This window comes from Flavobacterium panici (assembly GCF_903819335.1).
Lineage (GTDB): Bacteria > Bacteroidota > Bacteroidia > Flavobacteriales > Flavobacteriaceae > Flavobacterium > Flavobacterium panici.
Genome location: NZ_CAIJDE010000032.1, coordinates 57,672 through 115,342, shown reverse-complemented (window position 1 = coordinate 115,342; position 57,671 = coordinate 57,672). Strand labels below are relative to the sequence as shown.

Below are 57,671 nucleotides of genomic sequence, written 5' to 3'. Positions count from 1 at the left end.
ATAAATTTCGCATTGAATTTAATCGAAATCAATAAAATCAAAATCAGTCCGCTTTTTGAACTGAAGATCAAAACCAATATCAACGAAGATGATAAATTGTACGATCAGCCTTTGCTGGCGCCTTTGATTTCGATTGATTTAATTGAAAATGCCTTTAAACATGCTGATCTTCAAAGTGCCGATGCTTTTATTTCGGTAGTTTTTGAATTTCGTGATAATGCTTTTTCTATGACCGTTTCAAATAAGATTTCAGATAAAAAAGTATTGAAAAAAGAGCGAAGCGGTTTTGGTCACGCCACTTTAGAACATCGTCTGCGCATTATTTACAAGAATAATTTTAAACTTGATAAATTTGTAGAGAACGATGTTTATATTGCCCACCTAAAAATAGATTTACTTGAATACAAAACTGAAATGCTTGCTTCTGGACGATGAGATTCCTGGATTAACGTACTTAAAAATGCTTTGCGAACAAATTCCTGAACTGGAAATCATAAAGACATTCAATAATCCGCAGAAACTTTTGTCTGATATTCCCGAACTCGAATTTGATTTGCTAATTTCAGATATTGAAATGCCTGGAATGGACGGACTTCATCTGGCTGAAATGGTTGGTAATAAATTAGTGATTTTTTGTACCGCCTATAAAGAATATGCCGCTGATGCTTTTAATATCGATGCGGTAGATTACATCACAAAACCGGTAAAACTGGAACGTTTGCAAAAAGCAGTTTCAAAAGCTTTAGAACGTTTTGAAAAGCCGGATGCGGCCAAAAAATTCATTCAGTTAAATACCGATAAAGGAAAAACACTGCTTTATTTTAATCAGGTTCAATACATCAAAACTGCTGTAAGTGACAGTCGCGATAAAACGGTTTTACTTGCCGACGGAAGTTTTTTAAATTTGAAAAACGTAAAATTCGATACACTTTTAAAAGAATTACCTGAAACCGATTTCTGCCGAATTAACAAAAAAGAAATCATTGCCGTAAAAGCGATAAAATTCTTCAACCACAACGAAATTGTACTGCATCACATTGAAGAAAACAATAAAAATACTACTTTAATTTTAAGCGATACTTACCGATCTGATTTTTTGAAAAAGGTAAAATTATAAGCTCTTCGACTTCGCTCAGAGTGACAGCACAGAACGTTTAAGAATAAAGTTTTAGCTATTATTTGAATTTGAAATTTCAGGATTTGGAATTTTATTTTACTGTCAGGCTGAGCGAAGTCGAAGCCCTTTTTAGTTCCATAGGCTTTTGACTTTGCTCAAGATGACAATGCTTTTTCGATGTTGCTTTTAACTTATTACAAAGTTTTTCCGACTTGTTACATACATTGAAAATTAGGTGTAAATTTACTTTTCCACTTGAAGCCCACTTCTGATATTTGCGGCAATAATTAAAAGAACGAGTTATGAATAACATTAAGAACTCCTTATTCTATGTAACCATTATTGGAGGTTTTACCGCTCTGATATATTGGGTAATTTCAAAAGGCGCTGCACTAGAAGTAGGCCGTAATATCATCAAGAAAAAAATCGAAAGTAATCATTGGAATGATTTTCTTCATTCAATGGTTGAAAACTTACAGCATCCATTAGCTATTTTACTGGCACAGATCGTGACTATTATTTTAGTGGCACGTTTGTTTGGGTGGTTTTTTAGAAAAATTGGACAGCCGTCTGTAATTGGTGAAATGATCGCCGGAATTGTTCTTGGACCGTCTTTAGTAGGGATGTATTTTCCGGAATTCTCTGCCGCTTTATTTCCAAAAGAATCTTTAGGAAACTTACAATTTTTAAGTCAGATTGGTTTAATTCTTTTCATGTTCGTTATCGGAATGGAACTGGATTTGAAAGTACTAAAAAACAAAGCACACGATGCCGTTGTTATTAGTCACGCCAGTATTGTAATTCCGTTTGCATTAGGATTAAGCTTAGCATATTATATATATCATACTTTTGCGCCGGTTGGTGTGGAGTTTGCTTCTTTCGGATTGTTTATGGGAATTGCGATGAGTATTACTGCATTTCCGGTTTTGGCCAGAATTGTGCAGGAAAGAGGTATGCAGAAAACCAAACTCGGAACCATTGCCATAACGTGTGCCGCTGCAGACGATATCACAGCTTGGTGTATCCTGGCTGTTGTAATTGCTATTGTAAAAGCAGGTTCTTTCACAAGCGCATTGTATGTGATTGGTTTAGCAATTTTGTATGTAATTATAATGTTGAAAATCGTTCGTCCGTTCCTAAAACGTGTTGGAGATTTAAATTCAACAAGAGAAAGTTTAAACAAACCAGTTGTTGCGATTTTCTTCATTACACTTTTAATTTCTGCATACGCTGCTGAATTAATCGGAATTCATGCTTTATTCGGAGCTTTTTTAGCGGGAGCAATTATGCCGGAAAATAATAAATTCAGAAATATATTTATTGAGAAAGTAGAAGATGTTGCGATAATTGTATTACTGCCATTATTCTTCGTATTTACAGGTTTGCGTACACAAATAGGTTTGCTTAATGATCCCGAATTATGGAAAATTACCGGATTAATTATAGCGGTTGCCGTAGCCGGAAAATTCTTTGGAAGCGCATTAGCAGCAAAATTTGTGGGTCAAAACTGGAAAGATAGTCTGGCTATTGGAGCCTTGATGAACACGAGAGGTTTAATGGAACTGGTTGTTTTAAATATTGGATATGATCTTGGTGTTTTATCTACAGAGATTTTTACCATTATGGTTATTATGGCATTGGTAACTACTTTTATGACAGGTCCGGCCTTAGACTTCATCGGGTTTATTTTTAAAGATAAAATTACCGCTATTCCGCAGGAAATTGGAAACAAAAGCAAATACAAAATACTGCTTTCATTTGGAACTCCTGAAAGAGGAAAAAAACTGTTGCAAATTGCCAATAGTTTAGTTAAAAAACAGCAGGATAATTCAATCGTAACGGCGATGCATTTGTCTTTAAGTACAGAAATACATTCATTTGATATAAAAGAACACGAACGTAAAATGTTAGTTCCGGTTATTGACGAATCTCATAAGCTGAATCAAAATATGGTCAGTCTGTTTAAAGTTTCTAATGATATTGATACCGATATCATTGACGCAGCGAACCAAGGAGAATATGATTTACTATTGGTTGGTTTAGGACAGTCTATTTTTGATGGAACTTTACTTGGAAAAATTCTTGGTTTTACAACCCGAATTGTAAATCCGGATCGTTTAATTGACAAGTTTACCGGAAAAGAAGGTTTGTTTGAAAATAATCCTTTTGACGAAAGAACACGTCACATTCTTGCAAAAACCAAAATGCCGGTTGGTATTTTTATTGATAAAGATCTTGAAGAAGTGAATCAGGTTTTCATGCCGATTTTTAGCCGTGAAGATGCTTTTTTAATTGATTTTGCTAAGAAATTAATCAATAATAATGGTTCGCAAATTACAGTTCTGGATGCCAGCGGAGAAGTAAAAAACACACGCGACATTCAGGAAACGATTCGTTCTATCGAACAAATTGCACCAAATCATATTATGATTATGCACGACAGAACAATCAAAAAAGATTTTCTGGATAGTCAGAACTTAATGATTATAAGTTTAGACAGCTGGAAAAAGTTGATTGAATCTCAAAGCACATGGTTGAATAATACGCCTTCGGTTTTGATTTTGAAGCCATAGGTAGTTTTAAAATTTCAATATTTAAATTCCAAATTCCAATTTTTAAGATTGGGGTTTGGGATTTTTTTATGGTATTAATTGTCTGCAGACCTTTGTCAAAGTTTTAAACTTTAACAAAGGTTAATCGTAAAGTTTATTATAGAAATCGAAATGACAAACTTTGTGTATAATTAAACTTTGTGGAGTTACGAGACGATCCTTCGACTTCGCTCAGGAAGACAAAATAGGAGAACTGCTTTGTGCTCTCATCAAAACATGTTTTCTTAATAAACTTTGCAAACTTTGCGAAAAAAAACTTTGTGACCTTTGCGGTTAAACTCGGTCTAATTGGAATTTGGAATTTTAAGATTTGGAATTTAAAATTTATAATCCCAAATCAAGAACATAAGAAATCTTAACCGCAATATTATCGTCAAATTCAGGTAATTGATTTGGACCATAACGATAGAATCCGCCGAGACCAAAACCTTTGTAGATTTTATTTAATTCAATTCCCGATTCGAAGAAACCTTTATCTAATGTTTTATAAGTTGGGCCAACATGCTGTTCTGGTTTTTCCATATTTCCCCACGCCATTCTGGTAACTAAAACTAGTGAAGGACGTACTTTTTTCATGATTTTAATTCTATCAAAACCATGTTTGATTTGGAAAAACACATATTGGCTGGAGAAAAATTCATTAAAAAACATAGTTTCAAAACTGTTTCTTCCGGCAAAAGTTATACGCTGGATAATAGTTTCCTTAGTAAGGTTATTCGGCATTGTATTATATAAATGTGTAATCGGAACATCGCCTATTGCATGACCACCTTGCAAAAGCAGACTTGTTTTTTGACCGTTTAGATATTTCTTTTCGTACTCCGTTTTGAAATCTATTTTCCCGAAACTAAAATCATTATCTAAAACATTTGGCAGCGATTGTGTATACTGAAAAGTAAATCTAGGGAATCTTTTGTCTGATTCAGTTCTACCGGTTGGAGTCTGCATAAAGTCGCTGAAAGGCGCCCAAACAATAGAAACCATTGCGGTTGTCATAATAAAACTTGAATACAACTGACCGTTGTAATTAAAAAGATAATCGAACTTAGGCTCAACATACGTTCTGGATAGTTCCAGAACAGCTTCTGTCTTCGGGATAATTTTCGTTTGCACATTTGCTTTCCAACTAGTGTATTTGTAGAAAGTACTAATGTTAATTGGTCTAGGGTCATAAATTTTAAATACACGTTTGTCAACAGCAAAAACGGTACTCGCAATTTCCCGAACATCATCTGTATATGATCCGTTTAACCAAGTGTTCGTATTTTGGTCTAATAAAACACCAGCTCCTAAATTGTATTTAACAACACCGTCTTTTGTACCGTATGCCGTATAGCCTTCAATTCTAAAATCTTTAGAAAATTTATCATTTGTAATGCCTCCAAGACCTAAACGAAAACCTTCGTAATTATTGTAACTAATAATTTTCTTTAAATCTAAATCAACAGGGCCAATTGGAATATAGCCATTAATGATTTTTCGACCTAATCCTAAACGTTTTTCAATTCTTTTATTAACGGATAAACTATCTAATAATTGATACGTTTTCTGGCTTTTTTGGTCTAAAGCTTCTTTACGGTACTGATTCCAGAATTCTTCCGGTTTTTTGCTTGCATCGTCTTTAATTTCAATATAAAGAGATGGGTTTTTTATTGGAGTTTCGGTATTGTAATGAATATCAAAATTATTACTTTCAGAAAGTAAATAGGTGAAATCTGAAGCGGCTTTTTTTCTAGGTTCAAAATCTTCGGCAACATCTCCGTCAAACTGAATCGTTCCGCCTAAAATTTTAATATCATCGTCATTTTTACCTTTTACGATTTTAAAAGTCGTATTACTTTGAAACCATACTTTTTCATTTGGCACGTAATCAAATTCGTGAATACCGCTAATATCTAAAACGCCTTTTATGCGCATTACAGCTTTTGCAATAGCGAAATTTTGCGAGTCGATATACAAAACACCTTCCAAACCTGAAGTTCTTCTTTTGTGCTTATTTTTAAAGTAAATCATAAAGGTTTCACGTCCTTTTATGTTTACGGTATCCAGTAATTTGTAATTGTAGGTTCCAAGAGCTGTGTTCGAAATAGGATTTTCGTATTTAGTTTCGAAAAGCTCATATTTGTTATCGTAAATCGAAATAGACTGTAAATTGAAAGCGATAACTTCATAAATAGGATTTTTAAAACCGGCTATTTTGGTTCCCAGAACCGTTTCTTTAAGTTTATTATTTCCGAATTGATATTGTGAAACTTTTTCGGTTTGAAATAAATGCTGTTTGCTTATTATTTCTTTGAATTTATAATCAGAGGAATCGATGTTGATTTTCTTTTTATTAAAGTCTTTATAAACGGCAGAAGAATCTATTCTCCCGTCAATTGAATCCGGATTGGCAGTAACAATAAGTTTATTATAGGTTTTATACTCAAAACTGCTTAATTTTTTCTGCGGATTATTATTGTTTTTATTGGCAATAACTTTTTTGATAATCGTTAAAGCCGGATTTTCATTAGAAACAATAACTTCTTTTAAATCATCTGTTTTTTGAGATAATGAAACAGAATAAAACTTTTTGTTTTCTACTATAGCAATAGTTTTAGTTTGAAAACCAATATAGGAAACAATAAAATTTTCGGATTGTGTAAAAGTTTTAAAAGTAAATTTCCCGTCAACATCCGTAATCGTGTTGCTATTATCAGAAGTTTTAATAGTAGCAAAGGGAAGTGGCTTGTTGTTTGAATCTGTTACAATTCCGCTTATTTGAAATTGCGCCTGAATACTAAGCGTGAAAAATAAAGTCAAAAAACAAAATAGCCTCATAGAGAATTATATAGATTCAAAAACGGAAAGAATTCAATTTTGGTATGCAAAAATAAGAATAAAAAAATCCGTCTGATAATTTTACCAGACGGATTTTTGAATTTCAGTATCAAATACTTAAACCTTCATGATTTCAGCTTCTTTTGCAGCTAATAATTCATCAATTTTTTTAATATAAGTGTTTGTTAAGTTTTGAACTTCTTCTTCTGCAGATTTACAGATATCTTCTGAAGTTCCTTCTTTTTCTAATTTTTTAATGTCAGTATTTGCGTCTTTACGAGAGTTACGAATACCAATTTTTGCATCTTCAGCTTCAGATTTAGCTTGTTTAGCCAGATCACGACGACGCTCTTCTGTTAAAGGCGGAACGCTGATAATGATAACGTCTCCGTTATTCATTGGGTTAAAGCCAATATTAGCAATTAAAATAGCTTTTTCAATGGCTTGTAACATGTTTTTTTCGAAAGGCTGCAAAGTAATTGTTCTTGCATCAGGAACACTGATTTTTGACACTTGAGAAAGTGGTGTTGCAGATCCGTAATAATCAACAAAAACACCTCCAAGCATAGCCGGAGAAGCTTTTCCTGCACGAATGTTTAGAAATTCTTTCTCTAAGTGTGCAATAGAACCGTTCATAGATTCTTCAGTACTTTCTAATATAAAATCGATTTCTTCAGTCATTTTTTTTAGTTTTCAGTTTTTCAGTCTCAGTTTTCAGTTTAAGCCGTTGCGACTGTAAACTGTTACTGGGACTTATATATTTACTACAGTTCCGATGTTTTCTCCTTCGCAGATTTTTAAAAGGTTTCCAATTTTGTTCATGTCAAAAACAACAATTGGCAATTTGTTTTCCTGGCTTAAAGTAAAAGCCGTTGTATCCATTACATTTAGTCCTTTTTTAAGAACATCATCAAACGAGATAAAATCAAATTTTACAGCCGAAGCATTTTTTTCAGGATCAGAATCATAAACACCATCAACGCGGGTTCCTTTTAAGATCACATCAGCATTGATTTCGATTCCTCTTAAAACCGCTGCAGTATCAGTTGTAAAATATGGATTTCCTGTTCCGGCACCAAAAATAACAATTCTTCCTTTTTCTAAGTGACGATCTGCTCTTCTTTTGATATATGGTTCTGCAATAGATTCCATTTTTAAAGCAGTCTGCAAACGCGTTTTCATTCCCTTGTCTTCAAGTGCACCCTGCAAAGCCATTCCGTTAATAACAGTAGCAAGCATTCCCATATAATCACCTTGTACTCGGTCCATTCCTGCGCTGGCACCGGCAACGCCTCTAAAAATATTTCCTCCTCCAATAACGATTGCAATTTCTACTCCCTTTGCATGGATCTGTTTAATTTCATCTGCATATTCGGCTAATCTTTTTGGGTCAATTCCGTATTGTAAATCACCCATTAAGGCCTCACCGCTAAGTTTTAGAAGAATTCTTTTATATTTCATGTGTGTGTCGCGTTAATTTGTGCAAATATAGACATATTCTGATTTTTAAAAATAATGTTTACAAAATAATTTTAGAATCGTTGTGTTGACTAAAATTTATAAATTTGCAAGAAAAAACTTAAATCAAGTAGAGATGTTAATATCAGGATTTGATAATAGAGATGTTGAGGAATATATAAAAAATATTCAAAATCAGTATGGCTTTGAATTTCCTATAGAATACAAAACTTTTTTATTGAAATATAATGGTGGAAAAACTCCAGAAACAAGATTTAGAATAAATAATATTTCATCTGATCTTAAGGGATTTTATGGAGTAGCAAAAGCAGATCAATTTTATAATTATAGTTTTCATTCCAATAGATTTATTGACTGCTTAAAGGATGGTTTTGTTCCAATTGGTAATAATACTTTTGGCGATTTTATTTTAATTGGGATAGGAGAAAATAATAGCGGTAAAATATTTTTTTATTATCATGATAGACCCAAGTTATATATTGAATTAACTCAAAATTTCATCCAATTTACGGAAAAGTGTAAATGCTATAAAATTGGGAAGATAAGATCAATAGAAGAAAGAATTGAAGATATGAAAGCGCTCGGGAAAGAAAGTAAAATTACTCCTGAAAAACTTAAGGGGTGGCAGGATGAAATTGATTCCTATGTAAACTTAAAACAAACTGATTTGATTATTTAAAAGTTTTAGAATTAAAATTAAATTTTGTTTAATGTGTGACAATTGTCATTTCTCCCGTCTTCCTAAATTTCGTATTTTTATTGTATCCTAAAAATGAAACAATATGAAAAGCGTTGTAGCCAAAGCATTATTCAATAGTCATTCTTATGTTGAATACAGAAAACTTGTAACCGATTTATTATCTGAAGGAAAATCGACAGGAAATCAACAATCAGAAAGTTTGACCAATTATTCTAAATTGAATGAAGCGAGAATGAATAGGCTGGAGAAAACCATAAAAATCTCTGAAGATGTCATTTCAAAACTCCAGCATCTGGATAATCATTATATCTGGCTTGTAATTTCTGAGGGCTGGTGCGGAGATGCAGCACAGATTCTTCCCATTTTAGATAAAATGGCGCATGCATCTAATAAAAAAATTGATCTTCGAATTGTACTTCGTGATGAAAACGACGAATTGATGAATCAGTATTTAACAAACGGCGGAAGAGCAATCCCAAAAGTTATTGTGATTTGTAAAGAAGCCGGAATTGTTCGCACAGATTGGGGGCCAAGACCAAAAGGCGCAGCCGAATTAATGGCTAACCATAAAAGAGACGTTGGCCCAATTGATGAAAAAATTAAAACCGATTTACAATTATGGTATCTCGCAGATAAGGGAATTTCTGTGCAGGAAGAGCTGGTCGAAATCATGGAAAAGATCAAATATAACCGACTTTAATTGTTGATTACTTTTGTAATACTTGTCTGAAACCCTTTAGTGGTAAAGTGTTGATAGTAAATGTTATAATGTTTTTAAAAAATGTAAGAAAATAGTTTTTTTATTAGAAAATTTTGTATCTTGCTATAACCAATCCCACTTCTATTATATATTTTTTGATTTACTCTTTTTATTGGTGTCTATTTTCTACTAACAATTAAAAATGCACTATTATGAAAAAGTTATTCGAAAGGTTTTATGATTTTTTCTCCAGATATTTATTCGGAGGACAAAGAAATGTTCCTCACTATTGATTAAGCAATAAGTATGGAGTAACATTATTTTAGGAGTAGGCACATTACAATATTTATATGTAATGTGCTTCTTGTTTTTTATGAAGTAAGACTTTCTTCAAACAACGTAATATCAATCGCATTTTTTACGTCATAGTCACCAATCTTTGTTCGGCGTAAAACAGTTAAATGCGAACCGGAATTCATTGCTTTTCCAAAATCGTAAGCCAGAGAGCGAATATACGTTCCTTTACTGCAAACTACTCTAAAATCAATTTCAGGCAATTCTATTCTTGTAATTTCAAATTCATGAATCGTAGTTTTTCTGCTTTCAATTTCTATAGATTCTCCGGCACGCGCATGTTCATATAAGCGAACTCCATCTTTTTTAATAGCCGAAAAAATGGGCGGTTTCTGGTCGATTTCGCCTAAAAATTGTTTCACCGTTTCGTGAATTAAAGCTTCATCAATATGTTCCGTTGGGAAAGTCTGATCGATTTCGGTTTCTAAATCATACGATGGAGTAGTGGCTCCAATATAAAATGTTCCCGTATATTCTTTTGCCTGACCCTGAAGTTCAGAAATTCTTTTGGTAAATTTTCCGGTGCAAATTAATAAAAGACCGGATGCTAACGGATCTAAAGTTCCGGCATGTCCAATTTTGAACTTTTTTGGAAGTCCGACTTTATTAATTAAAAGGTATTTTAATTTATTGACCGCTTGAAACGAACTCCATTTTAAAGGTTTGTCTATCAATAAAACCTGTCCGTTTAAATATTCTTCGGGTGTCATTATATAATGGTAAGCGGGTGAATGAAAAAGTGAATCAGCAATAAGATGATTCCGGCAAGAATTCGGTAATAACCAAAAACTTTAAAACCATTTTTAGTCAAAAATCCAATAAAGGTTTTAATAGCCAAAAGAGCCACGATAAAAGCAACTATATTTCCAATAATTAAAATATTGATCTGATCATGAGATAAGTCGAAACCTGCTTTGTAATAATCATAACATTTTTTTGCAGTTGCACCTAACATTGTTGGAACGGCAAGAAAAAACGAGAATTCGGCAGCCGTTGTTCTTGATAATTTTTGAGACATTCCGCCCACAATACTGGCGCCGCTTCGTGAAACTCCGGGAATCATCGCAATACATTGAAATAATCCAATTTTAAGAGCTTGTAAATAGGTGATTTCTTGTGAAGTTTCAGCAGTATTTGGGTTGTTGAACCATTCGTCAACTTTCAATAAAATTAATCCTCCAATTAAAAGAGAAACTGCAACTGTAACCGGATTTTCTAATAAACCATCAATAAAGTCACTTAGCAATAATCCTAAAACTACGGCCGGAATAAAAGCAACTAAAAGTTTAAAGTAAAAATCAAGCGTTTGAAAGAAACGTTTAAAGTATAAAACAACAACCGAAAGTATAGCGCCAAGCTGAATAACAATCGTGAAAAGTTTAGTGAAATCTTCGTGTGCGATTCCAAAAAAAGAAGAGGCAATAATCATGTGTCCAGTTGAAGAAACAGGTAAAAATTCTGTGATTCCCTCAATAATGGCAAGAACGATAGCTTGTAATGTGTTCATTAGAAATTTTAGATTTTAGATTTTAGATTTCAGATTCTTCCTTTCGCTGCGCTCAAAGTTTTAATTGAAATCTATAAACCTGATTTATTTAGATTTTTTGAAAATAGAATAAATCGTGATTCCAAAACCAATTAAAACAGTGGTTGGAGCTAAACGAATACGTCTAAAACTAAAAACATCCTCATTAAAAACATTCGGATTATCACTTCCACCGCCAGACATTAAAATAAATCCTAATGCAATAACGCCAATACCAACTAATAAAATTTTGTAATTGATACCGTCAAAAAGGAATTCCTGTTTTTGCTGTTGTTCTTCTTTAATATTGTTGTTCTTCATTTTTTATATTTTGTTGCCCTGAATAATCAAGGACATTTTTATTTATTTGTCAGCCTGAGCGAAGTCGAAGGCTTTTTCAAATCTAAAATCTGCAATCTAAAATCTAAAATTAATAAAGATCGTCAGTTCTTAAATTAAGGAAACGCTGTGTTGCAAAGTGTGTGCTTACCCAGGTAATTAAAACCCCTAATCCGAAAACGGCCAATAAAACCAATCCAATTAAAGCTTTATCTTCTAAAATTCCTAAACCAGGGAAATTAGTTTCTACATAGAATAAAAGTCCAATTAAGGCAATAATTGCCAATAAAGCACCAAGCATTCCTAATTTTACACTGCGTGTTACAAAAGGTTTACGTATAAACGATTTTGTAGCACCAACCATTTGCATGGTTTTAATAATAAAACGGTTGGAATGGATTGATAAACGAAGGGAACTATTGATTAATAAAACAGCAATTACAGTAAGGAAACCGCTGATAATCAAAATCCACATACTTACTTTTTTAATATTGTCGTTTACCAGATTTACTAATTGTTTGTCGTAAACAATGTCTTCAATCATGGTGTTTTGACGTAATGCACTTTCGATTTTAGAAATACTGTCCCTTTCAACATAATCAGCTTTTAAGTGAATGTCGTATGAATTCAATAATGGATTTTCGCCCAAAAATGTCAGGAAGTCTTCTCCAATAATATCAGTATGTTCTTTTGCTGCTTTTTCTTTGGTTACATAAACATAAGAAAGCGCAAAAGGAGCTCTTTTTAATTCTGAATCAAATGCCTTGATAATACTGTCATTCGCTTCGTTTTTAAAGAAAACCGTCATGGCGATTTTTTCTTTAAAATCATCTGCTAGTTTTTTAGAATTGATAATGAATAATCCCAGTACTCCCAAAAGGAATAAAACCAAGAATACACTTAATACAACCGAAAAATAAGAGGAAATTAACCTGCGTTTTTGAAATTTATCAAAATTAGAACTCATAGATACTTAAATTATGTGGTAAAAATAATAAAGAATTTCTTTATTTAAAGTTAATAACAAACTTTTATACTATAAATGTACGATTTGATATTGAATAAAAGTTTTTATTTAACCGCAAAGTGCGCAAGGTTTTCGCAAGGTTCGCAAAGTTAAAAGAGAATAGCCACAGATTAAAGCATTAAAATGATTTCAAAATCTGTGTGAATCCTTTTAATCTGTGGCTAAAAAATAGTAACGCAAAGTTCACAAAGTTATTTTAAAGGTATTGTTTTATAAAAATACAAAGTTCGCAAAGCTTTGTGTTGATAAGCTTTGTGAATAGTCACAGATTAAAAGGATTCACACAGATTAAAAAAATCCTTTTAATCTGTGGCAAAAAAAAAGCAAAGTTCGCTAAGCTTTATGAACACAAAGCTTAGCGAACTTTGCGGTTAAATATTAAATTTTGCTGGTTTCCCAAACTAAAGATAAATAATACAATCCGCCAATTGACGGCCCGCCAAGAATTGAAGTATAAGGTTTATTTAAAATATTTGTTCCGCCTAATTTTGTAGTAAGACCGGTTTTTTTGAAATTATAATTGATTTGTGCATCCATTGACCAATAAGCAGGAACAGTCCCGCTGACTAAAAAAGAAACATAATCAAAATTGTTTTGATAACGCGCTGTAGCACTTGTACTAAGATTTTTCCAGACGTTTTGGGCCAGTAAAGTTCCGTTGACATTAAATTCCGGCGTGTTGACACCATCTTCTAAACTATCTTTATCGTCAGTTCGGTCGAGTTTTGGGTTTTATTAATCTCGCAAAGACGCAAAGGCGCAAAGTTTTTTTTCTTTTTTAAGATTAAAAATTATTCTCTTTGCGACTTAGCGTCTTTGCGAGATTAAAAATAAACTCTGCGAATTGATTTCTTTAAATTAAAATTTCAGATTTTGAGTTTCCTTTTCAGCAAAATCTTTGATGCGTTTTTCGAGTTCGTAAAAAATGGTTATCGCTCTTTCTCCGGCTTCTGTCAATCTTGCGCCGCCGCCGCCTTTTCCGCCCAATAGTTTTTCAACAAGCGGACTTTCGGCACGCTGATTCATTTCTTCAACTAATTGCCAGGCTTGTCGATACGCCATTTTCATTTCTTTCGCAGCATTTGTAATTGAACCTGTTTTTCGAATATTTTCTAAAAGCCAGATTTTACCAATGCCAAGAAAGGCGCCTTCAGTTTCTTCAATCCAAACCCGAACTTCAATAGAATATTTTTTGCCGTTACTCATTCTGAATTTTAATTATTGACTTTGTAAAAATAATTGTTTTGATGTAAAAATATTCTTCTAAAACACTAATTTTTGAATGAGTAAAATATTTTGTCTACGTAATTTAAATACAAACATAAGTATTTTTACTTAATTTAAAATAAGTATTTTGTTATTTTATTTGTTTGTCAATGAAATAGCTTTGGTACAATGCGCAATAAATGTAAATTTGCGCCTAATAATTAATTTAGTGAAAAGCCTTAGAACCTTAGTAACTTAGAATCTTAGTCACTTAGAAATGAAGTACAATCCAAACGAAATTGACGCCAAATGGCAAAAATATTGGGCAGAAAATCAAACTTTTGCAGCAAAAAATAACTCTGAAAAACCTAAACATTATGTTCTCGATATGTTTCCTTATCCATCTGGAGCAGGATTACACGTTGGGCACCCACTGGGTTACATAGCTTCAGATGTGTATTCTCGTTTCAAAAGACACCAGGGCTTCAATGTTTTGCACCCAATGGGTTACGACAGTTTCGGATTGCCGGCAGAACAATATGCAATCCAGACAGGACAGCGTCCTGAAGATACAACACGCGTAAATATTGACGGTGGTGTAGATAAAGAAGGAAAGCAGATTGCCGGATACAGAAAACAATTAGATAAAATAGGATTCTCTTTTGACTGGAGCCGTGAAGTACGAACTTCAAATCCTGATTATTACAAACATACACAATGGATTTTTATCCAATTGTTCAATTCTTGGTACTGCAGAAAACAAGGACAGGCGTTTGAAATTTCAGAGCTTGTAAAAGTTTTTGAAGAAAGCGGAAATGCATTGGTTGAAGCAGTTTGCGACGATAATGTTGCGATTTTTACTTCGGAAGAATGGAATTCTTATTCTGAAGATCAAAAAGAAAAAATCCTTTTGCAATACAGAATGACGTATTTGGCAGAAACAGAAGTAAACTGGTGTCCTGGTTTAGGAACTGTTTTGGCAAACGACGAAATTGTAAACGGAGTTTCTGAGCGTGGAGGTTTTCCTGTTATAAGAAAAAAAATGACACAATGGAGTATGCGAATTTCTGCTTATGCAGAACGTTTGCTTCAAGGTTTAAACGATATTGACTGGAGCGAGTCTATCAAAGAATCTCAAAGAAACTGGATCGGGAAATCGGTTGGTGCTTTGGTAACTTTTAATGTGAAAAATCACGATGAAGTAATCGAAGTTTTCACCACTCGTCCTGATACTATTTTTGGAGTTACTTTTATGACTTTGGCACCCGAACATGATTTGGTTGCTAAAATTACAACTCCAGAGCAAAAAGCTGCAGTTGAAGCGTATATCGAAAAAACAGCAAAACGTTCTGAGCGTGAGCGTATGGCCGATGTAAAAACAATTTCGGGAGTATTTACAGGAGCTTATGCAGAACATCCTTTTACAAAAGAAGCCATTCCGGTTTGGATTGGTGATTATGTTTTGGCTGGTTACGGAACAGGTGCTGTTATGGCGGTTCCTTGCGGAGACGAAAGAGATTATGCTTTTGCAAATTTCTTTAAAGGTCAAAACGGAATGCAGGAAATCAAAAATATCTTCGCTAATGTTGATATTTCTGAAGGTGCTTACGGATCAAAAGACAATGTTGAAATCGCAGCTTCGGATTTCTTAAACGGATTAAATTATAAAGACGCAACAGCAAAAGCGATTTATAAACTTGAAGAAATTGGGCAGGGAACAGGAAAAACAAATTACCGTTTGCGTGATGCAGTTTTCTCTCGTCAGCGTTATTGGGGTGAACCGTTCCCAGTTTATTATGTAAACGGATTACCTAAAATGATTGATACGCAGCATTTGCCAATTATTTTACCGGAAGTTGAGAAATATTTACCAACAGAAGACGGTTTGCCTCCATTAGGAAATGCAGCAGTTTGGGCTTGGGATACAAAACAAAATAAAGTTGTCGATACTGATTTAGTTGACAATGTTTTAGTTTTTCCTCTTGAATTAAACACTATGCCGGGTTGGGCGGGAAGTTCATGGTACTGGATGCGTTATATGGATGCACACAACGAAAATGAATTTGCAAGTAAAGAAGCTCTAGCTTACTGGGAAAGTGTTGATTTATACATTGGAGGAAGTGAACACGCAACTGGACATTTATTGTATTCTCGTTTCTGGAATAAATTCTTAAAAGACAAAGGTTTCGCTCCAACCGAAGAACCATTCAAAAAACTGATTAATCAGGGAATGATTTTGGGGACTAGTGCTTTTGTTTACAGATTAGAAGGAACAAATACTTTTGTTTCTAAAAATAAAATCGGAGATCAAAAAGTACAGCCAATTCATGCTGATGTTTCAATGGTAAATTCTTCTGATGAATTAGATGTTGAAAAATTTAAAGCTTGGAGAGAAGATTATGCTGATGCAGAATTTATTTTAGACGAAAACGGAAAATACATTGTTGGTCGTGAAGTCGAAAAAATGTCGAAATCAAAATACAATGTGGTAACGCCAGATGATATTTGTGCGGAATATGGTGCTGATACATTACGTTTATACGAAATGTTCTTAGGTCCGTTAGAGCAGGCAAAACCTTGGAATACTGCTGGAATTTCGGGAGTTTTTGGTTTCTTGAAAAAACTATGGAGATTGTATTTTGATGATAACGGTTTAATCGTAAACAACGACGAACCAACAAAAGACAACTTGAAATCATTGCATAAAACCATCAAAAAAGTAGCAGAAGATATCGAGAATTTCTCTTTCAATACTTCGGTTTCTCAATTTATGATTTGTGTAAACGAATTGTCTTCTCAAAATTGTCATTCAAGAGCAATTTTAGAACCATTAGCAATTTTGGTTTCGCCTTATGCACCGCATATCGCAGAAGAATTGTGGTCGCAGTTAGGACATACAACTTCAATTTCTGAAGTGTCGTTCCCAATTTTTGATGCAAAACATTTAGTTGAAACGAATAAAGAATATCCAGTTTCTTTTAACGGAAAAATGCGTTTCACAATCGAATTGCCTTTGGATTTAACCAAAGAACAAATTGAAGAAATCGTAATGAAAGACGAAAGAACACAAAAACAATTAGACGGAAGAACTCCGAATAAAGTGATCATTGTTCCTGGAAAAATCATCAACCTTGTAGGTTAATTTTAAAATTGCTTCGCCTATTCGCTATCGCTCGAGTCCAATATAAAAATCCCAAATTCCAATTTTACGATTGGAGTTTGGGATTTTTTTTACATCTTGTTTTGTCAGTCTGAGCGAAGTCGAAGACCACGCACGTAACTCTATAAAGATTGTCAATTTATTTGCGGAGCTTCTTGCGCGGTCTTCGACTTCGCTCAGACTGACAATGCGTAAAGTTTGTCATCCTTAGTTTCTCAGTATGACACGATTGTGGAAAAAGCTTTGTGACCTTCTCCGATAACTATCGGAATTACAAACAAAAAAACTTCCAAACTTTGCGAAAAACCTTAGCGCACTTTGCGCTACAAAACCCGCACAAACATTGGAATTTGGAATTTTTTTATTGAAATTTTCATTTTCGTTGTAACATTTTAATAGTTCACGTATCAAAAGCATGGATCCGATTAAATTAACAATTTAAAACTATTAAAAATGAAAAAGTATATCATCTTAATTATCGCATTCTTATTCTCTGCATTATGTCTAAATGTTTTTGCACAAACAAAATCATATCCTTTTGAAGTTCTTAAAACCGGAAAAGGAAAACAATCGATTATATTTATTCCCGGATTTGCTTCTTCTGGCGAAGTTTGGAACGAAACCAAAACTGCATTCGAAAAAGATTTTACCTGTTATACACTTACAATGGCCGGATTTGCCGGAGCAGAACCGCAGCCAAATCCTTCATTCGAAAATTGGAAAACAGGAATAGCCAATTACATCAAAGAAAATAAAATACAAAAACCAATTATAATCGGTCATAGTATGGGCGGCGGACTGGCGCTTGCCATCGCTGCAGATTATCCGGAATTAATTGGTAAGATTGTCGTTGTTGATGCCTTGCCTTGTTTGGCCGCTTTAACCGATCCTTCTTTTAAATCAAAAGAAAATAACGATTGTTCAGCAACAGTAAATCAAATGACGGCAATGACTGAAACGCAGTTTTATGATATGCAGAAACAAACCATGCCGAGACTTTTGCAGGATACTTCAAAACTAGAAACGGTTATCGGTTGGAGTGTAAAATCAGATAGAAAAACCTTTGCTCAAATGTATTGCGATTTCTTTAATACTGATTTGAGAGATAAGATTTCGACGATAAAATGTCCGTCGCTAATTTTATTAGAATCTTATTTTATAAATTTAAAACCGGCAATCGAAGGGCAGTATAAAAACTTAAAAACAGCTAATTTTCAATATGCTAATAAAGGTTTACATTTCATAATGTACGATGATACAGAATGGTATTTGACACAATTAAACACTTTTTTAAAATCTTAAAATGGAATTCGAAGAAATCTACAAAACATATTGGGATAGAATTTTCAGGCTTTGCATGGGATTTGTGAATGATTATGATGCCGCACAGGATTTAGCTCAGGAAACCTTTATAATTGTCTGGCAAAAGCTGGAAACCTTTAGAAACGAATCTTCTATTGGAACCTGGATATTTAGAATTGCGTCTAATAATTGTCTTCGGCAGATAGAAAAGCAAAAACGCTTTCCAAAATCAGAACTGCCAATTCATCTTTCAGAAGAAAAACAAACTTCATTAGAACCTCAAATTCAGTTTTTATATAAATGTATTGCTGAACTGCCCGAAACGGAACGTATCATTATCTCATTAGAATTAGAAGATGTCAGGCAGGCAGAAATCGCTAAAATTATTGGACTTTCTGAAGCCAATGTGCGAGTGAAAATTCACAGAATAAAAGAAAAACTGACTCAAAAATTTAAAGAAAATGGACAACGATAACAATATAGATTTTAAAGATTTATGGAAAAAACAATCCGTAAGTCAGCCTGATATGCAGGATTTGCTGGCGCGGGTAAATAAATTTAAAAGGGCAGGCTTAAGAAGTTTGTGGATTACTAATATGCTGCTTTTTGCAACAACTGCGTTTATTGTTTTTGTCTGGATTTATTATCAGCCGCAATTTATTTCGACTAAAATAGGAATCATCGTGACGATTCTGGCAATGATGATTTATTTATTTGTTTACAATAAATTATTAAGCACCTATAAAAGCATTGAAACAACACAAACCAATCAGGAATACCTTCAAAATTTAATTCTGATTAAAAAGAAACAACAATTTTTACAAACCACAATGATGCGTTTTTATTTTGCAACGCTTACGTTTGGAATCTGTTTATACATGTATGAATACGCCAGCAGAATGACTTTTTTAGGAGCAAGTCTGGCTTATGGACTAACATTATTATGGATGGCGGTTAATTGGTTTTTTATTCTTCCAAAACAAATCAAAAAACAGCAGTTTAAAATAAACAGCCTGATTGAGAAATTTGAAGAAATAAATAAGCAATTGTTATAGAGATAGATTGTAGCGACGCACAGCAGTGCGTCTTTTTTATTTAGATATGGTTTTTTGTCTGAAAAAATGCCAAAATGACATTTTGTTAAAATGGTTCATAATTTGCAGTTTGTTTTGTAAATTTAAATTCAATCAAAAAAGATAAAGATATGGGAGGTGAATATTTAATACTTGCCGGAGCGATAATGTTGTTTAGCTGGATGGTAAGTTCAAAACTTAAAAGTAAATTTGAATTGTATTCTAAACTGCAATTACGAAACGGAATGAGCGGCGCAGAAATAGCTGAAAAAATGCTTGCTGATAATGGAATTAGAGATGTTCGTGTTATTTCGACTCCGGGTCAGTTAACAGATCATTACAATCCGTCAGATAAAACAGTAAACTTAAGTGAAGCAGTTTATAATCATCGAAATGCAGCCGCTGCGGCAGTTGCGGCTCACGAATGCGGACATGCTGTTCAGCATGCTATTGGTTATGAATGGTTAACGATGCGTTCTAAATTAGTGCCAATTGTAAACGTAGCCTCAAGCTATATGCAGTGGGTTTTATTAGCCGGAATTTTAATGATCAGAACTTTTCCGCAATTGTTATTAGTGGGGATTATAATTTTTGCTGTAACAACATTGTTTTCGATTATTACACTACCGGTAGAATATGATGCGAGTAACAGAGCGTTAGCATGGCTTGAAAATAAACACATGTTAACACAAGAAGAACAAGCTGGTGCAAAAGATGCCTTAAAATGGGCTGCAAGAACGTATGTTGTTGCCGCACTTGGATCGATTGCAACTTTATTGTACTATATCTCAATTTATTCCGGAAGCAGAAGGAATTAATAATTTTAAATTTCAATATAAAAATTCCAAATTCCAAATTTGGTGTAAAAAAGACAAAACCCGACAGATTAAAACCTGTCGGGTTTTGTTTTTGCATATCTATATAAATTAAACTGGACTGAAGTCCAGCCCTACAACATAATATGTTCCTTCGGAACGACTAAAGAGCCTTGGCTCGATCCATATTGTAGAGCTGGACTTCAGTCCAGTTTAGAATAATAAATCAAAAAATTGTCACATTCTCTAATTTTACAATTGAATCTGTCTGTCAATTTGCTGATCAAGCGAGATAAACGTTTCCGTTCTTGAAACACCTTCAATGGCCTGAATTTTAGTATTTAAAAGCTGCATTAAATGTTCGTTATCACGACAGATAATTTTAATTAAAACCGACCAGTTTCCGGTTGTATAATGACATTCCAAAACTTCGGGTATTTTTTTTAAATCTTTTACAGCTTCTGAGTTTCGGGAAGCTTTATCAAGATAAACTCCCACGAACGCCATAGTATTGTAACCTAAAACTTTTGGATTTACAGTAAACTTCGATCCTGAAATAACACCGGACTGTTCCAGTTTTTTTAAACGCTGATGAATCGCAGCTCCCGAAATGCCAATTTTATTAGCAATTTGTAAAATAGGTTTTCGGGCATCGTCCATAAGATATCGAAGGATTTCTTTGTCGATACCGTCAATTTCGATTAAAAGGGAGTTGATTTTCATAACTTATAATTTGAAACTATTTATTGTGATTTGGGTTTAGAATAGAAATCAAATGTAGTTAAAAGGAAGGAAAAATAAAATTCCAATTTTTAAATTCCAAATTCCAAATGGGGATTAAAAAATCAAATTCAAAACATAGCCGGTGGTTTCAACCACGGGAAACGAAAGGAGATAAAGAATTGATTAAAAACAAAAATTCCAAATACCAACATAAAAATTGGAATTTGGAATTTTAAAAATTTGAATATTTTAAAAAAGGATTATTTTCCTTTGTTTGCTTCTGCAATATATTTTTCTAAAGCCATTGTCATAGAAGGCGTTTCAGGAGTTGGAGCAAGAATATCAATTCTTAAACCATGATCTAAAGCTTCTTTTTGAGTTGTGCTTCCAAATACAGCGATTCTGGTGTTGTTTTGTTGAAAATCCGGGAAGTTTTTAAATAAAGATTTAATTCCTGTTGGACTAAAAAACGCTAAAACATCATAATAAACATCAGCAAGATCAGACAAGTCGCTCATTACAGTTCTGTAAAAAATAGCTTGAGCCCAGTCTACTTTCAGGCCGTTTAATGTTATAGGAGCATCAGCATTTAACTGGTCAGATGCAGGAAGCAAAAACTTCTCGTCTTTGTACTTTTTGATAAGAGGAGATAAATCTGCAAAATCTTTTGCCCCAACGTAAATTTTACGTTTTCTGTACACAACATACTTTTGAAGATAAAACGCTACTGCTTCAGATTGACAAAAATATTTCAATCCTTCAGGAACTTTGTAACGCATTTCATCAGCCACTCTAAAAAAATGATCTACAGCATTTCGACTTGTTAAAATGATCGCAGTGTAATGATTAAGATCGATTTTTTGTAATCGGATCTCTTTTGCGCTAACCCCTTCCACATGAATAAATGGTCTGAAATCAATTTTTATTTTGTGTTTTTGTTGGAGCTCAAAGTAAGGAGAATTCTCCACTTTAGGTTCAGGCTGTGACACCAAAATTGTTTTCACTTTCATATTATAAACATTTTCTAAGCACTCCCTTTTGTTATCCAATAATAAAGAAAATAATAAGGCGCTATTTCAAGAGCGCAAAGATATAAAATAAAATAAAATAACTTACCGATTATTACGTTTTGATATGTTTTAATTGAAATAAAATAAGAGTATAGACTGATACACAGTGAAATGCCTATCGTTACTAGCGGTACAATCGTTGAAATATTATCATAATAAAACAAAATTGCATTGATTGGAAGGATTAAAACGCCAATATAAGTTCTGTAAGTAACTTTTTGCAAATTAAAAAGCTCCACAAAGTCGTCAATGTTGAATGCTGCAGCTACAATTTTCTCAATTAAATATTTAGCCAGAATAAAATAAAGCAGGAAAGTTGCAATCTGAATAAACAAAATATAATCCGTTTTTGAGGCTTTATCATAAATGTTCATCGTTAGCAAAATAAAAAAGGCAAACGAAATAACCTGCACAAAAAATAAACCAACCGTAAAGATGCTTTTCATGTGGCTGTTATCCCGATAAATTTTTGCATACTTATCTGAAAAAATAAGCTTACTAAATTCTGAAAAACGAGTTTCATAAGCAGATTTTGTCATGGCGACAACAGCAAACGTCAGGACAAACAAAGCTGTTGCCCAGTCTTTGTTTTCAATAATTCGTGGATGAAGGTGTTCAATCATAGCGTGACAAAATTAGTAATTTTTTGTATCAATAGTTTTATTATGTATTTATTATGAACCAAATGCTATAAAAAGTTTACTTTTGCGGTGAAATTACCGAGAAAAAAATGAGTGATAGTATTGTCATAATCCCTACTTATAACGAAATTGAAAACATAGAAAGTATAGTGAGAGCTGTACTTTCGCAGCATAAATCTTTTCACCTGCTAATAATCGACGATAATTCGCCGGACCATACCGCCGATAAAGTTATTGCATTGCAGGAAGAATATCCGGGAAGATTATTTCTTGAAAAAAGAGCTAAAAAAGCCGGTTTAGGAACCGCTTATGTTCATGGTTTTAAATGGTCATTAGAACATAAATATGATTTTATTTTTGAAATGGATGCCGATTTTTCACATAACCCAAATGACCTTGAAAAATTATACGATGCCTGCCACTTCGGAGGTGCGGATTTAGCCATTGGATCGCGTTATGTTACAGGTGTAAATGTGGTAAACTGGCCTTTAAGCCGTGTTTTAATGTCCTATTTTGCATCAATTTATGTGAAATTTATAACCGGAATGAAAATTCACGATGCAACTGCCGGTTTTGTTTGTTATAAAAGAGAAGTTTTAGAGAAAATTAATCTAAACAAAATAAAGTTTGTTGGATATGCGTTTCAAATCGAAATGAAGTACAGAACTTATTGTGCTAAATTTGAAATAAAAGAAGTGCCTATTATTTTTACAGACAGAACAAAAGGAGTTTCAAAAATGAGTAACGCTATTATTAAGGAAGCAATTCTGGGTGTGATTTCTCTTCGCTTAAAAAAATTAGTCAATACATTATAAGATAGAACATGAACAGGATTTTAATAAAAAATGCCAAAATTGTAAACGAAGGATCTATTTTTGACGGAGATGTTTTGATCGAAAATGACTTAATCGTTGAGGTTGCAGACAGTATCAGTCTAAAAACATCAGACTGTATTGTAATTGATGCCGAAGGAAGTTATTTAATGCCGGGTGCAATTGATGATCAGGTTCATTTTAGAGAGCCGGGATTAACGCATAAAGGTGATATCGAATCAGAATCGAGAGCTGCGATTGCAGGAGGAATTACTTCTTTTATCGAACAGCCAAATACGGTTCCCAATGCGGTTACTCAGGAAATATTAGAAGATAAATACCAAATTGCTGCCGAGAAATCATTTGCGAATTATTCGTTTATGATGGGCGCAACAAATGATAATCTGGAAGAAGTTTTAAAAACAAATCCAAAAAATGTTGCCGGAATCAAGATTTTCTTAGGTTCTTCAACAGGAAATATGCTGGTTGACAAGGAAGAAACTCTGGAAAAAATCTTTTCAAGTACACCAATGTTAATTGCGGTGCATTGCGAAGATGAAACTACAATTCAGAACAATTTAGCAGAATTCAAAGAAAAATACGGTGAAGATATTCCGGTAACGGCGCACAATTTAATTAGAAGTGCAGAGGCTTGTTATCTTTCGTCTTCAAAAGCGGTGGCTTTGGCGAAAAAAACGGGAGCAAGACTTCATATTTTTCACCTTTCTACGGCAAAAGAAATGGAATTGTTTACTAACAAAATTCCATTAGAAGATAAAAAAATTACAGCTGAGGTTTGTGTACATCATCTTTGGTTTACCGATGAAGATTACAAAACAAAAGGGAATTTCATCAAATGGAACCCTGCTGTAAAAACTGAACATGACAGAGCCGAACTTTGGAAAGCTTTAAATGACGGCCGAATTGATGTTATTGCGACAGATCACGCACCGCATACTAAAGAAGAAAAATTACAATCGTACTTAAAAGCACCTTCTGGAGGTCCGCTTGTACAGCACGCTGTTGTGGCAATGTTCGAATCACATCACCAGGGAAAAATCAGTGTGGAGAAAATCGTGGAGAAAATGTGCCACAATCCTGCTAAAATTTTCAAAATCGAAAAAAGAGGTTTTGTTAAAGAAGGTTATTTTGCCGATTTAGTAATTGTAAATCCAAGTTTGCCATGGAGTGTAAAACCAGAAAATATCCTTGCAAAATGTGGATGGTCGCCTTTTGAAAATTATACTTTTAAATCTAGAATTACGCATACTTTTGTAAACGGGGAATTAGTTTACAATAACTTTAAAGTAAAAGATATCCGCGCCGGAAAACGATTATTGTTTGATAGATAAAAAGCTGAAATGAAGAATTGTTTAGTAATACTATTGGTTTTGTTTCTTTCTGTAAGTTGTAAAAAGGACGTTGTAAAACAACCTGCAAAACTTATTGAGAAAGATAAGATGATTGATATTATGTATGATTTGTCTCTTCTGGAAGCAATGAAATACCAACATCAGGAATTGTTAGATTCTACAGAAACAAGCCCAACGAAATTCATTTTAAAAAAATATAAAGTGGACAGTCTTCAGTTTGCTCAAAATAATATGTATTATGCCGCAGATTATGAGAACTACAAAGATATGTTTGATGAAGTAGGCAAACGATTAAAAGTAGCCGAGAGAGCTGCAGATTCTCTTGTTACTATCGAAAATAAAAAAGCAGCGAAAGAAGCTAAAAAGAAACTTAAGGAAACTTCAAAAACTCCGAAGGATTCAATCAAAAAAAGTTCAAAACAACAAATAAACCTCGATTCGATAAGACGACAAATGAAAAAACCACCTAGAAGATAAGGTTTATAGTTTCGAAATGTCTTTTATGTATTGATGTACATCTAAAAAAACCGTTCCAAGAGCGGTTTTTATTTTTTCATTAGAATACAGATTTTTAGAATAAGATGCTTTTGCAGTCGCTTTTGTAATAGTTCTTTTTTGAAAAAATAAAGGCGAAAATATTCCGTCGACAATCCAAAGCAAATTCATTAAAAAAGGTTTTGCATGAAGATGCGGTTTTTTGACTTTTAAAACATCGGCAATGGTGTCCAGAATATCCTTAAAAACAACATTGTCTGTAATCAAAGTAAAACGCTCGTTTTTAATATCACTTTTCATTAACTGATGCATTGTTTTTACAACATCATCAATCGAAATAAAACCAGTACTTCCGAGTGTGTAAAAAGGAAGTCCGTTTGCGACTTTTACATACAATTCTGCACTTCCCTGCTGTTTACTTTTTGTTTTCGGAATTGGACCTAAAATAACGCCCGGATTTACGATAATTACATCTAAACCTTCCTGATGCGCACGCCAGACTTCCATTTCTGCACCATATTTAGAAATAGCGTAATCGCTGTGTGGTTTTTCCGGATTCCAGTCGGTTTCTTCGGTAATATAAGTTTCATGCGGGGCTAAATCGCCAAGAGCGGCAATAGAACTCACAAAACAGAATTTCTTTATTCCTCTGGCAAGAGAAAAATTAACCATATTGGCTGTTCCTTCAATATTGGTTTTTCGAAGTATTTCTTCATCTGTGGGATCAAAAGAAATAAAGGCAGCGCAATGGTAAACGTAATCAATATCATTAAAAGCAATTTCCAGAGAAGGAACATCTAAAATATCGGCTTCAAGCCATTCTATTTTTTCAAATAAATCATCTTTTTGATACAATTCAAAAACCGATTTTGTTTTTTGAATATTGCTTTCGGTTCGGTAAATAGCCCGAACATTTTCTCCATTTTCAATTAAATGAAGCAATAAATGTGAGCCCACTAAACCTGTTCCGCCAGTTACTAATACCATTTTGTAAAGATAAGTTTTTTGGTTTTTGCCACAAAGGCACAAAGGCGCAAAGTTTTTTTGTTTTTTAATAATATTGGCGCCTTTGTGCCTTAGTGGCATAAGTTTTTGATATTGCCATTGCCATTGATTATATTTGCGCAAAATATTTTAAAAATGAAGAATCTAGTTGAAGAATTAAAGTGGCGCGGTTTATACCATGATAGCATGCCAGGAACGGAAGAACAATTGCTAAAAGAGGTAACGGCGGCATATATTGGTTTTGATCCAACGGCAGATTCGCTGCATATTGGCAGTATGGTTCAGATTATTTTATTGGTTCATTTAAAGAATTTTGGTCATCAGCCAATTGCCCTTGTGGGCGGCGCGACCGGAATGATTGGTGATCCTTCTGGAAAATCTGACGAAAGAAATTTGTTGAACGAAGAAACTTTGGCTAAAAACGTGGCTGGAATTAAAAGTGTTCTGTCTCGTTTCTTAGACTTTAATTCAAAAGAAGCAAACGCTCCAATTATGGTTAATAACTATGACTGGATGAAAGAATTCTCGTTTATTGATTTTGCCCGTGAAGTTGGAAAACGTATTACGGTAAATTATATGATGGCGAAGGATTCTGTTAAAAAGAGAATTAACGGAGAAGGTGAAGGAATGTCTTTCACAGAGTTTACTTATCAATTAATTCAGGGATACGATTTTTATCATTTATATAAAAACAATAACTGCCTTTTGCAAATGGGAGGTTCTGACCAATGGGGAAATATTACCACGGGTACAGAATTAGTACGCAGAATGGGCGGAGAAAGTGCAAAAGCTTTTGCATTGACAACGCCATTAATCACAAAAGCTGACGGATCTAAATTTGGTAAATCTGAAGGTGGAAATGTTTGGTTAGATGCTGATAAAACTTCTGTTTACAAATTTTACCAATTTTGGGTAAATGCTACAGATGTTGATGCAGAGAAATATATTAAAATCTTTACTTTCTTAGATAAAGAAACTATTGATGGTTTAATTGCTGAACATCAGGCAGCGCCGCATTTAAGAATTTTACAAAAGAAACTAGCTGAAGAAATCACGATTTTTGTTCACAGTAAAGAAGAATTAGAAAAAGCAATTCAGGCTTCGAATATTTTATTTGGAAATTCTACTGCCGAAGATTTGAAACAGTTAGATGAAGCGACTTTCTTAGAAGTTTTTGACGGAGTTCCTCAAGCTGAAATCGCAAAAGCAGATTTAGAAAATGGATTGGATATTATCTCAGTTTTAAATGAAAAAACAGGTTTCTTTAAATCAAACGGAGAGGCGAGAAGAGCTTTAACAGCGAATTCTATTTCTGTAAACAGAGAAAAAATTAAAGAAGATTTTGTTTTGAGTACAAATGATTTGATTAACAATCAGTTTGTATTGTTGCAAAGTGGAAAGAAAAATTATTTCGTAATTAGAGTGATTTAAGTGTTTAATTGGTTAATTGTTTAATCGATTTCTGAAAGTTAGAACATATTATATAGATCCCAATAGTTTGAAAGAGCAGTTGGGATTTTTATTTTATATTATATCCAACTGATATTTTTAGTATGTTTATCACTTAAAAATAAACTTATGATAGGAATTATATTTATTTATTGGATTTGGAAATCGTTTAGCGACTTAGCTACTGAATATAATAAGAACAAATGGACTTATGCGCTTATTGGGTTAGCGTCTTATTACGGAACTACTCTTGTAGCAGGTTTTATATATGGAGCTTGTGTCTTTTTTATTAATGGTGTGGATGGTGTAAATGACGAAAATTATAATAGTATCGGATGGAATCTGCTTTTCGTTCTTTTGGGAGGACTAGCATGTTATGGCGTTTACAGTTTATTAAAAAGCAAAGGCGAGAAAGAAAGAGAATTGTCTAGAAAAGAAGGAATAGATAGTATTGGCGTAACGGAAGAAAATTAGTTTTTTTAACTGTTTAGTCGTTGATTCGGTTAACCGATATTAAAGAACCATTAAGTTACAACCGCGAATATCAGAATTATCAAAACGTCCCAATACTTCAAAAGAGTTGTTGGGATTTTTTTTGCCTAAATCCTGCGTTGCAATAAAAGAACAGGAATTGATATTAGCTAAGTCAATTACGTTTATTCCTCCGGTTTTTCCGTCGTTTACGTAAGTGAGAGCATCTTCGGGATCACGAACTAAAATGTGCATCCATGACGGACATTCAAAAACACCTTCACCCAAAGAATAGGCTTGTGCTAAAAGTTCTGTCATTCCGTATTCTGAATGAATAGAAGAAACACCAAAACCTTTACAAAGTATTTCGTGAAGTTCTTCGCGAATCATTTCCTTGCGTTTTCCTTTCATTCCTCCGGTTTCCATAATAATGGTATTTTGAAGATTGAATTGATGTTTTTCAATCAAATCTAATAAGGCATATGTAACACCAATTAAAATCACATTTTGACCCGCTTGGTCTAATTCAGTCAGCTTTTTAATTAAGTCGTCGTGATTGTGTAAATAAAAGCCGCTTTCGGGCTGATTGGATAGCTTTATCAAGTCTTCGACCATATAAATAAGCGAAGATCCCTCACGCTCTAAATAAGACGGTAAAAGGGCTAAAACAACATAATCTTCGATATTGCCGTAAAATTGAGAAAATCCTTTGCGGTAACTTTCCTCATATAGGGAAACATCGGTCACTAAATGTCGGCTGGTAATCATTCCAGTTGTACCGCTGCTGGTAAAAGTTACCTGAGCAGGGTTTTCATTAGAAACCACATCGTGGCTTTTGAAAAACTGAATAGGTAAAAAAGGAATTTGCTGTAATGATTTTACCTGCTGAACATCTGTCTTTAAAAAATCACAAAAATCGCGATATACGGCATTGTTAGCGTATTGAAAGCGAAACACTTTTAATGCTGTTTTTTCAAATTGTTTATGGCTTGAAATCGTAAATATATCGCTGGCTGTAATCAAAACTTTTTTTGTGCAAAGATATTTATTTTTTGGTGTTCAGTGTTCAGTTTTTTGGTGTTCAGTCTAATTTCACATTTATAAGCTTTTACAGAAACTGAATACTAAAAACTGAACACTGCAAACTATAAAAAAAGCTCCCAAAAAGGAGCTTTTTTTATATTATCGGATAATTAATTTTCGGGTTGAGGAGGAGTTTTGTTCGCTTATTTTTATGATATAAACGCCTGGAACTAAATCTGCAACGCTAAGTTCTCTGGAAGCTAAATGCGTCTGCAGTACTTTTTTTCCTAATATATCAAAAACGATTATTTCTTTCTCCAGATCATTTTTAGAAGAAATATATACTCTTCCGCTGGTAACAGGATTAGGGTACAAGCTTAGTCCCTCAATACCCGTAGCGTCTTGAGTTTTTGGTAATTGCTTACTGTCTTGTGCCGAGACACTTACAGTAAAGAAAAAAGCCAATAAGAATGTAATATAAAAGTAGTTTTTTGCCATCGCATTTATTTGTGTAAGTAAATATACAAAAAAAATTACAAAAACTACGCCAAAAAAAAACATCCTAATAATTTAGGATGTTTTTAACAATTTTATGCGGTATGTCTTATTTGATCAAGTTTGTTCCGTCAACTGTAGCCCAGTTTCCTGTAGTCAATGAAGCTCCAGTAGCTGTAGTACTTGTTGTAAAAGTTCCAGCTGGGAAAGAAACTGTAAATGTATCAACACCAGCAACAGGAATTACGTTTGTAGTATTGCTAATTTTAACATTTAAAACTTTGATTTTTCCAGTGTTTACCTGGTGTGTATTTGTTGCAGCATCTAAGATACTTACTACGCTACCTTTGTAAGTTGTAGTTCCAGTTGTAAAGTTTCCGTAACCATCAACAATAATGTTGCTGTATTCTCCGTTACCTTCTCTTTTGAATTGGAAAGCATCAACTTGGTTATCTCCAACTTCAGGAACGTTTCCAGCTTCTCTTTTTAAAGTAATGTTAGTAACTTTTGGTCCGAAAGCATTGTCATTTGCAGAAGCTTCGATTTCCATTCCGTAGTTTCCTTTTCCTGTTTGGTAAGCATACCAGTTTGTATTAGCAGTACCTTGCCATCCATCTTGCCAGTCGAATGCATCATCATAGTTTCCGAAAGAAATAGCGTTTGTCATACTTACAGTTCCTCCGAAGAATTCGAATCCGTCATCAGCACCTTTGTAAGCTACTAAGTGATCTAAAGTTGTTCCTGATCCTACTGAATAAAAAGTAAAAGCATTGTTTTCTTTTTGACCATCAGCTAATTTAGATCCAGCATATTCAACTCTTACATAGTTTAATGAACCACCATTGTGAGTTGCATTAGTTCCTCCGTAAGAAATATTGTTTCCGTCTTCTGAAGTTGAAGAAGTTCCTCCACCAGCAACTTTTGCAGGAGCATCACCGTACATGATGATTCCTCCCCAAGAACCTGGAAGTTTAGATTTTTCTGTAAATACAACTGGTTTGTCAGCAGTTCCGTTGATGATTAATTTTCCACCGTTTAAAACAACTAAAGCATTATCTCCAGTAGCTTTGTCTATAGTGATTGTAGATCCTGCATCAAAAGTTACAGTTACACCAGAATTAATTTTTACAATTCCTTTTAAAGTGTAGTTACCGTAAGCAAAAGTTTTGTTAGCAGATATTGGACCTGTAATTTCTCCAGTTGCAGGCGGAGTAACAGGAGTAGGATCGTCACTACTAGAGCAAGAATTTAAAAATAAACTTGTAGCAAGGGCTAAAGCAAAAAATTTAGTTTTCATAATTTGTGTGTTGTATTATTTCGTTTTTATAATGCCAAAATTAATTGGTTAATCTCTTTAAGGCGTTACCTGAACATTACATTACGGTTACCAAAAATTAATTAAAATGTGAAGAGAATGTTAAGCAGGATTTTTGATTTGTCTTTTAAAATAAAAAGGCTCCAGATATCTGGAGCCTTTTATTTGCGATATGTTGTGTATTAAAACGTGTATCCTAATTTTACAGAAAAACCAACACCTCTTTTATAACTGTTAGCCAATAAAGATGGTTCGTCAACTTTTACAGTTCCGTTGTTTCCAAATTCTAATTTTCTTACTGGATTTAATAAGTTATCAGCTGTGAATTTTACATCAAAGTGTTCTGAAATTTTACTTCCCCAAACAAAGTCCAATTGTGATACAGGTAATTCATAAGTATTGTCCTGACCGTTTGTACCTACTGCGTAAATTCTTTTTCCGAATACACCATAAACAAGTGACATTGTGTTTGTCCAGTCTTTAGCTAAATTGAATTCATACTTCAAATCAGAATTAATTAACCAGTCTGATGCACCTTGTAAAGATCTTGTCTGGTGTGTTTCGATTGAATTTTTAACCGTAACCAAACCGTCTTCGTCCTGAGATTCGTAAGTTTTTGCAACATTTACTTTTGTAGACATAACAGAAGCGTTTAATCCAAAAGAGAAATGCTGTAAGCTTTCACTTATTCTGTTTAACCCTAATAAAAATTCAACTTCAGCTCCAAATAATGTTGCGTTATCTGAATTTAAAAATGTAGTTACAGTTCCAGATGTTGCATTAGCAATAAACGTTCTTTCGATAGGATTGTCGATATATTTTCCGAATACTCCAAAAGTCAACATTTCTTTAGCAGTTGGGAAAACTTCGTACTTTAAATCAACATTATAGTTATCACTATTTTTCAATAAAGAGTTTCCTTGAGTCGAAGTATTATCTGCATTGATGTATGATATTGGGAAAGATTCCATTACAACCGGTTTTGTATAAGTTTTACTTGCTGCAAAACGAATGTTTGATGTATCGTTTAAAAGATACTTCAGGTTTAACGATGGTAAAACATAAAGGTTGTTGTATTTTTTTAATTTGAAAGGATCATCAAAAGAACCTAAAGTTCTGTAGTATGTTTCTTTAATAGTACTTTCAACTCTTACACCTCCATTAAGTTCAAATTTCTCTGCAAATTTCAAGAATAAGTTTGCGTATCCGGCATTTGCACTTTCATTCAATTTTACTTTGTAAGTAGTGTTTGAACTTTCGTTAAAGAAAACGGCATTGCTGTTAATGTCATTTGTAATTTTTGTATCAATATTATTTATATCTGTTGATGTAAAAGTTCCGCCATTACTAGCAACAAATCGATAAGAAGATTCCATTTTAGAAACATTTCCGTTATAACCAACTGTCAATTTGTTTTGTTTTCCATCTTTTCCAAATTTCAAGTTGTATTCTAATAATCCAGAAACAAATACATTTCCATCTACATCTAAATACTGACGTAAGAAGTTGTTACCACCATAAGAAGTGTTAATTTGATTTTCACTTTCCTGAGTTCCTGAGAAAAACTTTCTATCAGGTTGTCCGTATTTTGTATTTGCATAAGATACACCACCTTTTAAAGTTTGGTTTTTATCTTCTGTCAAACTATATTCTCCTAATAATTGAGCATTTAAATAATCTGTTTTATCCAATTGGTTAGTACGGATAAAGTTGTTTTTAACTCCATTGTTGCTTAAAACACCGTATTGGTCTAAAATTGAGTTTAATGTTGTTTTTAAATACAAAGTATTAAAAGCTAACTTAAATCTTTCAGTGGTGTAATTTACTCCAACTAATGCAGATGTACTAGTTTTTAAACGGTATTCAGTATTAACAAAATCATTATTGTATTTATCACCAAGAGTTTGAAGTGTTCTGCTTACACCTTCTCTAACAGCATAACTATTGTCGAAATTAAGAGACAATAAGTATGAAATGTTACGATCATTGCTTAAGTCAAATTTTTCTGCATGAAGAAAATTGAAACTAGAGTTTAATGGGCTTTTTGTTTTACTTACATTAAAACCTTTATCATTGCTTACAGAGTTTAATGCCTGATCTTGTGTAAAAGTTGTTCTACCGGCAGTTTCTCCTAAAAAGCTTGGCAGCTCTCTGTCTTTTCCGTTAAACCCAAAAAATCCTGCAGCAGAATCTGCATCAGCAGAAAGCAAGAAATCTTTAAAACTGTTTCCAGTAGTATATCCTGCACCAATATTTATTTTGGTAATGTTTTTAGAAACCTTTGAAGTTTGAATGTTAAAAGTTCCACCAGCAAAATCTCCATAAATATTTGGGTTAAATGTTTTGTATACATCAATAACACCTACAATGTTTGTTGGAAACAAATCAAGAGGAACAATTTTTGAGAAAGGGCTGTTTGACGGAACAGCAAGATCATTGATCAATAAGTTGTTGTAACGATCTTCCAGACCACGAACAAATATACCTCTTGATCCTACTTTTGTAATTCCTGTTACTTTTGTTAAACCTTCTTCAACGTCACTAACACCTTTTCTGGACATTTCCTGTGCACCAATACTTTGTTTGATAACAACAGCATTTTTTTGGTCTAATAAAAGAGCAGTTTCTTTTTCTTTGTTTGCTGTAGATTTTACAACAACATCTTTAAGAGTAAAACTTCCAGAAGAAAGTATTTGATTTATAACTACAGTTTCACCTGCTTTTACAGTAACCGGAGCTTCTTTAGTTTCATATCCTACAAAACTAAAAATGATAGTATAGTTTCCAGGATTTACATTCAACGAATATTTTCCGTCAATGTCAGTATTAACGCTAATATTTGTACCTTTAATTAAAACATTAGCAAAAGGTAACGCTGCATTGTTCGATTCTTTGTCAGTCAGAACTCCAGAAATCGTACCTTTGTTTTGCGCGATCGAAATCGTACAGATAAATAATGCAATAAATAGAAATCTTAAATTGAATTTCATTTGTGTGTTGTGTTTAATTTATTTTTGTGCAAAGAAAGAACCGCCCTGTAAAGTTCATGTTACGGACTTGTTATGTTTTTGTGTTGTTAAGATTATGAAATTGTTATGAGATTAAATTACGGTTAACACCAATTTTTAACCGTTCATTTGTTAGTATATTTACGCTGTGAAATAAAAAACATCGAATAAATAATTAAGAATATTTGATGTAAAAATCTCAATTTTTGCTATTTATGAAAAAAACACAAACTAAGATTTTATTAGTTGACGACGAACCGGACATTTTAGAAATCGTTGGCTATAACCTCGCTCAGGAAGGCTACCAGATTGTTACTGCTTCTAATGGAAAAGATGCTATAGCAAAGGCTCAGAAAGAATTGCCGGAATTAATTATCATGGACGTGATGATGGCAGAAATGGACGGGATGGAAGCTTGTGAGCACATCAGAAAAATTCCTGAGTTAAATAATGTTATCATAACATTCCTTACGGCAAGAAGCGAAGATTATTCGCAAGTAGCTGGTTTTGACGCAGGTGCTGACGACTATATTACAAAGCCAATCAAACCAAAATTATTAGTGTCTAAAGTAAAGGCTTTGTTAAGAAGGTTAAAAGAACAAGAAGTCGTTACAGATACTATAAATGTTGGCGGAATCGAGATTAACCGCGAAGAATATAAAATCATAAAAGGCAATGTCGAAATTGCTTTACCAAGAAAAGAATTCGAATTATTTTATTTATTAGCTTCAAAACCAGGGAAAGTTTTCAAAAGAGATGAAATCCTTGATAAAGTTTGGGGAAATGAAGTTGTAGTAGGAGGAAGAACAATCGATGTTCACATCAGAAAACTGCGTGAAAAAATAGGAGAAGACCTTTTTAAAACCATAAAAGGTGTTGGGTATAAATTTGAAGTTTAAAAATTCTATATAAATTTGAACCATATAAGTTATATAAGTTCATTTAAATTATAGTGTACATACTTTTGTATTAAAATTATCTTTGTCAAAGTTCTGAACTTTGGCAAAGATTTACTTTTTTACATTGTTTTGTAATCCAAACAAATAAGCTTATTTTTAAATGAACTTATATAACTTATGGTGAAAAGAATAAGCTCTTAATGGTTTTATATTTTAAATATATCAATGAAAATCAATTTTAAAAAAACATACAAATTTGCTATAAAATCGGCATTGTATATCAGTCTTTTCTCGACAGGATTTGTACTGATTTTGATGTCGTTATTGTATAAAAATCAGTTAAAACACCAAATTGCATTTGGAATTATTTTCATAATATCCATTTATATATTCTCCTTTTTGGTTTTACAATATCGTGTAGAACGATTTATTTATCGAAGAGTAAAGAAAATTTACGATGAGGTTTCGTTATTAGAATCCACAACACTAATCAACCAGCCTATAACGACCGATATGGAAACACTTTCGCGGGAAGTGAAAAAGTTTGCAACCGATAAAAAACTCGAAATCGAAATGCTCGAAATTCGTGAACAATACCGCAGGGAATTTCTGGGTAATGTTTCGCACGAATTAAAAACACCTTTATTTACCGTTCAGGGTTATGTTTCGACTTTACTTGACGGCGCAATGGACGACAAACACATTCGAAAAAAATATTTAAAACGTGCCGAGAAAGGAGTAGAACGTCTTATATATATAGTTGAAGATTTAGATATGATTACCAAACTGGAGTCTGGTGATTTAGATTTAAATATGACTGATTTTGATATCGTTGAACTGATTCAGAATGTTTTTGATTTATTGGAAATGAAAGCCGATAAAAAGAAAATAAAATTGGCTTTTGAAAGCAAAAATGTACAGTCGGTAATTATTCGCGGCGATCAGGACAGGATCCAACAGGTTTTAGAAAACCTGATTGTCAACTCCATTAAATATGGAAAAGAAGGCGGTTTGACCGAAGTGGGAGTTGTAAACCTAACCAAGAAAAAAGTGTTAATTCGTATAAGTGATAATGGAGAAGGAGTTGAAAAACAAAACATTCCTAGACTTTTTGAACGTTTTTACCGAGTTGACAAAAGCGGAACCCGTTCTGAAGGGGGTTCTGGTTTAGGTTTAGCCATTGTAAAGCACATTATTGAAGCACATAAAGAGAAAGTTTATGTAGAAAGTGAGTTCGGAATTGGTTCAGAATTCTCTTTTACGCTTGAAAAAGCATTTAAAATACAAAAAGCCGACGTTAAAAAATTGTAAGTTCATTTTTGCTGAAAGCCCTAAAACAAGGGTTTTAACAATAAATAAACATACGATTTTAGTCGATAACATTAAATTTTTATTATAGTAACATCTGGTTAATGATTTCTTAACATAGGTGATCCATCTTTGCATCCTGAAATTAAGGGAATTAAAGAACTAATGATAAAAAGAAAAATATTAGCCGTTTTAATGCTGATTACTTGTGCTGCAAATGCACAGGAAATAAACAAACAGGAAGTAAAAAATGAAGTACTTCGTATTTTAGATTCCATCAACAAAGCAAAACTTCCGGAAACTAAATCCGGAGGAGGAGTTGAAGAACACTGGTATGACAGAATCTCTTTAAGAGGTTATGCTCAAATTAGATACAACGGACTTTTTTCTACAAATGATAAAGTTTCCTGCGAGCAATGTGATAAATCCTGGGGAACAACTTCAACTGCTCCGGATGCAAAAGCAAACAACGGACTTTTCATTCGCCGTGCCCGTTTAGTGTTTTCTGGACAGGTTCATCCAAATGTATTTTTCTATTTTCAACCCGATTTTGCCAGTTCGCCTGTAACTGGAATTCAGAATTTCGTGCAAATCCGAGATCTTTATTTTGATCTTTCTTTTGATAAGAAAAAAGAATACCGCGTTCGTGTTGGGCAGAGTAAAATTCCATACGGATTTGAAAACATGCAGTCAAGTTCACAGCGTTTAACTTTGGATCGTGCCGATGCCATAAACAGTTCAATAGCAAATGAACGTGATTTAGGAATGTTCTTTTACTGGGCTCCAGCCGAAATTAGAGAGCGTTTTGCCATGTTAGTAAAAGACGGATATAAAGGTTCTGGAGATTTTGGAGTATTTGCGTTTGGAGTTTATAATGGACAAATTGCTAATAAAATAGACGGAAACAGAGATTTAAATGTAGTAGCCAGAGTAACGTATCCATTCGTAATTGGAAATCAGATTATCGAACCGGGAATTCAGGCTTACACAGGAAAATGGGCATTTACAGGAGAAATTTCTAATGGAGTAACTGTTGACGATCCGCAGTATGTGAAAGACCAAAGACTTGGAGCAACGTTTGTTTTATATCCAAAACCATTCGGAATCCAGACAGAATATAATATAGGAAGAGGCCCGCGTTATAATACGTTAACCAATCACGTTGATGAAACTGATTTAAACGGAGGTTATGTTTTATTAAACTATAAATGGGACATCAAAAAACAGCATATTTATCCTTTCGCCAAATTTCAATATTATGACGGAGGAAAAAAATACGAAAAAGATGCCAGAAGTTATGTCGTAAGAGATTACGAATTTGGTGTTGAATGGCAGCCAATTAAAGCTTTTGAACTAACAGCAGAATACGTAATCGCCGACAGAACTTTTGAAGACAGTGCGCTTCCAATAAACAGACAACAAGGAAATGTATTGCGATTACAAGCGCAGTTCAACTTCTAAAAAATAAAAATAAAATCCGTGTTAATCAGCGACTTTGCGAAAGCAAATCAGTTTAATCAGTGTCTAATTTTCGACGCAGATTATACAGATTCACTATCGTGAAAACGCAGATTGACACGGATTTTTTTATTTTTTATAAATGATCTTCAAAAACACTAAATAATAAGTCCCAGTCTATTTCATTTTTAAATTGAGACAAACCTTGAAACGACTTTACCTTTGATAAATCTTCAATCGTAAAGTCGTCTTGCATTGCATACGGTACAAGATTTTCTTCCTGAAGTTTTACCGCCAGATATTCCTGTTCATATTGTCCCGGCGTAGGAATAAAAAAAGCTTTCATTCCTAATTTAGCCAAATCCATAACAGTGGTGTAACCAGAACGGCAAAGCACAAATTCACTTTCGTTAAAAGTCTGCTCTAACTGTTTTGAATTCATGAAATTATAATAGGTAACATTTCCAGCTTCCCATTTTTCCTGGGTTTTCTCCACAATTCCCTGTACAAAAACAACCTTACCATTAAATTTTGCAGCTTCTTTTTGCAGTTTCTCATCCAGAAAAGTACGCTGAGGTTCAGGTCCTGATAAAATAATCATCAAGTCATAAATCTTGGGCGTTTCCTTTTTCTTCATTCTGCTCAAAGGACCAATATATCGTAGGTTTAGTTCATCTGTTTTAAGATGTCCCAAGTCTCCCGTAAGATTCACTTTATCATTAGAATCTGGAACCCAGCATTCGGTATATTTTTTTATAAAATGCTGATGGCATTTACTCGTAAACCAAGTCGTATTTCCCGTCATGACATTCAATTGATGCGTCATAAAAACAGAAGGCACTTTTTTGCTGAAAACACCCAGTCGATTATCAGAAATAATTCCGTCAATACCATGTTTTTTAATCCAGCCGTTCACCATTTTCTTTTCATCTAAAATGGCCGTAATCATTTTCGGAAGATTTTTAATCAGCTTCCATTTAAAGTTTTTACCATTCTTAGCATATTCAATATGATAAGAAGGCAGCTCCAGAGTTTGAATGTATGGAAATTCCTTTCGTAATAAAGCCAGCGCAACACCGTCAGAAGCAATAATCGGAATAAAATTATTTTCTTGAAGCGCCTTAATTATAGGAATACATCTCGTTGCATGCCCAAGTCCCCAATTTAATGGAGCAACTAATATAGTTTTGTTAGCAGAATAATCAATGCTCATAGTTTTTAACGCTTTTAAAAAACGAAGATAGATAAATATGTTTTTTATGTTATTTCGCACACATTACTAAATTATTAACTCTACAGGTATCCTCAGGCTTTATTTTTCGTTAAAAAGAAGAAGAAAATACACCAATACAAAAAACAAAGTTACTTGTATGTTAAGATGCTAAGGTACTGAGATACTAAGGTTCTAAGTTTTTCTCAGCAAATAAAAAAGCCGAACGTAAGTTCGGCTTTAAAGTCTCATATCTTAGAAACTTAGCAACTCAGCATCTTAGTATCTTTCCTTAATCCTGAATATAAGTTTTGTTTCCGTTTTTATTAATATAGTATTTTCCGCCTTTTGGACCAGTATATACTTTTTTACCATTGTATTCTCCAGTAACCTTGTCTGGTGTTTTTGGAGCTTTTTCGTTGGTTTCTTTTACAGTTTTTGTAGCTGATTTTTTAGCAGCAGCGGCATCTTTCTTAGCCGTTTTACTTGCTGCGTCAGCATCGGCTTTTGCTTTTTTAGCATCAGTTTTTGCACCTTCAGCTTTATCAGAAGCTTTTTTTGCTTTAGCTGCTTCCGTTTTTGCACTTGCAGCTTCCTTTTTAGCTTTTGCTGCTTCCTTGTCTGCCGCTGATTTAGTTTTGGCTGCCGCATCTTTTTCCGCTTTCGCAGATGCGTCACTAGCTTTTGATGCTTCTTTTTTAGCTTTAGCAGATTCTTTTTTAGCATCGGCTTTTGCTTTATCAGCATCAGATTTTGCTTTTTTAGCTTTGGCTTCTGTTTTCGCCTTAGTGTCTTTAGTGTCCTGGGCGTAGAAATTAGTAGATAAAACTACTAAAAAACAAAGTAATAATAATTTTTTCATCTTGGTTATATTTTATAAATTCACATAAAATTAAGCAATTAATTCTTATGTTTTTGTTAAACATCAAAAATATGCACGAAGCTGAACATTTCCTGTATGTATCGTATTTCCAGTCTCACTTTTACGCCCCTGATAGTTTAAATTAACATCTAAAAAGGAAGTAATATTTTTCTGCAAAAGCAATTTCCAGACTAAATTCTGCCCCGCCTGTAATCCTTCAAGCATTTGAAAACCAACTGATGAAAACTCATTTCCCGTAAACTTATTTTCATAAAAAGAAAACTCGCCATTTACCGTTACCTTCTTTTCACCCGCAAAAGAAAACGAAGTTCCAAGTCGGTTTTGGACTAAACTTTCTTGATTTCCAATTTTGTTTTCCTTGTTTTGAAACTCATAAAAGAAATCCAGGCTCGTATTTTTAGAAAACAAATAACTGATTTTTGGCGCGACCTGATAGCCTTTTAAATCATAATTCTTTTCGACAAAATCCTCCGAAATCAAATCTGTTTTTATCGTTTTGGTAAACAAATTAAACAGCCAGCTTTTTTGGTATAAATGTGTATATTGCAATTGATGCGAATTATTTTTGACATTTTGGGAACCAATAGAAAGTAAATTTTTACCATTATTAATAAGGTAAGAATACGTAACAGAATGTTTTTGCTTGCCGCGATTGTAAAACAAACTATTTCTGAAACTGGAGTTTAAACCCAGAATATTTTCCTCAGAAGAATAAAACGGATTCAGCTCTAAACGATCGCCGTTGCTTCGCACTTTGCGATCCATAATAAACGAAGTCTGATTATAGAAATAAGAAAGCAATTTCTTCCAGCCCTTTTCATTCTGCCATTGCAGCGGATTCAGAATAACCGATTGTGAAAATTTATTCTGATTCGTTTTAATATAAATCTGATTCGGAAGAAAGATTCGAATATATTTCGCCTGATCCGGAAAAGCAGCAATTTCAAACTCTTCCAATTCCTGAATTCCGTTTCCGTTATAATCGTTCCAGGTATAAACACCTTGTCCCGTTGGAACTTCAACATAGGTAAATTCCTGTTGCGCAATAGTTCCCGAACTCGTTTCATAAGCCGTTCCTATCTGCATAAACTGATTAAAAAATCGGTCGTTATACAAAATTCTCGAATTTAACGAAGGCTCATTTTTTCTGCTCGAATCCGTAAAATCAAGATTTCGGTAACTCGCATAAACCGCTAAATCAGTCGTTTTATTCTGGATTAATTTTGACTTTAAAAAATACGTCTGCGAATTGTTTACATGCTGTAAAAGCCCATTTTGCAAACTATCATTTCTGCGCTGTAAATAGCCCAGTTCAACAAAAACCTTCGTACTGTCTCCGCGTCCAACAAAAACGCCATATTCTGAAAACCTTTGGCTTAAAGCCGAAAACTGATTGGTAACCTTATCTTTTTCCTGATTATCTTCAATTTGTAAACTTCCGCCAACCCAGTTTTTTCCAAAATGATATTTTGCCCGGGTTTGGTTTCTAATAAATTTCGAAGTCGAAGCTGTTGCATCAGAATTTAAAAAACTGCCCTGATTTTGAATCGTCCATTTCTTCAATTTAAACAAAGCCGTTGTCGTATGACGCGCTCCCGAATAACTTTCGGTAAAATCTAGTTTCTCAAATTGATACGTAAACAAACCAATATTGGAAGTTTCTTTCTTCGCAAATAAATCAAAATTAACGCCCGTAACCAATAAACTCTGATTGCCTAAAAGTGTCGAATTCAAATTCCAGTCGCGGTTAAACTCAATATTATACAAACGCTCAACTGATCTAAAATCTTTCTGCACAAATTGATAATTCGCAAAACCGTCCAGAGTCCAGTCTCTGGTAAAAAGACGTTTTTTAATATTCGTTTTAAAAGCAATTCCTTCATTGTCTGAATCGTCAATTCCTGAGAATAAATTTTTATCATTATTACTCATGGCGATTTCAAAGTCAACAAGCGTTTTTTCGTCAGGATTGTATTTCCCTAAAAAAGTCGCAACCTGAATTTTCATAGGCGCAACCAGCTGAACGATAGGTTCATAATTTCCCTGCGGAATACCGCCAACAGGCGAAACATATTCGTAAATTCTTTCCACAGAATTCGTGTTCTGAATACTATAATTTCCCAGATTATTACCAACAAGACTAAACTTTACATTGTACAAAACATCGGCAGAATTGTTGGAATATTCATAAACTTCAATCCCGTTTACAATTGTTTTTTTATATAATATTTTATTGTCGGCATATTTATCTTCATAAGCAGAAGGAGCCGTCATTTTAGTTGGGTCATCTCCAGCCTGACCCAAAATCTGAACTTGTTCTGTAGAAAGATTTTGCTGTAAAGGCTGATTTTTTAGGTCGTTTTCAGAATACAAATAACCGCCAAAACTCCAGCTTTTATTTTCAGTTGTGCCTCCGGCGTAGGTAACTAATCGGTTATAATTTCGTTCAGAATATTGATACTCCACATTAATCCTCATTTCTGAAGTAATAGGAAAAAGCGAAGTAAAAACAATTTCGCCCGCATTGTAATCAATAACATAATCGTTGTTTTCGCCGCGTTTGAGCAAAACACCGTTTACATAAACACGCTCAGAACCAGAAATGACCAAAACATACAATTCGCCATTTTGACCTTTTAATTTATAAGGACCCTGATTTCCTTCCTGACCCGTAAACGTACTTTTGGCATATTGCCCTTTTACAAACGAAACCGAAGCAAAAACATTAGTTTTACTTTTTTCTGTATCAAAATCAAAACTGGCAGAAAGTCCCTGAACTTTTTTATTGAAACTTAAAAATTGCGTTTTCCGATTCTCCAGAAAAACATCTCCCGCGCGAATGTTCCAGTCATCTGTAAAAAGTTCCATAAAAATATTATCAAACTGATCGAGTTTTTGAGAATAACCGCCATCTTGAAGCGGAATATTATTATCCTGAAGCGAAGCCCGAAGACTCACTTTATCTGAGATTTTCCCCGTAATCTGCAAATCCAGATTAGAATTTAAAACCGTACTTTGATTATTTCCAATCGTAACGCCGCGGGTAATACTTCCGGAAGTATTTAAACCATCAAAAGGCGTCACTTTTTTAGCATTGGCATTATCAATTTTATATAACTTTTCAGTTCCAACATCATTGCTTACAACCTGACTGTCTTTGTAAAGCCCGTATTCTTTAGTTAGAAAATCAGGATAATTAAGATAGTTGACAATTAAAGTATCAGAAACCGAAGTGAATTTTTCGTTTAAAAGAAGCGTTCCTTTTTGAAAATCAATTTTGTAAAAACTCGAATCAATAGGTTGATTTTTACTATTTAAAATTTCAAAAAAACTGGAATTTATGCTGAAATTCTCAAGACGAATTGTGTCTTTTACCGCAATTACTTTTTTTGTTTTGTACAGTGATTCCGTATCCTGCGCCATAAGCCCGGAATACCAAAAAAGCACCGCAAAAAACAGTAATTTTTTCAACATAAACATTTTAACTCTAAAAATTCAAAAGTAGTATATATAATCAAGAAATTACGAGGCTTTTATTTATTGGGAAACCAGCTGATTTTGAACTCAATCGCTTATTTTATACATGATATTTAATTATAATTTGAAGCAGAATTCTCATCACACATCAATCTTTTTTTTAGCTTTGTTCAGTATAAAACGAATTTAAAACATGGATACCGGCAAAGAACTTTTATTCTTTTTTAGTGCTTTGGGAGCTTTCAACGGAGTAATCCTGGGAATTTATTTTTTCTTTTTTACCAAGAAAAAATACCTGACCAATTATTTCCTTGGCGCACTTTTGTTTGCTTTAAGCATCAGGATTGGCAAGTCTGTATTTGTTTATTTTCATCCCGAATTGCCCAAAATGTATTTGCAGTTTGGGTTAACGGCCTGTTTTTTTATTGGCCCTTGTTTGTATTATTTTCTAAAATCGGCAGTGGAAGAAATCAATGTAATGCCAAAATCATGGAAATTTATTCTGTTGTTTTGGGGAACAATAATTGTTGCAGCCGGAATTTTATATCCGTATGAATATTATCCAGAACTTTGGAGAGGGTATTTTATAAAAATCATTTACTTTCAATGGTTTGTTTATATCATTTTTTCAGCCTTTACAATTAGAAGTATTATAAAGAAAATCACGAATACAAAAGAAAAAAAGACACCATCAGAAATGTGGTTCGGAATGCTTTTTCTGGGAAATTTTTTATTATTTCTTTTTTACTTTTTAGCCATTATGGGCGCTTCGGGAGCAACCTATATAAGCGGAGCTGTTGTTTTTTCTTTTATTTTATATCTGATAATTTCCATTCTTTTATACCGAAAAAGAACCGATGATTTGTTTTTACTGAATGTCCAGAAAATTTCGGGTAAAAAAATAGATTCGGCGGAAGCCATAATTATTTCCGAAAAACTGGAAAATATAATGAACGATAAAAGTTTGTATAAAAACCCGAATTTAAATTTGCAGGATTTATCCAAAGAAATTAATATTTCGAGCCATCAATTATCGCAGTTTTTAAATAACAATCTCGGAAAGAATTTTACCAGTTTTGTAAACGAATTCAGAATAAATGAAGCTTGCAGAATAATCACTTCAAGCGATAAACTGACTTTAGAATCTGTGGGTTACGATGTAGGTTTTAACTCGAAATCTACATTCTTCGCCGCTTTTAAAAAACATACTGGAACAACGCCGCTTAATTATCAGCTTCAGGCATTACAAACTTAAATATGAGTTTAGGTAAAGAAATATTATTCTTTTTTGGTGCTTTAGGCGCTTTCAACGGATTTATTCTAAGTCTGTATTTTTTGTTTTTTACCAGAAAAAAATACCTTTCTAATCTGTTTCTTGGCGCACTTTTATTTGCATTAAGTACCAGAATCGCCGTTACCGTTTTTGTATATTTCAATAACAATCTTCACAAAACCTATTTGCAAATTGGTCTTTCGGCTGGTTTATTAATTGGGCCGCTTTTATATCTTACTTTAAAATCAGGAATTCAAAATACAATTCCGGTAAAATGGAAATCGCATTTAGCCATTTGGATTCTCGCTGTTTTGATAATTGGTTTTGTATTTCCATACCAAAATTATCCCGTTTTATGGAATGATTATTTTGTGGCTTTTATTTTCCTTCAATGGTTCACTTATATTTTTATTTCAGGTTTTGAAATCAGATTATTATTGGAGAAAATAATTCAGAATTACCAAAATACACTTCCATCAGAAAGATGGTTTGGAACTATTTTCTTCGGAATTGCTTTAGTGTTTATATCCTATTTTTTAGGATTTATCAGAGTTCCTTTTGTTTCCTGCATAACAGGTGCACTCGCTTTTACTTTTATTTTATACCTGATAATTTTGGTTCTTTTACACCGAACAAAAACTGATGATTTGTTCCTGCTCAATATTCAAAAAGACAAAAAACTGAACGAAGAAGAAGCTTTGATTTTGTCTCAAAAACTGGAAAAAGTAATGAACGAAAAAGCATTATACAGAAACCCGAATTTGAGTTTAAAAGATTTATCTCAGGAAATAAATATCCCAAGTCATCAATTGTCGCAGTTTTTAAACAATAATTTAGGAAAGAATTTTACCAGTTTCGTAAATGAATTCAGAATCAATAATGCCTGCGAAATTATAACATCAAATGATAAACTAACTTTAGAATCCGTTGGTTATGATGTGGGTTTTAATTCTAAATCTACATTCTTCGCCGCATTTAAAAAACATACCGGAACCACACCTTTAAATTACCAAATTCAGGCTTTACAGCCGTAAAACAAAGTATTGATTTATAAATCCGTACTCCTGATTTCGCTTTCTAAAACCTTATTCACAGATTTTCAGATGACTTTTGTTTCAAATAAAGTCAAACCGCTAATCTTTAAAGTTTATGAAATTTCTTATTGTTGTTGTTATTTCTATTTATTGCCTGATTTTTTCATCAATCGAAGTAAAAGCACAAGCCGTAAAAAATAATCGGGATAAATCCTATGTTGAAGAGGATAAACTAATTGAAAAAACAACATTATCAGGCTCTGCTTCGGATTCTATACCCAAGGATCAAGATCATAATCAGTTAAATGAAGTTGTGGTAAAAAGCAATCCGTCATTATTAAAATATGGTGCAAACGGAACAATCGATGTCAATGTTAAGGGAACAGTTCTGGCAACAAGCAGTTCTGTAAACGAATTATTGAGCCGCGTTCCCAATGTTGTGGTTGCCGAAGGACAAATCAGCGTTCTTGGAAAAGGCGAAGCGATTATTTACCTAAATGGAATCCTGATTAATTACGAACGTTTTGCTGCAATTCCGGTTTCTCAGATTGCTAAAATTGAAGTGATTTCAAATCCATCTTCAAAATACGATGCCGAAGGAAAAGCAGTTGTCAATATTATTACCAAACAAAATATCGAAAGTGGCATAATGGGTTCAGCAAGTCAGCATGTTACTGTTTCGAAATTTGCAGGAACAAGTACAAACACACTTCTTGATTTTAATTATTCAAAAGGAAAAATCTCCTTTATAACCAATTATGGTTTGCAATTAGGCAAAGGCCGAGAATTGTTATACACCACACGAACACGCCCCAATCCCGACGAATATATGAAATCAGTTTTAACAACAGATTGGCGAAGGCAATTTAATAATTATTCCAATTTTGGATTTGGATTGCAGTATACTTTCTCTGAAAAAAGTTATATTTCATTAGCTTACAGCGGAAATATTGAAGATTTGGGCGGCGAGGTCGAAAGCAGAAATTCAATTACGAATAATACCGGAAATAGTTTTTATGCTACAGATATTGCAAAAAATGATGTTTTGCTGAATCAGTTTGTAAACCTGAATTATAATTTGATTACAGATCCAAAAGGTTCATCGTTGTTTATAGGAACGCAATATTCCAATTACAATGGAACGGTAAGAGATTTTATCGAAGAAAACAGTTTGGTTGATGAAAATAACATCCAAAAATATCTAAAAAATAATGTGGGAAGTACCATAAATATTGTCGCTGCTCAAGCTGATTATTCGAAGAAAATAAAAGAAAATACCAAACTCGAAATGGGAGCAAAATACAGTTACGCCACCATAAAATCAGGAACAGATTTTTTAATCGCTAATGCTGACGATATGAATTTTGAACTGGATGATGAACTTTCGAGTGATTTTAAATACAATGAAAAAATTGCCGCGGCCTATTTTACTTTTGGAAGTACATGGGGCGAAAAAGTCAATTTTTCGGTAGGAGCCAGAGCCGAAAGAACTAATTATGATTTGTATACAAATGCAAACGGAATTCAGAAATTTGGAAAGAGTTACGGTAACTTTTTCCCAAACCTGCTTTTGAATTTTGATTTTTCTGAAGATTGGAAAGGTCATTTCTCTTATGTTTCCAGAATTACACGACCAAGATATCAGGCTTTGAATCCGTATGTTATTTATCAGGATCCGTTTACTACAATTGAAGGAAACCCTAATTTGCTTCCGGAAAAAGTGCACGCTTTTGAAATTGGAACTATGTACAAAAAGTTTGATTTTAAAATGGGTTATACTTATAAAATTGATCCTATTTCTGGCGCTGCTTTGCGAGGCGATACGCCAAACAGTTATATTTTGCGATCATTAAATTTAGAAAAAGAACACACCTTTTTTACTTCACTTTCCAGATCTTTCAATGTTAAATGGTGGAATTCTACTAATACCGTAAGTATGAATTTAACGAAAGCAATAGACGATTTTTATGAATATGCTACGGGTCCGGTTAAACCGCAAATCTATTTGTATTCAAATAATACCTTTACAATTCCTGATCTTTTTAAAGTGCAATTATTAGCCTGGTATTTAGGCAATAAAAGTTACGGATTACGAAGTGACAATTCCCGTTCAACAGTAACGTTAGGAATCGAAAGAAATTTTTTTAAAGATGCCTTAAAACTAAATTTTACGGCAAATGATATCTTTCATAAGTTTATGGTTTCGGGCGATTATGAAGTGGGGCAAACCCAAATTTATTATCACCGAACGTATACCACAAATTACTTTAAACTGATTGCGACATATAGTTTCGGGAATTCAAAAAAGACAAATTATAAGAAAACTGAAATTGAGCAGTCTGAGAATAATAGGGCGAGGTAAATGGCACGCAGATGACACAGGTAAAACGGATTTACACAGATTTATTTTTATGCATACCTATTGTCATCCTGAGCGAAGTCGAAGGAATGTAAGAAGCTCGACAATCTAGAGTTGATGCTTTGTCTGACTTTGATTGTTAGAGAATAATGGGACTAGGTAATTACTTGATAAATCTTGATACTATAATCAAAACAAGTATTACTATCACCGCAAAGAAAACCGAGTTTGGATTGCCAAAATTAATTGTCCAGCCCATTTGCTTTATTCTTTTTGGCGGAAAGATTCTTTTGTCTTGCGGATTATAATAGAAGATTCCCCAAATCCAGTTTTTAGGATCGTTGTGCCAATTGTCTTTTTCTTCTTCGGAAGGTTCGTTAAAACTCATATTTTAATTCATTTGATAAAGAATCTGTAAAAATAAGAAAAATCTTAAGACAAAAAAGGCTTCACAATTAAGTGAAGCCTTTTCAAAAAATATCTGAATTTTAATAATTACCTTTTTATAAAGCCTTAGTTTAATTCTTTAGTAACAATCTGCATGGTTTCGCGGCTTACTTGTTTCAATAAAACCTCTTTGTTTTCTTCAACCGTTTGTGCAGCATTTTCTGTAAAGTGACGAATCGTATAAAGTGTTACATTCTCGCTGTAATCTACTTTGAATTTTTTCGAAAGAATCGCATTCAATTCATTAAAGTTTCCGAATTTATCTTCCACACAAACAGAAAAACTAATTGCAGAGTTCTGAATCAGGTTTACTTTGATTTTGAATTCGTGGAATAATCCAAAAATTTCACTAATGTTTTCCTCCATAATGAAAGAGAAATCAATAGACGAAAGCGAAATCAAAAGCTGTTCTCTCTTTACAATAAAACAAGGATATTGCGGCTCCAAATCAACGCCTTTAGAAACACAAGTTCCTTTTAATAATGGGTTGATAAATGATTTTACGTATAACGGAATTTCTTTTTTCTGTAAAGGCTGTAATGTTTTTGGGTGAATAACCGTTGCTCCATAAAACGCTAATTCGATCGCTTCACGATATGAAATCTGGTTTAATAAACTAGCATTTTCAAAATAACGCGGGTCGGCATTCATAACTCCCGGAACGTCTTTCCAGATCGTTACACTTTCGGCATTTAAACAGTAAGCAAAAATTCCCGCAGTATAATCAGAACCTTCACGGCCTAAAGTAGTAGTGAAATTATTTTCATCGGCACCTAAAAATCCTTGTGTAATATTTAGTTGTTTTCTTGGTACATTTTTGCTGATGTTTTGCTGAGTCGTTTCCCAGTCAACTTCTGCATCTCTATAGTTTGCATTTGTTTTAATGAAATTACGAACATCAAGCCATTGCGTCTGGATTCCTCTGAAATTCATATAATGACTTAAAATATTAGTAGAAATCAATTCTCCAAAACTTACAACCTGATCGTAAACAAAATTGTAATTTGGCGATTTATTATGTGCCAGGAAATACTCTAATTCTAAAAACTGCTCGTTAACTGCAGCAAATACAGCATGTTTTTCATCATCAAATAAATCTAATAATATTTGATTGTGGTATTTTTTTATTTCTTGTACAGATGAATTCAACTCTGCCGATTTCTCAAAATAATTCTTGATAACAACCTCAAGAGCATTTGTGGTTTTCCCCATTGCCGAAACGACCAAAATCACATCTTCATAACCCACTTGTTGTAAAACGTCGTATACGTTTTTAATTCCTTCCGCATCCTTTACCGATGCTCCACCAAATTTAAATACTCTCATTTTTAATTTTAGATTTTTAATTTTAGATTTCAGATTGAATGAAATCTGGTATTCTTTTATATTTTTTTGCCACAGATTATAAGGATTAAAATGATTTTACAATCTGTGTCGGTTTGCCACGAATTTCACGAATTAGCACGAATTAAATTAGTGGGAATTTGTGAAATTCGTGGCAAAATAAATTTTTATAATTTTTCTAAGAACGAATTAATTCCCGTTTCATCCATTTGAACAACCTGCCAGCCATCAAGAATTTTCGCTCCGGAATTCTTGTAAAAATTAACAGCCGGAGTATTCCAGTCTAAAACATTCCATTCCACTCTTCTAACATTATCTCTTTTTCCCTGTTTCATTATTTCGGCATAAAGTGCAGATCCTAAACCAGTGCCGCGCATTTTTTCCTTTACAATTAAATCCTCAAGGTGTATTGTTTTTCCTTTCCAGGTCGAGTAGCGGTAATAGAACAATGCAATTCCTACTATTTCTTTTCCTGTTTCGGTTTCGTTTGAATCAATCTCAGCTACAAAAACCTGAAAAAGTGGTTTTTCTCCAAATCCGTCACGTACTAAATCTTCCTCTGTAATGACTACAGCATCAGGTTCTTTTTCGAATATTGCCAGCTCCTGAATTAACCCCAAAACCGATTTCATGTCCTCAGGATTTCCTTTTCTAATATTCATAATTTATTTATTTGCGCTTCATAAAATTGCTTTGTATTTTAAAACTATTCAAAGCACACTTTCTTTAGAAGCAATTCATTTATTCTTATTATTAACTGCATATTAGCCAAAAAAAAATGTATTTACTGCATTCTTTTTGTCTTTAATTAGCAAATATACAATTGTAGCAAACTAACGAAATAATTTTTAAATCATTCTCACAAAATAAACGATATTTGTGACTTAAAATTAAAACTACAACGATATAGTAATGGAAGAACGCAATAAAACACTGGGAGAGTTTATTATTGAGAACCAAAAAGCATTTCAGTATTCGTCGGGAGAGCTTTCCCGGATTATCAACTCAATTCGTTTGGCAGCCAAGGTTGTCAATCATAAAGTAAACCAAGCTGGACTGGTGGATATTATTGGCGCCGCAGGCGAGCAGAATATTCAGGGAGAAGACCAGCAAAAATTAGATGTCTATGCAAACGAAGTATTTATCCAGACGTTAATAAACCGTGAGATTGTCTGTGGTATTGCTTCTGAAGAAAACGACGATTTTATTACAGTTCAGGGGAGCGACAACTGTCATAATAATAAGTACGTGATCTTAATGGATCCGCTTGACGGATCTTCAAACATTGATGTAAATGTTTCTGTAGGAACTATTTTTTCTGTTTTTAGAAGAATAACTCCAATAGGAACTCCGGTAACAATCGAAGATTTTTTACAGCCGGGAATTAATCAGGTTGCTGCAGGTTATGTAATTTACGGAACTTCGACAATGCTGGTTTATACAACTGGTTATGGTGTAAACGGATTTACATTAAACCCTGCAATTGGTACATTTTACCTTTCGCATCCTAATATGAAGTTTCCAAAAGACGGAAGTATCTATTCGGTAAACGAAGGAAATTATATTCATTTTCCGCAGGGAGTAAAAAACTACATCAAATATTGTCAACGCGAAGAAGAAGATAGACCTTATACGTCAAGATATATAGGAAGTTTAGTGGCCGATTTTCACAGAAATATGATTAAAGGCGGAATTTATCTTTATCCAACAAGTTCAAAAGCACCAAAAGGGAAATTACGTTTATTATATGAATGTAACCCAATGGCATTTCTGGCAGAACAAGCCGGAGGAAAAGCTACGGACGGTTTTGGAAGAATTATGGAAATTCAGCCAACAGAACTGCACCAAAGAGTTCCATTTTTCTGCGGAAGCTATAATATGGTAGAAAAAGCAGAGGAGTTTATGGCGACTGCTGAGTAAGTATTCAGTGTTCAGTTTTTTAGTGATCAGTCACAGTTTTCGGTCACAGTTAAACCCGACAGGTTTTTAAACCTGTCGGATTTATAATTTTTCACATTCTAACGTGTCAAACCGGGTTAGAGTCCGCCCCTAAAATATGAATCGAGCCCAAGGCTCATCTAAAGTTCCGAAGGAACGAATTATATTGTAGGGCTGGACTTCAGTCCAGTTGAATGAATAGATATTTCGAAATTAAGCAAAACCAAATTTGCATTACAGGTTTGCTAAAAAAACAAAACCCGACAGGTTTTTAAATCTGTCGGGTTTAAATTTTTTCGCATTCTCACAATGTCAAACCGGACTAAAGTCCGGCCCTACAATATAATTCGTTCCTTCGGAACTTTAAAAAGAGCCTTTGGCTCGAGCCATATTGTGGGGCTGGACTTCAGTCCAGTTGCGTGAAGATATTTCGAAATTAAGCAAAACCAAATTTGCATTATAGGTTTGCTAAAAAACAAAACCCGACAGATTTTTCAAAATCTGTCGGGTTTATAATTTGATATAAGCATGAAGTTTCAGCACAAAATGTAAAATGTGACTGAAAACTGCAAACTAAATATTATTTGTTCATATTCTCCATTTCGAAAAGGAAAGTATCTAAATCAACTTTTTTGTCAATTAAAGACAAAGCTTTTCTAATAATATAATTTACGTTTCCTGGAGTAAATCCTAAAGCTAATCCCATACGGGTTAACATTACTTCCTGCTGATCTCCTAAATGGTGATCAACATGAATCATCCTTCCCAAATCATACAAACGCTCTAATCGCTGCGAGTACAAGTACGGCGGATTTATTGGATATTTCAAAGGATTTTTAAGAATCTCAGTATATTCTTCTTCTGAAATCTCTAATCTTGAAGCTAATTTGTCCAAAAAGTCTTTTTCTTCTGGACTTACTTTTCCGTCAGCAAACGCTACACGCACAATTGCAGAGAAATGACCTCTGTTTCTTTGTTTGAATTCGTTATCAAATAATTCTGAAAATGGCATAATTAAAATAAGTTTTTATTGAGCAAAGATAAATCTTATTTTAATTTAACGATTTTAAATTTCTCATAAATTTAACTTATTTTTACTTATTGTTTTAAGAATCCGCATCGTAAATTCTTCAAAATAAATCGTAAGTTTACAACCCCTAATCATTTAATAGTATTACCCGTATGTCGCAATTTTGGATTTATTTTCAAATAGGATTAAAGCATGTATTAGATATCAACGCTTACGATCACGTTCTTTTTTTAATCGCATTAACTGTTCCATATTCATTTAAAGACTGGAAACGTATATTGCTTTTGGTTTCCGTTTTTACAATTGGACACACCTTAGCTTTAATACTTTCTGTTTTCGGAATAATTGCCATAAAAGTAAATATCGTTGAATTTTTAATCCCGATTACGATTTTAATCACGGCGTTGTACCATCTTTTTACTGCAGGAAAAGCAACTAAAAATGACGGCGTAAATGTGGTATTTTTTGTGACTTTGTTCTTTGGAATTATACACGGACTTGGATTCTCAAACTATTTTAAAACAATTTTAGGAGGATCGGCAAGTTCAAAATTATTGCCTTTAGGAGAATTTGCTTTAGGAATTGAAGCCGCGCAGCTGGTAGTTGTATTTGTAGTTTTGGTAATATCCTATATTGTACAAACAGTATTTCGTTTTTCAAAACGCGATTGGGCACTGGTAATGTCAGCTTTTATTATTGGAGTTGTAATTCCGATGATTATTGAAAGTCCAATTTGGAACAGATAAAATAAATGGAAGTAAAAAAATTAAATAAATACGATAAAGCTTATTTGCGAATCGCTAAAGAATGGAGTTTATTATCCTATTGTAAGCGTAAACAAGTTGGAGCCATTATCGTAAAAGACAGAATGATCATTTCTGACGGCTACAACGGAACGCCATCGGGATTTGAAAATTGCTGCGAAGATGAAGAAGGATTAACACGCTGGGATGTTTTACACGCCGAGGCAAATGCAATCCTAAAAGTAGCAAGATCAACGCAGTCTTGTGAAGGCGCAACCTTATATATTACACTTTCGCCTTGCAAAGAATGCAGTAAATTAATACACCAATCCGGGATAAAAAGAGTGGTGTATCAGGATGGATACCGCGATGATTCGGGAATTCAGTTTTTAATAAAAGCAGGCATCGAAGTCGAACATATTCCTGTTTTAGAAGAATAATGAAATTTAATCCAAAATATCTGCCAATGATTATCGGGGCGACACTTGCCATCGGAATCGTAATCGGAAGTTTAACAAACTCTTCCGCAGATGATCAGCTTTTGGCTAAAAATTACTCCAAAACCAAGCTGAATAAACTCATTGATTTTATCAATACTGAATATGTTGACAGCGTCAACACAGATTCGATTGTAAACCTTACAGTCGATAATATACTCTCAAAATTAGATCCGCATTCTGTTTATATTCCGCCAAGCGAACAAGCCGAAGTTGCCGAAAGCATGAAAGGTGATTTCGTGGGAATCGGAATCAATTTCTATATGTACAAAGATTCTGTAGCGATTATAAAACCAGTCGAAAACGGGCCTTCTGCGAAAGCAGGATTAAAATCGGGCGATAGGATTTTATATGCAGGAAAAACCAAATTGTATGGCAGAAGATTACCGTCTGACAGTTTATTTTCTAAATTAAAAGGAATCAAAGGCTCTGAAATTGAATTGACTGTTTTTAGAAAATCAGAGCAAAAGAAACTGAAATTTAAAATTAAAAGAGATGTTATTCCGATAAAAAGTGTCGATGCTTCTTTATTAATTGGAAATAATACGGGTTACATCAAAATCAATCGTTTTGCCGAAACCACTTTTAATGAATTCAAAACCGGTTTAACGCGTTTAAAACAAAAAGGAATTCAGTCGCTTGTAATAGATCTTCGCGATAATGGCGGCGGTTATATGGAAGAAGCGATTGCAATTGCCGATGAATTTTTAAAAGACAAACAGCTAATCGTTTTTACCAAAAATAAAAACGGAACAACCGAAAAAACATACGCCACTAAAGCCGGAAGTTTTGAAACCGGAAAAGTATATGTTTTAATTAATGAAAACAGTGCTTCTGCAAGTGAAATTCTGGCCGGAGCAATTCAGGACAGCGACCGCGGAACAATTGTTGGACGTCGTTCTTTCGGAAAAGGTTTAGTACAACGCGAAATGGATTTTAACGACGGATCTGCCGTTCGTTTAACCGTTGCGAGATATTATACGCCAACCGGAAGATCCATTCAAAAACCTTATAAAAAAGGAAATGAAGAATACTTTAAAGAATCTGAATCAAGAATAAATTCTGGCGAATTGTATGCAAAAGACAGCATAAAAGTGGCCGATTCTTTAAAATTTAAAACACCAAAAGGTAAAATCGTTTACGGCGGCGGCGGAATCGTTCCGGATGTTTTTGTTCCGATGGAAGCAGAGCACGGAAACGAAAATGTGGCTTATTTGCTTCAAACAGGAATCGTTGGCCATTTTGTTTTTGAAGAATTAGATAAAAACCGAAATGCTTTTGCAGGACTTAAGTTCAATGAGTTTTTGGAAAAAATGAAAAGCTCTGATGCTTATTTCAAAAAGTTTAAAAACTATATTTTACTAACTGGTTTAGATCTTAAATTAGACAAAACCAAAGCATTGGTAAACCGATATATTACGGCTGAATTTGCCCGCCAGTTATATGGTGAAATGTATTATTATGATGTTATTTTAAAAGATGATGCCATGATTAAAACAATTTTGAATCCGAAGAAATAATCCTTAAAATTCTAATTTGATGGAAAAAGATCTAATTGTAAATGCCGAAATTGAACTTTTAACCGCAATTAAAAACGCTGATGTTTCTGTTTTAGAACGAATTCTTCACGACGATTTGCTTTTTAATTTACCAACTGGAGAAACCATCACAAAAGAATTTGATTTAAATTCCTATCGTTCGGGGAAAATGAAAGTTGATTCTCTCGAAGCTTCAGACCAAATTATAAATATTATAGGTGATGCTGCTGTAGTTGCTGTTTCTGTTTCATTAAAAGGAACTTACGACAATAATCCCATTAATGGCGTTTTGAAATACATAAGAGTCTGGAAACAATTTGATGGTAATTTAAAAGTTATTGCCGGAAGCTGCGTTCAGCTGGCATAAATTTTGAAAGGAAACTTAATAGTAACATAAAACAAAACTTAGCGAACATCGCATAAATATTAGCGTACTTCGTTGTTAAAATCTCAAACATGAAAAATCTAAAAAGAATAAGTTTCCTTGTCGTTTTAATGACTTTTGTAATCTCTTGTACAACTATGAAAAATGATAAAAATAGTGCAGTTTCAGGAAAAGTAGAATCAATAGAATCTGGAAAAGATGGTTACACGGCAAAAATTAATACTGACACAAAAGAAGTATATTTTGCAACAATCAGCATTGTAAATGTTGGCGGTCCGCAAAATTACAAACAATTAAAAATTGGAGATGTAGTGTCATTAAAAGGAGAAATCTGGAAAACAGACGACGAAAACCATATCAAAGTAACACAGATCGTTTCGGTAAAGTAGCCTAACATAAAATATTTTTTTAAACCATATAAGTTATATAAGTTCATTTAATTCTATACGCAAAGTATAATATGAACTTATATAACTTATATGGTTTAATGATTTTATATAATCTTATCGAATGCTGTCGTGCGAGTGAGTCTGTGTTCCGTTATTCCATAAAGTTAGAATATCTGTTGCAACAGCAGCGCCGCTTCCTGCAGCAATCGCCAGTTGGCTTCTCCATCCGGCTAAAGTTCCAATAACATAAATGCCGTCAGCAACTTTATGATCTTCGTTTTTAAGCTGAATACGTTGTTTTTCCGGAAGTGCCTTTTTATGCGGTTCAATATATTGTGTCAAACCTTCGATATCAAATGTATTGGCAGAACCAATTCCCACAACGATACTTCTTGTTTGATAAGAGTTTTTGTTAGTAATAACCGTAAATGAAGGAAAAGAACCTTCTACTTTAATTACTTTTTCATTTGCAATCTGTTCGATATGCGGATAAGATGCTGCTAAATCCTGCGTACTTTCTTCCAGTAATTCAGAACCTAATTTACCTGGCGTAATGCCATAAGCATTGTAGAAAATAGCTTCTTGTAAAGAAGAGTTTTTCTGATGTGTAAAAATTCCGATTTTTTTGTCGGTAGCAAAAGCTTTGTTTTTAGCAGATCCCAAAACTAAGGCACAAGACATGCCTGATACACCCCCGCCGATAATTAAAACGTCAAACATATATTATCGACCGTTTGTTTTTTCTTCAATTCTTTTTGAAATTCTAAAAATCAAAAGAATCAACACGGCGCAAAATGAAGCTGCGATTCCAATAAAAGCTACCATACTGTCTCCTTGAAAAGGATTTGTAAAGTCTAATAGCGTAATATTAAACACAATTAAAGCTAATGCTAAAAGCACTAAGATTGAAGTGAAGATTTTCATATTGGTTGTTTTGTTTGTATAAAAATATCAAAGTAAAACTCTAATAAAAAATGCCTTAAAGTTGTATTTTATAAATTTAATGGGGGTAAAAGTATAAAAATAAATCTTAGACAAACAAACCTTTAACATTAGCAGCGAATAATTTAACAGCAATTGCTAAAAGTATCACTCCAAATGTCTTGCGGACCACGCCAAGTCCGTTTTCTCCTAGTAAATTTTCGATTTTTTTAGAAGATTTCAAAACAACATAAACCAATATAATATTAAGTAAAATGGCAATGATTATATTAATAGTATGAAACTGAGATCGAAGAGAAAGTAAAGTAGTCATAGTTCCCGCTCCGGCGATTAATGGAAATGCCAATGGCACAATAGAGGCAGAGCCCGGCTCTTCGTCACGATAAATACGGATTCCTAAAATCATTT

General features: G+C 33.5%; 54 protein-coding genes (2 of these 54 cut by a window edge). 27 read left to right on the top strand and 27 right to left on the bottom strand.

Annotated elements, in window-relative coordinates; all coding sequences use genetic code 11:
- The 3 genes from FLAPXU55_RS05455 to FLAPXU55_RS05445 all read left to right on the top strand — a co-directional run.
- Positions 1-435, top strand: partial view of a sensor histidine kinase gene (locus tag FLAPXU55_RS05455; protein ID WP_180856890.1) — the 3' portion only. 327 nt of this gene lie to the left of the window's left edge; only the last 435 of its 762 coding nucleotides appear in the window; the start codon falls outside the window, past its left edge; the stop codon is at positions 433-435.
- The gene (locus tag FLAPXU55_RS05450) at positions 398-1,117 is read left to right on the top strand and encodes a LytR/AlgR family response regulator transcription factor (RefSeq protein WP_180856889.1); all 720 of its coding nucleotides are present in this window, start codon (positions 398-400) and stop codon (positions 1,115-1,117) included. Before FLAPXU55_RS05455 ends, FLAPXU55_RS05450 begins: the two co-directional genes overlap by 38 nt.
- Positions 1,118-1,419: 302 nt before the next feature.
- On the top strand, positions 1,420-3,690 hold the full coding sequence (locus FLAPXU55_RS05445) for a cation:proton antiporter (protein ID WP_180856888.1): 2,271 nt from the start codon (positions 1,420-1,422) through the stop codon (positions 3,688-3,690).
- Between the two features lie 363 nt (positions 3,691-4,053).
- Here the strand turns inward: FLAPXU55_RS05445 and FLAPXU55_RS05440 are convergent, their stop codons facing one another.
- The 3 genes from FLAPXU55_RS05440 to pyrH all read right to left on the bottom strand — a co-directional run bounded on the left by FLAPXU55_RS05440 (position 4,054) and on the right by pyrH (position 8,010).
- The gene (locus tag FLAPXU55_RS05440; RefSeq protein WP_180856887.1) at positions 4,054-6,549 is read right to left on the bottom strand and encodes a DUF5686 family protein; all 2,496 of its coding nucleotides are present in this window, start codon (positions 6,547-6,549) and stop codon (positions 4,054-4,056) included.
- A gap of 117 nt (positions 6,550-6,666) precedes the next feature.
- A complete protein-coding gene (gene frr / locus FLAPXU55_RS05435) occupies positions 6,667-7,230 on the bottom strand; it encodes a ribosome recycling factor (RefSeq protein ID WP_053472458.1) in 564 nt (187 codons plus the stop codon).
- A gap of 72 nt (positions 7,231-7,302) precedes the next feature.
- Entirely contained in the window at positions 7,303-8,010 is a 708-nt protein-coding gene (pyrH, locus tag FLAPXU55_RS05430; RefSeq protein WP_053472459.1) for a UMP kinase, read from the bottom strand.
- Between the two features lie 133 nt (positions 8,011-8,143).
- Here pyrH and FLAPXU55_RS05425 point away from each other — a divergent pair, with 133 nt between their 5' ends.
- Both FLAPXU55_RS05425 and FLAPXU55_RS05420 read left to right on the top strand, forming a co-directional pair.
- A complete protein-coding gene (locus FLAPXU55_RS05425) occupies positions 8,144-8,707 on the top strand; it encodes an SMI1/KNR4 family protein (RefSeq protein ID WP_180856886.1) in 564 nt (187 codons plus the stop codon).
- A 103-nt stretch (positions 8,708-8,810) separates the two neighbouring features.
- Positions 8,811-9,428 (top strand): thioredoxin family protein, encoded by a 618-nt coding sequence (locus tag FLAPXU55_RS05420; protein ID WP_180856885.1) that lies wholly within the window; start codon positions 8,811-8,813, stop codon positions 9,426-9,428.
- Between the two features lie 371 nt (positions 9,429-9,799).
- Here the strand turns inward: FLAPXU55_RS05420 and truB are convergent, their stop codons facing one another.
- From truB to FLAPXU55_RS05390, 6 genes are all read right to left on the bottom strand, one after another.
- Positions 9,800-10,492 carry a tRNA pseudouridine(55) synthase TruB gene (truB, locus tag FLAPXU55_RS05415; protein WP_180856884.1) on the bottom strand — a complete coding sequence of 231 codons (693 nt, stop codon included), beginning with the start codon at positions 10,490-10,492 and terminating at the stop codon, positions 9,800-9,802.
- Positions 10,492-11,289, bottom strand: coding sequence for an undecaprenyl-diphosphate phosphatase (locus tag FLAPXU55_RS05410; protein WP_180856883.1), 798 nt, complete (start codon positions 11,287-11,289; stop codon positions 10,492-10,494). Before FLAPXU55_RS05410 ends, truB begins: the two co-directional genes overlap by 1 nt.
- An 84-nt stretch (positions 11,290-11,373) precedes the next feature.
- Entirely contained in the window at positions 11,374-11,628 is a 255-nt protein-coding gene (locus FLAPXU55_RS05405) for a DUF3098 domain-containing protein (RefSeq protein WP_053472463.1), read from the bottom strand.
- A 109-nt stretch (positions 11,629-11,737) separates the two neighbouring features.
- Positions 11,738-12,613 carry a cell division protein FtsX gene (locus FLAPXU55_RS05400; RefSeq protein WP_053472464.1) on the bottom strand — a complete coding sequence of 292 codons (876 nt, stop codon included), beginning with the start codon at positions 12,611-12,613 and terminating at the stop codon, positions 11,738-11,740.
- A gap of 438 nt (positions 12,614-13,051) precedes the next feature.
- Complete coding sequence (locus FLAPXU55_RS05395) at positions 13,052-13,210, bottom strand: hypothetical protein (RefSeq protein WP_180856882.1); 159 nt, start codon at positions 13,208-13,210, stop codon at positions 13,052-13,054.
- Between the two features lie 321 nt (positions 13,211-13,531).
- Positions 13,532-13,879, bottom strand: coding sequence for a winged helix-turn-helix domain-containing protein (locus tag FLAPXU55_RS05390; protein ID WP_180856881.1), 348 nt, complete (start codon positions 13,877-13,879; stop codon positions 13,532-13,534).
- A gap of 277 nt (positions 13,880-14,156) precedes the next feature.
- On the opposite strand from FLAPXU55_RS05390, the gene leuS reads away from it, so the two are divergent.
- From leuS to FLAPXU55_RS05365, 5 genes are all read left to right on the top strand, one after another.
- Entirely contained in the window at positions 14,157-17,021 is a 2,865-nt protein-coding gene (gene leuS / locus FLAPXU55_RS05385) for a leucine--tRNA ligase (protein ID WP_180856880.1), read from the top strand.
- 471 nt (positions 17,022-17,492) lie between these two features.
- Positions 17,493-18,341: an alpha/beta fold hydrolase gene (locus FLAPXU55_RS05380; protein ID WP_180856879.1), complete on the top strand. Its 849-nt coding sequence runs from the start codon at positions 17,493-17,495 to the stop codon at positions 18,339-18,341.
- Between the two features lies 1 nt (position 18,342).
- On the top strand, positions 18,343-18,816 hold the full coding sequence (locus FLAPXU55_RS05375) for an RNA polymerase sigma factor (RefSeq protein ID WP_053472469.1): 474 nt from the start codon (positions 18,343-18,345) through the stop codon (positions 18,814-18,816).
- Complete coding sequence (locus FLAPXU55_RS05370) at positions 18,803-19,396, top strand: hypothetical protein (RefSeq protein WP_180856878.1); 594 nt, start codon at positions 18,803-18,805, stop codon at positions 19,394-19,396. The genes FLAPXU55_RS05375 and FLAPXU55_RS05370 overlap by 14 nt, the downstream gene beginning before the upstream one ends.
- 149 nt (positions 19,397-19,545) lie before the next feature.
- Positions 19,546-20,232, top strand: a complete 687-nt coding sequence (locus FLAPXU55_RS05365; RefSeq protein WP_053472471.1) for a zinc metallopeptidase — start codon at positions 19,546-19,548, stop codon at positions 20,230-20,232.
- 249 nt (positions 20,233-20,481) lie between these two features.
- On the opposite strand, the gene FLAPXU55_RS05360 is transcribed toward FLAPXU55_RS05365, so the two are convergent.
- From FLAPXU55_RS05360 to FLAPXU55_RS05350, 3 genes are all read right to left on the bottom strand, one after another.
- The gene (locus FLAPXU55_RS05360; protein ID WP_035681816.1) at positions 20,482-20,952 is read right to left on the bottom strand and encodes an Lrp/AsnC family transcriptional regulator; all 471 of its coding nucleotides are present in this window, start codon (positions 20,950-20,952) and stop codon (positions 20,482-20,484) included.
- A gap of 260 nt (positions 20,953-21,212) precedes the next feature.
- Positions 21,213-21,962 (bottom strand): uroporphyrinogen-III synthase, encoded by a 750-nt coding sequence (locus FLAPXU55_RS05355; RefSeq protein ID WP_053472472.1) that lies wholly within the window; start codon positions 21,960-21,962, stop codon positions 21,213-21,215.
- Positions 21,963-21,976: 14 nt separating this feature from the next.
- Positions 21,977-22,645 (bottom strand): DUF4271 domain-containing protein, encoded by a 669-nt coding sequence (locus FLAPXU55_RS05350; protein WP_180856877.1) that lies wholly within the window; start codon positions 22,643-22,645, stop codon positions 21,977-21,979.
- A 107-nt stretch (positions 22,646-22,752) separates the two neighbouring features.
- On the opposite strand from FLAPXU55_RS05350, the gene FLAPXU55_RS05345 reads away from it, so the two are divergent.
- Genes FLAPXU55_RS05345 through FLAPXU55_RS05335 form a run of 3 tightly spaced genes read left to right on the top strand, consistent with a single transcriptional unit; the run spans position 22,753 to position 25,325 of the window.
- Entirely contained in the window at positions 22,753-23,478 is a 726-nt protein-coding gene (locus tag FLAPXU55_RS05345) for a polyprenol monophosphomannose synthase (protein WP_180856876.1), read from the top strand.
- 8 nt (positions 23,479-23,486) lie between these two features.
- Entirely contained in the window at positions 23,487-24,827 is a 1,341-nt protein-coding gene (locus FLAPXU55_RS05340; RefSeq protein WP_180856875.1) for a dihydroorotase, read from the top strand.
- Between the two features lie 9 nt (positions 24,828-24,836).
- Positions 24,837-25,325, top strand: coding sequence for a DUF4296 domain-containing protein (locus FLAPXU55_RS05335; protein ID WP_180856874.1), 489 nt, complete (start codon positions 24,837-24,839; stop codon positions 25,323-25,325).
- 3 nt (positions 25,326-25,328) lie between these two features.
- Here FLAPXU55_RS05335 and FLAPXU55_RS05330 read toward each other — a convergent pair whose 3' ends face one another.
- On the bottom strand, positions 25,329-26,330 hold the full coding sequence (locus tag FLAPXU55_RS05330; RefSeq protein WP_180856873.1) for an NAD-dependent epimerase/dehydratase family protein: 1,002 nt from the start codon (positions 26,328-26,330) through the stop codon (positions 25,329-25,331).
- A gap of 153 nt (positions 26,331-26,483) precedes the next feature.
- Between FLAPXU55_RS05330 and tyrS the strand changes: the two genes are divergently transcribed.
- Positions 26,484-27,779, top strand: coding sequence for a tyrosine--tRNA ligase (gene tyrS / locus FLAPXU55_RS05325; protein WP_180856872.1), 1,296 nt, complete (start codon positions 26,484-26,486; stop codon positions 27,777-27,779).
- Positions 27,780-27,926: 147 nt separating this feature from the next.
- Entirely contained in the window at positions 27,927-28,271 is a 345-nt protein-coding gene (locus FLAPXU55_RS05320; RefSeq protein WP_180856871.1) for a hypothetical protein, read from the top strand.
- A gap of 39 nt (positions 28,272-28,310) precedes the next feature.
- Here FLAPXU55_RS05320 and FLAPXU55_RS05315 read toward each other — a convergent pair whose 3' ends face one another.
- From FLAPXU55_RS05315 to FLAPXU55_RS05300, 4 genes are all read right to left on the bottom strand, one after another.
- Positions 28,311-29,291, bottom strand: coding sequence for a LuxE/PaaK family acyltransferase (locus tag FLAPXU55_RS05315; RefSeq protein WP_053472485.1), 981 nt, complete (start codon positions 29,289-29,291; stop codon positions 28,311-28,313).
- A 159-nt stretch (positions 29,292-29,450) separates the two neighbouring features.
- A complete protein-coding gene (locus FLAPXU55_RS05310; protein ID WP_053472555.1) occupies positions 29,451-29,789 on the bottom strand; it encodes a T9SS type A sorting domain-containing protein in 339 nt (112 codons plus the stop codon).
- A gap of 106 nt (positions 29,790-29,895) precedes the next feature.
- On the bottom strand, positions 29,896-31,083 hold the full coding sequence (locus FLAPXU55_RS05305; protein WP_053472486.1) for a hypothetical protein: 1,188 nt from the start codon (positions 31,081-31,083) through the stop codon (positions 29,896-29,898).
- 200 nt (positions 31,084-31,283) lie between these two features.
- A complete protein-coding gene (locus tag FLAPXU55_RS05300) occupies positions 31,284-34,091 on the bottom strand; it encodes a TonB-dependent receptor (protein WP_180856870.1) in 2,808 nt (935 codons plus the stop codon).
- Between the two features lie 233 nt (positions 34,092-34,324).
- Here FLAPXU55_RS05300 and FLAPXU55_RS05295 point away from each other — a divergent pair, with 233 nt between their 5' ends.
- The 3 genes from FLAPXU55_RS05295 to FLAPXU55_RS05285 all read left to right on the top strand — a co-directional run bounded on the left by FLAPXU55_RS05295 (position 34,325) and on the right by FLAPXU55_RS05285 (position 37,777).
- Positions 34,325-35,008, top strand: a complete 684-nt coding sequence (locus FLAPXU55_RS05295) for a response regulator transcription factor (RefSeq protein ID WP_012022635.1) — start codon at positions 34,325-34,327, stop codon at positions 35,006-35,008.
- A 225-nt stretch (positions 35,009-35,233) separates the two neighbouring features.
- Positions 35,234-36,319 carry a sensor histidine kinase gene (locus FLAPXU55_RS05290; protein ID WP_180856869.1) on the top strand — a complete coding sequence of 362 codons (1,086 nt, stop codon included), beginning with the start codon at positions 35,234-35,236 and terminating at the stop codon, positions 36,317-36,319.
- 162 nt (positions 36,320-36,481) lie between these two features.
- Positions 36,482-37,777, top strand: a complete 1,296-nt coding sequence (locus FLAPXU55_RS05285; RefSeq protein WP_180856868.1) for a porin — start codon at positions 36,482-36,484, stop codon at positions 37,775-37,777.
- Positions 37,778-37,910: 133 nt separating this feature from the next.
- Here FLAPXU55_RS05285 and FLAPXU55_RS05280 read toward each other — a convergent pair whose 3' ends face one another.
- From FLAPXU55_RS05280 to FLAPXU55_RS05270, 3 genes are all read right to left on the bottom strand, one after another.
- Positions 37,911-38,987, bottom strand: coding sequence for a glycosyltransferase (locus tag FLAPXU55_RS05280; RefSeq protein ID WP_180856867.1), 1,077 nt, complete (start codon positions 38,985-38,987; stop codon positions 37,911-37,913).
- A gap of 289 nt (positions 38,988-39,276) precedes the next feature.
- A complete protein-coding gene (locus FLAPXU55_RS05275; RefSeq protein WP_180856866.1) occupies positions 39,277-39,846 on the bottom strand; it encodes a hypothetical protein in 570 nt (189 codons plus the stop codon).
- A gap of 63 nt (positions 39,847-39,909) precedes the next feature.
- Positions 39,910-43,341, bottom strand: coding sequence for a hypothetical protein (locus FLAPXU55_RS05270; protein ID WP_180856865.1), 3,432 nt, complete (start codon positions 43,339-43,341; stop codon positions 39,910-39,912).
- A gap of 196 nt (positions 43,342-43,537) precedes the next feature.
- Here FLAPXU55_RS05270 and FLAPXU55_RS05265 point away from each other — a divergent pair, with 196 nt between their 5' ends.
- The 3 genes from FLAPXU55_RS05265 (at position 43,538) to FLAPXU55_RS05255 (ending at position 48,013) form a co-directional block, all read left to right on the top strand.
- On the top strand, positions 43,538-44,599 hold the full coding sequence (locus FLAPXU55_RS05265) for a helix-turn-helix domain-containing protein (RefSeq protein WP_180856864.1): 1,062 nt from the start codon (positions 43,538-43,540) through the stop codon (positions 44,597-44,599).
- 2 nt (positions 44,600-44,601) lie between these two features.
- Entirely contained in the window at positions 44,602-45,651 is a 1,050-nt protein-coding gene (locus FLAPXU55_RS05260) for a helix-turn-helix domain-containing protein (protein ID WP_180856863.1), read from the top strand.
- A gap of 115 nt (positions 45,652-45,766) precedes the next feature.
- A complete protein-coding gene (locus tag FLAPXU55_RS05255) occupies positions 45,767-48,013 on the top strand; it encodes a TonB-dependent receptor domain-containing protein (protein WP_180856862.1) in 2,247 nt (748 codons plus the stop codon).
- A gap of 160 nt (positions 48,014-48,173) precedes the next feature.
- On the opposite strand, the gene FLAPXU55_RS05250 is transcribed toward FLAPXU55_RS05255, so the two are convergent.
- The 3 genes from FLAPXU55_RS05250 to FLAPXU55_RS05240 all read right to left on the bottom strand — a co-directional run bounded on the left by FLAPXU55_RS05250 (position 48,174) and on the right by FLAPXU55_RS05240 (position 50,463).
- Positions 48,174-48,398, bottom strand: coding sequence for a DUF5808 domain-containing protein (locus FLAPXU55_RS05250; RefSeq protein WP_180856861.1), 225 nt, complete (start codon positions 48,396-48,398; stop codon positions 48,174-48,176).
- 125 nt (positions 48,399-48,523) lie between these two features.
- Entirely contained in the window at positions 48,524-49,783 is a 1,260-nt protein-coding gene (locus tag FLAPXU55_RS05245) for an aspartate kinase (protein ID WP_053472498.1), read from the bottom strand.
- A gap of 185 nt (positions 49,784-49,968) precedes the next feature.
- Positions 49,969-50,463 (bottom strand): GNAT family N-acetyltransferase, encoded by a 495-nt coding sequence (locus FLAPXU55_RS05240; RefSeq protein WP_180856860.1) that lies wholly within the window; start codon positions 50,461-50,463, stop codon positions 49,969-49,971.
- 250 nt (positions 50,464-50,713) lie between these two features.
- Here FLAPXU55_RS05240 and fbp point away from each other — a divergent pair, with 250 nt between their 5' ends.
- Complete coding sequence (gene fbp, locus FLAPXU55_RS05235) at positions 50,714-51,721, top strand: class 1 fructose-bisphosphatase (protein WP_180856859.1); 1,008 nt, start codon at positions 50,714-50,716, stop codon at positions 51,719-51,721.
- Positions 51,722-52,319: 598 nt separating this feature from the next.
- Here fbp and FLAPXU55_RS05230 read toward each other — a convergent pair.
- Positions 52,320-52,751, bottom strand: a complete 432-nt coding sequence (locus FLAPXU55_RS05230; RefSeq protein ID WP_053472501.1) for a tellurite resistance TerB family protein — start codon at positions 52,749-52,751, stop codon at positions 52,320-52,322.
- 170 nt (positions 52,752-52,921) lie between these two features.
- Here FLAPXU55_RS05230 and FLAPXU55_RS05225 point away from each other — a divergent pair, with 170 nt between their 5' ends.
- The 5 genes from FLAPXU55_RS05225 to FLAPXU55_RS05205 all read left to right on the top strand — a co-directional run bounded on the left by FLAPXU55_RS05225 (position 52,922) and on the right by FLAPXU55_RS05205 (position 56,321).
- Positions 52,922-53,515, top strand: coding sequence for a HupE/UreJ family protein (locus tag FLAPXU55_RS05225; protein ID WP_053472502.1), 594 nt, complete (start codon positions 52,922-52,924; stop codon positions 53,513-53,515).
- Positions 53,516-53,520: 5 nt separating this feature from the next.
- Positions 53,521-53,952 (top strand): deoxycytidylate deaminase, encoded by a 432-nt coding sequence (locus FLAPXU55_RS05220; RefSeq protein WP_053472503.1) that lies wholly within the window; start codon positions 53,521-53,523, stop codon positions 53,950-53,952.
- Positions 53,952-55,529 carry a S41 family peptidase gene (locus FLAPXU55_RS05215; protein WP_180856858.1) on the top strand — a complete coding sequence of 526 codons (1,578 nt, stop codon included), beginning with the start codon at positions 53,952-53,954 and terminating at the stop codon, positions 55,527-55,529. The genes FLAPXU55_RS05220 and FLAPXU55_RS05215 overlap by 1 nt, the downstream gene beginning before the upstream one ends.
- Before the next feature lie 19 nt (positions 55,530-55,548).
- The gene (locus FLAPXU55_RS05210) at positions 55,549-55,914 is read left to right on the top strand and encodes a nuclear transport factor 2 family protein (RefSeq protein WP_053472505.1); all 366 of its coding nucleotides are present in this window, start codon (positions 55,549-55,551) and stop codon (positions 55,912-55,914) included.
- An 89-nt stretch (positions 55,915-56,003) separates the two neighbouring features.
- Positions 56,004-56,321, top strand: coding sequence for a hypothetical protein (locus FLAPXU55_RS05205; protein WP_053472506.1), 318 nt, complete (start codon positions 56,004-56,006; stop codon positions 56,319-56,321).
- Positions 56,322-56,435: 114 nt separating this feature from the next.
- On the opposite strand, the gene FLAPXU55_RS05200 is transcribed toward FLAPXU55_RS05205, so the two are convergent.
- The 3 genes from FLAPXU55_RS05200 to FLAPXU55_RS05190 form a co-directional block, all read right to left on the bottom strand.
- Positions 56,436-57,041 carry an FAD-dependent oxidoreductase gene (locus FLAPXU55_RS05200; RefSeq protein WP_180856857.1) on the bottom strand — a complete coding sequence of 202 codons (606 nt, stop codon included), beginning with the start codon at positions 57,039-57,041 and terminating at the stop codon, positions 56,436-56,438.
- Between the two features lie 3 nt (positions 57,042-57,044).
- The gene (locus FLAPXU55_RS05195; protein WP_053472508.1) at positions 57,045-57,245 is read right to left on the bottom strand and encodes a hypothetical protein; all 201 of its coding nucleotides are present in this window, start codon (positions 57,243-57,245) and stop codon (positions 57,045-57,047) included.
- A gap of 106 nt (positions 57,246-57,351) precedes the next feature.
- Positions 57,352-57,671 carry the 3' portion of a MarC family protein gene (locus FLAPXU55_RS05190; protein WP_053472509.1) on the bottom strand. The gene runs 259 nt beyond the window's last position, so the window shows 320 of its 579 coding nt (coding positions 260-579); its start codon lies off the right edge, out of view — the gene reads right to left on this strand; the stop codon is at positions 57,352-57,354.

Excerpts from the sequence above, each read along its gene's own strand:
- FLAPXU55_RS05445 (WP_180856888.1), top strand. The coding sequence starts at position 1,420 with ATGAATAACATTAAGAACTCCTTATTCTATGTAACCATTATTGGAGGT.
- FLAPXU55_RS05440 (WP_180856887.1), bottom strand. The coding sequence starts at position 6,549 with ATGAGGCTATTTTGTTTTTTGACTTTATTTTTCACGCTTAGTATTCAG.
- frr (WP_053472458.1), bottom strand. The coding sequence starts at position 7,230 with ATGACTGAAGAAATCGATTTTATATTAGAAAGTACTGAAGAATCTATG.
- pyrH (WP_053472459.1), bottom strand. The coding sequence starts at position 8,010 with ATGAAATATAAAAGAATTCTTCTAAAACTTAGCGGTGAGGCCTTAATG.
- FLAPXU55_RS05425 (WP_180856886.1), top strand. The coding sequence starts at position 8,144 with ATGTTAATATCAGGATTTGATAATAGAGATGTTGAGGAATATATAAAA.
- FLAPXU55_RS05420 (WP_180856885.1), top strand. The coding sequence starts at position 8,811 with ATGAAAAGCGTTGTAGCCAAAGCATTATTCAATAGTCATTCTTATGTT.
- truB (WP_180856884.1), bottom strand. The coding sequence starts at position 10,492 with ATGACACCCGAAGAATATTTAAACGGACAGGTTTTATTGATAGACAAA.
- FLAPXU55_RS05410 (WP_180856883.1), bottom strand. The coding sequence starts at position 11,289 with ATGAACACATTACAAGCTATCGTTCTTGCCATTATTGAGGGAATCACA.
- FLAPXU55_RS05405 (WP_053472463.1), bottom strand. The coding sequence starts at position 11,628 with ATGAAGAACAACAATATTAAAGAAGAACAACAGCAAAAACAGGAATTC.
- FLAPXU55_RS05400 (WP_053472464.1), bottom strand. The coding sequence starts at position 12,613 with ATGAGTTCTAATTTTGATAAATTTCAAAAACGCAGGTTAATTTCCTCT.
- FLAPXU55_RS05395 (WP_180856882.1), bottom strand. The coding sequence starts at position 13,210 with ATGGATGCACAAATCAATTATAATTTCAAAAAAACCGGTCTTACTACA.
- FLAPXU55_RS05390 (WP_180856881.1), bottom strand. The coding sequence starts at position 13,879 with ATGAGTAACGGCAAAAAATATTCTATTGAAGTTCGGGTTTGGATTGAA.
- leuS (WP_180856880.1), top strand. The coding sequence starts at position 14,157 with ATGAAGTACAATCCAAACGAAATTGACGCCAAATGGCAAAAATATTGG.
- FLAPXU55_RS05380 (WP_180856879.1), top strand. The coding sequence starts at position 17,493 with ATGAAAAAGTATATCATCTTAATTATCGCATTCTTATTCTCTGCATTA.
- FLAPXU55_RS05375 (WP_053472469.1), top strand. The coding sequence starts at position 18,343 with ATGGAATTCGAAGAAATCTACAAAACATATTGGGATAGAATTTTCAGG.
- FLAPXU55_RS05370 (WP_180856878.1), top strand. The coding sequence starts at position 18,803 with ATGGACAACGATAACAATATAGATTTTAAAGATTTATGGAAAAAACAA.
- FLAPXU55_RS05365 (WP_053472471.1), top strand. The coding sequence starts at position 19,546 with ATGGGAGGTGAATATTTAATACTTGCCGGAGCGATAATGTTGTTTAGC.
- FLAPXU55_RS05360 (WP_035681816.1), bottom strand. The coding sequence starts at position 20,952 with ATGAAAATCAACTCCCTTTTAATCGAAATTGACGGTATCGACAAAGAA.
- FLAPXU55_RS05355 (WP_053472472.1), bottom strand. The coding sequence starts at position 21,962 with ATGAAAGTGAAAACAATTTTGGTGTCACAGCCTGAACCTAAAGTGGAG.
- FLAPXU55_RS05350 (WP_180856877.1), bottom strand. The coding sequence starts at position 22,645 with ATGATTGAACACCTTCATCCACGAATTATTGAAAACAAAGACTGGGCA.
- FLAPXU55_RS05345 (WP_180856876.1), top strand. The coding sequence starts at position 22,753 with ATGAGTGATAGTATTGTCATAATCCCTACTTATAACGAAATTGAAAAC.
- FLAPXU55_RS05340 (WP_180856875.1), top strand. The coding sequence starts at position 23,487 with ATGAACAGGATTTTAATAAAAAATGCCAAAATTGTAAACGAAGGATCT.
- FLAPXU55_RS05335 (WP_180856874.1), top strand. The coding sequence starts at position 24,837 with ATGAAGAATTGTTTAGTAATACTATTGGTTTTGTTTCTTTCTGTAAGT.
- FLAPXU55_RS05330 (WP_180856873.1), bottom strand. The coding sequence starts at position 26,330 with ATGGTATTAGTAACTGGCGGAACAGGTTTAGTGGGCTCACATTTATTG.
- tyrS (WP_180856872.1), top strand. The coding sequence starts at position 26,484 with ATGAAGAATCTAGTTGAAGAATTAAAGTGGCGCGGTTTATACCATGAT.
- FLAPXU55_RS05320 (WP_180856871.1), top strand. The coding sequence starts at position 27,927 with ATGATAGGAATTATATTTATTTATTGGATTTGGAAATCGTTTAGCGAC.
- FLAPXU55_RS05310 (WP_053472555.1), bottom strand. The coding sequence starts at position 29,789 with ATGGCAAAAAACTACTTTTATATTACATTCTTATTGGCTTTTTTCTTT.
- FLAPXU55_RS05305 (WP_053472486.1), bottom strand. The coding sequence starts at position 31,083 with ATGAAAACTAAATTTTTTGCTTTAGCCCTTGCTACAAGTTTATTTTTA.
- FLAPXU55_RS05300 (WP_180856870.1), bottom strand. The coding sequence starts at position 34,091 with ATGAAATTCAATTTAAGATTTCTATTTATTGCATTATTTATCTGTACG.
- FLAPXU55_RS05295 (WP_012022635.1), top strand. The coding sequence starts at position 34,325 with ATGAAAAAAACACAAACTAAGATTTTATTAGTTGACGACGAACCGGAC.
- FLAPXU55_RS05290 (WP_180856869.1), top strand. The coding sequence starts at position 35,234 with ATGAAAATCAATTTTAAAAAAACATACAAATTTGCTATAAAATCGGCA.
- FLAPXU55_RS05285 (WP_180856868.1), top strand. The coding sequence starts at position 36,482 with ATGATAAAAAGAAAAATATTAGCCGTTTTAATGCTGATTACTTGTGCT.
- FLAPXU55_RS05280 (WP_180856867.1), bottom strand. The coding sequence starts at position 38,987 with ATGAGCATTGATTATTCTGCTAACAAAACTATATTAGTTGCTCCATTA.
- FLAPXU55_RS05275 (WP_180856866.1), bottom strand. The coding sequence starts at position 39,846 with ATGAAAAAATTATTATTACTTTGTTTTTTAGTAGTTTTATCTACTAAT.
- FLAPXU55_RS05270 (WP_180856865.1), bottom strand. The coding sequence starts at position 43,341 with ATGTTGAAAAAATTACTGTTTTTTGCGGTGCTTTTTTGGTATTCCGGG.
- FLAPXU55_RS05265 (WP_180856864.1), top strand. The coding sequence starts at position 43,538 with ATGGATACCGGCAAAGAACTTTTATTCTTTTTTAGTGCTTTGGGAGCT.
- FLAPXU55_RS05260 (WP_180856863.1), top strand. The coding sequence starts at position 44,602 with ATGAGTTTAGGTAAAGAAATATTATTCTTTTTTGGTGCTTTAGGCGCT.
- FLAPXU55_RS05255 (WP_180856862.1), top strand. The coding sequence starts at position 45,767 with ATGAAATTTCTTATTGTTGTTGTTATTTCTATTTATTGCCTGATTTTT.
- FLAPXU55_RS05250 (WP_180856861.1), bottom strand. The coding sequence starts at position 48,398 with ATGAGTTTTAACGAACCTTCCGAAGAAGAAAAAGACAATTGGCACAAC.
- FLAPXU55_RS05245 (WP_053472498.1), bottom strand. The coding sequence starts at position 49,783 with ATGAGAGTATTTAAATTTGGTGGAGCATCGGTAAAGGATGCGGAAGGA.
- FLAPXU55_RS05240 (WP_180856860.1), bottom strand. The coding sequence starts at position 50,463 with ATGAATATTAGAAAAGGAAATCCTGAGGACATGAAATCGGTTTTGGGG.
- fbp (WP_180856859.1), top strand. The coding sequence starts at position 50,714 with ATGGAAGAACGCAATAAAACACTGGGAGAGTTTATTATTGAGAACCAA.
- FLAPXU55_RS05230 (WP_053472501.1), bottom strand. The coding sequence starts at position 52,751 with ATGCCATTTTCAGAATTATTTGATAACGAATTCAAACAAAGAAACAGA.
- FLAPXU55_RS05225 (WP_053472502.1), top strand. The coding sequence starts at position 52,922 with ATGTCGCAATTTTGGATTTATTTTCAAATAGGATTAAAGCATGTATTA.
- FLAPXU55_RS05220 (WP_053472503.1), top strand. The coding sequence starts at position 53,521 with ATGGAAGTAAAAAAATTAAATAAATACGATAAAGCTTATTTGCGAATC.
- FLAPXU55_RS05215 (WP_180856858.1), top strand. The coding sequence starts at position 53,952 with ATGAAATTTAATCCAAAATATCTGCCAATGATTATCGGGGCGACACTT.
- FLAPXU55_RS05210 (WP_053472505.1), top strand. The coding sequence starts at position 55,549 with ATGGAAAAAGATCTAATTGTAAATGCCGAAATTGAACTTTTAACCGCA.
- FLAPXU55_RS05205 (WP_053472506.1), top strand. The coding sequence starts at position 56,004 with ATGAAAAATCTAAAAAGAATAAGTTTCCTTGTCGTTTTAATGACTTTT.
- FLAPXU55_RS05200 (WP_180856857.1), bottom strand. The coding sequence starts at position 57,041 with ATGTTTGACGTTTTAATTATCGGCGGGGGTGTATCAGGCATGTCTTGT.
- FLAPXU55_RS05195 (WP_053472508.1), bottom strand. The coding sequence starts at position 57,245 with ATGAAAATCTTCACTTCAATCTTAGTGCTTTTAGCATTAGCTTTAATT.